The sequence below is a fragment of the Streptomyces sp. NPDC002671 genome, assembly GCF_053592475.1.
On sequence record NZ_JBSFVU010000013.1, the window covers coordinates 114,360 to 169,969 of the forward strand.

A 55,610-nucleotide genomic window follows, 5' to 3' on the forward strand; every position below is an offset into this window, starting at 1 on the left:
TGCTGGTCTCCCTCGTCGCCGACATGTTCCGCGAGAAGGCGAAGCCGGCCGAGCAGCCCGCCGCGTTCGACCCGATGGCGGGCGGATTCCCCGTGCCGCCGCTGCCCGGGCAGGAGCAGCCGCCGGTGCCCAGGCGCCGCCCCCGCCAGGAGCGCGAGCTGATTGTCAGTGGCGGGTCGGACACTGTCAGTGACGGATCTTCGGATGGAAAGGAGGCGTCCGATGGCTGAGGAGCCCAAGGACACCACGCCGGGTTTCCAGAACCCCGTGGCCGGCTTCGGCGTGACCTTCAAGGCCATGTTCAAGAAGCGGCTGACCGAGCAGTACCCGGAGCAGCAGAAGACCACGGCTCCGCGGTTCCACGGACGGCACCAGCTCAACCGCCATCCGGACGGCCTGGAGAAGTGCGTCGGCTGTGAGCTGTGCGCCTGGGCCTGCCCCGCCGACGCCATCTACGTGGAGGGCGCAGACAACACCGACGAGGAGCGCTACTCGCCCGGTGAACGGTACGGCCGCGTCTATCAGATCAACTACGCCCGCTGCATCCTGTGCGGGCTGTGCATCGAGGCGTGCCCCACGCGCGCGCTGACGATGACCAACGAGTTCGAACTGGCCGACTCCAGCCGCGCGAACCTCATCTACACCAAGGAGCAGCTGCTCGCCGGCCTCGAAGAGGGCATGGTCGACACGCCCCACGCGATCTTCCCGGGGACCGACGAACAGGACTACTACCGGGGGCTGGTGGTGCAGGCCGCGCCCGGCACGGTCCGCCAGGTCGCCGTGTCCAAGGGAGAGCGGCCCGAGGACCAGGAGGTGGAGGCATGAACCAGCTCGCCGCCTACACCACCTCCACCGGCGAGGCCTTCCAGTTCTGGGTGCTCGGCACGGTCGCGGTGCTCGGCGCCCTGTGCACCGTCTTCATGAGGAAGGCTGTGCACAGCGCGCTCTGCCTCGCCGGGACCATGATCGTCCTGGCGGTGTTCTACCTCGCCAACGGCGCGTACTTCCTGGGGATCGTGCAGATCGTCGTCTACACCGGCGCGATCATGATGCTGTTCCTCTTCGTGGTGATGCTCGTCGGCGTGACGGCCGCGGACTCGCTGAAGGAGACCATCAAGGGCCAGCGCTGGCTGGCTCTCGCGTGCGGGGTCGGCTTCGGCGTCCTGCTGTTCGCCGGTATCGGCAACGCCTCCCTGAAGGAGTTCGACGGCACCGGCCAGGCGAACGCGAACGGCAACGTGGAGGGCCTCGCGTCCCTCATCTTCACCAAGTACGTCTTCGCCTTCGAAATCACCGGCGCCCTGCTGATCACGGCCGCCGTCGGCGCCATGGTGCTCACCCACCGCGAGCGCACCGAGCGCGCGAAGACCCAGCGCGAGCTGTCCGAGCAGCGCGTCCGCGAGGGCAGGCACCTGCCGCCGCTGCCCGCCCCCGGCGTCTACGCCCGGCACAACGCGGTGGACATCGCGGGCCTGCTCCCCGACGGCACCCCGTCCGAGCTGACCGTCAACAAGACGCTGCGCGAGCGCGGCCAGATCCGTGACGTGTCGACGGAGGCCCTCAACGACCTGCGGGCTCTGGAACAGCGCGCCGAGGAGCGCCTGGAGCGGACCGCGAGCGAGCCGGCGACGTTCAAGCGGCCCGAGGAGGCGTCGAAGTGAACCCCGTCAATTACCTCTATCTCGCCGCCCTGTTGTTCACCATCGGCGCGACCGGGGTGCTGATCAGGCGCAACGCGATCGTCGTGTTCATGTGCATCGAGCTGATGCTGAACGCCTGCAACCTCGCGTTCGTCACCTTCTCCCGGATGCACGGCAACCTCGACGGCCAGATCATCGCCTTCTTCACGATGGTCGTCGCCGCCGCGGAGGTCGTGGTGGGCCTCGCGATCATCGTGTCGCTGTTCCGTACCCGCCACTCGGCCTCGGTCGACGACGCCAGCCTGATGAAGCTGTAAGGGGTCGGAAGAATCGTGGAGAACCTGATCGCGCTGCTCATCGCGGCGCCCCTGCTCGGAGCGGCCGTCCTCCTGGTCGGCGGCCGGCGCCTCGATGCCGTCGGCCAGTGGATCGGCACGCTCCTGTCGGCCACGTCCTTCGTGTTCGGCGTGATCCTCTTCGCCGACCTGCTCGGCAAGGACGCGGACCACCGGACCCTGATGCAGCACCTGTTCAGCTGGGTCCCGGTGGCCGGCTTCCAGGCGGACGTCACCTTCCGCCTGGACCAGCTGTCGATGACGTTCGTTCTGCTGATCACCGGCGTCGGCTCGCTGATCCACCTCTACTCGGTCGGGTACATGGAGCACGACGAGCGGCGCCGCCGCTTCTTCGGCTACCTGAACCTGTTCCTCGCGGCGATGCTGCTGCTCGTCCTCGCCGACAACTACCTGCTGCTGTACGTCGGCTGGGAGGGCGTCGGCCTCGCCTCGTACCTGCTGATCGGCTTCTGGCAGCACAAGCCCAGCGCCGCCACGGCCGCCAAGAAGGCCTTCCTGGTCAACCGCGTCGGCGACATGGGCCTGTCGATCGCGATCATGCTGATGTTCAGCACCTTCGGCACCTTCGCCTTCGGCCCGGTCCTCAGCCACACCGGTGACACCTCCGAGGGCAAGCTCACCGCGATCGGCCTGATGCTGCTGCTCGCCGCGTGCGGCAAGTCGGCCCAGGTGCCGCTCCAGTCCTGGCTCGGGGACGCCATGGAGGGCCCGACCCCGGTCTCGGCCCTGATCCACGCCGCGACGATGGTGACCGCGGGCGTCTACCTGATCGTCCGCTCCGGGGCCATCTTCAACGCGGCCCCCGACGCCCGGCTGGCCGTCACCGTGGTGGGCGCGGTCACGCTCCTCTTCGGTGCGATCGTCGGTTGCGCGAAGGACGACATCAAGAAGGCGCTGGCCGGCTCGACCATGTCGCAGATCGGCTACATGATCCTGGCGGCCGGCCTCGGCCCCATCGGCTACGTCTTCGCGATCATGCACCTCGTGACGCACGGCTTCTTCAAGGCCGGGCTGTTCCTCGGCGCCGGTTCGGTCATGCACGGCATGAACGACGAGGTCGACATGCGCAGGTACGGCGGCCTCAGGAAGTACATGCCGGTCACCTTCATCACCTTCGGCCTCGGCTACCTCGCCATCATCGGTTTCCCGGGTCTGTCCGGCTTCTTCTCCAAGGACAAGATCATCGAGGCGGCCTTCGCCAGGGGCGGCACCGAGGGCTGGATCCTCGGCGGCGCAGCCCTGCTGGGCGCGGCCATCACCGCCTTCTACATGACGCGCGTGATGCTGATGACGTTCTTCGGAGAGGCGCGCTGGCAGCCCGACGAGCACGGCAACGAACCGCACCCGCACGAGTCGCCCAGGGTCATGACGATCCCGATGATCGTGCTGGCCGTCGGCTCGGTCTTCGGAGGCGCGTTCTTCAGCATCGGAGACCGCTTCGTGCACTGGCTGGAGCCGGTCACCGGCCACAGCGAGGGCGACTCGCCGATCAGCGCCGGCGTCGTCACCGGCGCGACCATGGTCTGCCTGCTCGTCGGCGTCGGCATCGCCTGGGCGCAGTACGGCCGCCGGCCCGTCCCGGTGGTCGCCCCGCGCGGCTCCCTGCTCACCCGCGCCGCCCGGCGCGACCTGCTCCAGGACGACTTCAACCACGTCGTCCTGGTACGCGGCGGTGAGCACCTGACGCGCTCTCTGGTCTACCTCGACCACACCTTGGTCGACGGTGTCGTCAACGGCACGGCGGCCGGCTTCGGCGGCCTGTCCGGGCGGCTGCGCCGGGTCCAGAACGGCTTCGCCCGCTCCTACGCGGTCTCGATGTTCGGCGGCGTGGCCCTCCTGGTCGCCGCGACCCTGCTGATGAGGGCGGTCTGATACCGATGTCCTTTCCTCTGCTGACAGCGACCGCGGCGCTCCCGGCCCTCGGGGCCGTCGCCACGGCGGCCGTGCCGGCCGCGCAGCGCACCGCGGCCAAGTGGCTGGCGCTGCTGGTCTCGCTCGCCACGCTCGCCCTGGCGGTCACCGTCCTGGTCCGTTTCGACCCGGACGGCGCCCGCTACCAGCTCACCGAATCCCACGCCTGGATCAAGGACTTCGGGGTCCGCTACGAGCTGGGCGTGGACGGCATCGCGGTGGCGCTCGTCGCACTGACCGCCGTGCTGATCCCGTTCATCATCCTCGCGGGCTGGCACGACGCCGACCCGCTGGAGACCGGGAGCAAGCGATGGCGGCCCACCCAGGGCTTCTTCGCCCTGATCCTGGCCGTCGAGGCGATGGTGCTCATCTCCTTCGAGGCCACCGACGTCTTCGTCTTCTACATCTTCTTCGAAGCCATGCTCATCCCGATGTACTTCCTCATCGGCGGCTTCGGGGACCGTGCCCACGAGCACGGCGAGGCGGCTGCGTCCACGCAACGGACGTACGCGGCGGTGAAGTTCCTGCTCTACAACCTGGTCGGCGGCCTGATCATGCTGGCCGCGGTGATCGGCCTCTACGTGGTGGCCGACAGCTTCAGCCTCCAGGAGATCGCGCAGGCCCGCGCGAACGGCTCGCTGCACATGGCGACGAGCACCGAACGCTGGCTCTTCCTCGGCTTCTTCTTCGCCTTCGCGGTGAAGGCGCCGCTGTGGCCGCTGCACACCTGGCTGCCCAACGCGATGCAGGAGTCCACCGCCCCGGTCGCTGTCCTGATCACCGCTGTGGTCGACAAGGTGGGCACGTTCGCGATGCTCCGCTTCTGCCTCCAGCTGTTCCCGGAGGCGTCGAAGTGGGCGACGCCCGTCATCCTCGTCCTGGCGCTGATCAGCATCGTCTACGGCGCCCTGCTCGCCGTCGGCCAGCGGGACATCAAGCGGCTGGTGGCCTACGCGTCGATCTCGCACTTCGGCTTCATCATCATGGGCATCTTCGCGATGACCAGCCAGGGCCAGTCCGGCGCCACGCTCTACATGGTCAACCACGGCATCTCCACGGCCGCGCTGATGCTGGTCGCCGGCTTCCTGATCTCCCGGCGCGGCTCGCGGCTCATCGCCGACTACGGGGGCGTGCAGAAGGTCGCCCCGGTGCTCGCCGGCACCTTCCTGATCGGCGGCCTCGCCACCCTGTCGCTGCCCGGACTCGCCCCGTTCGTGAGCGAGTTCCTGGTCCTGGTCGGCACGTTCACGCGCTACCCGGTGATCGGGATCATCGCCACCTTCGGCATCGTCCTGGCCGCGCTCTACACCCTCGTCCTGTACCAGCGGACGATGACGGGCCCGGTCAAGCCCGAGGTCTCGTCGATGCCCGACCTCAGGGTGCGGGAACTGGTGGTGGTCGCCCCGCTGATCGTGCTGCTGATCTTCCTCGGGGTCTACCCGAAGCCCGTCACGGACATCGTCAACCCGGCGGTCAAGCAGACCATGTCCGACGTACACAAGAAGGACCCCAAGCCCGAGGTGGAGGCGGCCAAGTGAGCGCAGTAGCCGTCCACAGCCTGTGGACAACCGCGGCAGCCGCGGCCGGCCCGATCTCGAAGATCGACGCGCCGAAAATCGAGTACGGACAATTGTCGCCGACCTTGATCGTCCTCGGCGCCGCGCTGGTCGGGGTCCTCATCGAGGCGTTCGTCCCGCGGAAGGCCCGGTACTACGCGCAGGTATTCGTGTCCGTCGTCGCGCTCTGTGCCGCGTTCGCCGCGGTCCTCGCGCTCGCGACCGACGGGTACGGCACCACGAAGGCGCACATCGCGGCCATGGGGGCGATCGCCGTCGACGGACCGGCCCTGTTCCTGCAGGGCACGATCCTGCTGGCCGGTCTGGTCGGCCTGTTCACCTTCGCCGAGCGGCGCCTGGACCCGGCGGCGCACGGCAACCGGGTCGACTCCTTCACCGCGCAGGCCGCCTCCGTGCCGGGCAGCGACAGCGAGAAGGCGGCGGTCAAGGCCGGTTTCACCACCACCGAGGTGTTCCCGCTGCTGCTCTTCGCGGTCGCCGGCATGCTGGTGTTCCCCTCGGCCAACGACCTGCTGACGCTGTTCGTGGCCCTGGAGGTCTTCTCCCTGCCGCTGTACCTGCTGTGCGCGCTGGCCCGCCGCAAGCGGCTGATGTCGCAGGAGGCCGCGGTCAAGTACTTCCTGCTCGGCGCGTTCGCCTCGGCGTTCACGCTGTTCGGCATCGCGCTGCTGTACGGCTACGCCGGCTCGGTGTCGTACGGCCGTATCGCGCAGGTCGTCGACGGCACGGTCACCAACGTGGACCCGGCCCTGGCCAACACCATGGGCAACGACGCGCTGCTGCTGATCGGCGGCGCGATGATCGTGATGGGCCTGCTGTTCAAGGTGGGCGCGGTGCCGTTCCACATGTGGACGCCCGACGTCTACCAGGGCGCGCCGACCCCGGTGACCGGCTTCATGGCCTCGGCGACGAAGGTGGCGGCGTTCGGCGCGCTGCTCCGCCTGCTCTACGTCGTCCTGCCCGGCATGCGCTGGGACTGGCGGCCGGTCATGTGGGCGGTGGCGATCGTCACCATGCTGGGCGGCGCGATCGTCGCGATCACACAGACCGACATCAAGCGGCTGCTGGCGTACTCGTCCATCGCGCACGCCGGATTCATCCTCGCGGGTGTCATCGCGACCTCGAAGGACGGCGTGTCGTCGGTCCTCTTCTACCTGGCCGGGTACTCGTTCGTGACGATCGGCGCGTTCGCCGTGGTCACGCTGGTGCGCGACGCGGGCGGCGAGGCCACCCACCTGTCGAAGTGGGCCGGCCTCGGCCGCCGCTCCCCGCTGGTGGCGGCCGTGTTCGCGGTGTTCCTGCTGGCCTTTGCCGGTATCCCGCTGACCTCCGGCTTCGCCGGGAAGTTCGCCGTGTTCAAGGCGGCGGCGGACGGCGGCGCGGCCCCGCTGGTGGTGATCGGTGTGATCTCCTCGGCGATCGCCGCGTTCTTCTACATCCGCGTGATCGTGCTTATGTTCTTCAGCGAGCCGAAGCCGGAGGGCCCGACCGTGGCGGTGCCCTCGCCGCTGACCTCGGCAGTGATCGGCATCGGTGTGGCGGTCACGCTGGTGCTCGGTGTGGCGCCGCAGTACTTCCTGGACCTGGCGAGCCAGGCGGGTGTGTTCGTGCGCTGACGCGGCGCCTGCCGTGCGGGCGGCGGCCCGGCATCCCTCGGGGGAGCCGGGCCGCCGTGCCGTTCGGACAGTGGGCCGAGCCTGTGGATAACTCCGAGGCTGTCGGTCCGGGCCCCTATCGTGGATGCAGTGGTCGACGGACGGCACACGGGGGACCGACGGGGGACAGGACGATGGACGGGACAGGCGGGATCAGGGAGATGCAGGGCGTGACCGAGGTGCCGGGCGCGGCCGGGAGCGAGGCGCTGGCCACGCTGCACCGGGTGTTCGGGTACGAGGCCTTCCGCGGCGAGCAGGAAGCGATCATCGAGCATGTGGTGGCGGGCGGCGACGCCCTCGTCCTCATGCCGACCGGTGGCGGCAAGTCGCTCTGCTACCAGATCCCGGCCCTGGTCAGACCCGGTACGGGCGTGGTGGTCTCGCCGCTGATCGCGCTCATGCAGGACCAGGTGGACGCCCTGCGCGCCCTCGGCGTGCGGGCCGGCTTCATCAACTCCACGCAGGACTTCGACGAGCGGCGCGTGGTCGAGGCCGAGTTCCTCGCGGGCGAGCTGGACCTGCTCTATCTGGCCCCGGAGCGGCTGCGGCTGGACGCCACGCTCGACCTGCTCTCCCGCGGCAAGATCTCCGTCTTCGCGATCGACGAGGCGCACTGCGTGTCCCAGTGGGGCCACGACTTCCGCCCCGACTATCTGGCCCTGTCCCTCCTCGGCGAGCGCTGGCCGGACGTCCCGCGGATCGCCCTCACCGCGACGGCCACCCACGCGACCCACCAGGAGATCACCGAGCGGCTGCACCTGCCGGCGGCCCGCCACTTCGTGGCCAGCTTCGACCGGCCCAACATCCAGTACCGGATCGTGCCCAAGGCCGACCCCAGGAAGCAGCTCCTCGCCTTCCTCCGGGAGGAGCACGCGGGCGACGCCGGCATCGTGTACTGCCTCTCGCGCAACTCGGTGGAGCGGACGGCGGAGTTCCTCACCGCCAACGGCATCGAGGCGGTGCCGTACCACGCGGGTCTGGACGCGGGCACGCGCGCGGCGCACCAGTCCCGGTTCCTGCGCGAGGACGGCCTGGTCGTGGTGGCGACCATCGCCTTCGGCATGGGCATCGACAAGCCGGACGTGCGCTTCGTCGCCCACGTGGACCTGCCCAAGTCGATCGAGGGCTACTACCAGGAGACCGGCCGCGCGGGCCGCGACGGTCTGCCGTCCAATGCGTGGATGGCGTACGGCCTGAACGACGTCATACAGCAGCGCAAGCTGATCCAGTCCGGCGACGGCGACGAGGCCTTCCGCCGCCGGGCCGCGGCCCACCTCGACTCGATGCTCGCGCTGTGCGAGACGGCCCGGTGCCGCCGCGGACAGCTGCTCGCCTACTTCGGCCAGGAACCCGCCCCGGCGGGCTGCGGCAACTGCGACACCTGCCTCACCCCGCCGGAGACCTGGGACGGCACGGTCGCCGCGCAGAAGGTGCTCTCGACGGTGGTGCGGCTGCAGCGGGAGCGCGGGCAGAAGTTCGGCGCCCTGCAGATCGTGGACATCCTGCTCGGCAAGCGCACCGGCAAGGTGATCCAGTTCGACCACGACCAGCTGTCCGTCTTCGGCATCGGCCAGGACCTCGCCGAGGGCGAGTGGCGGGGCGTCGTCCGCCAGCTGCTGGCCCAGGGGCTGCTCGCGGTCGAGGGCGAGTACGGCACGCTGGTGCTCACCGAGACGAGCGGTTCGGTGCTGCGGAGCGAGCGCGAGGTCCCGCTGCGCAAGGAGCCGAAGAAGCCGGCCGCCTCCCGGTCGGGTTCGGGCGCGGGCTCCGCCCGGGGCGGAGGCAAGGCCAAGGCCGCCGCGGCCGAGCTGCCCGACGAGCTGCTCCCCGCCTTCGAGGCCCTGCGGGCCTGGCGCGCCGAGCAGGCCCGGGAGCAGGGCGTCCCGGCGTACGTCATCTTCCACGACGCCACGTTGCGGGAGATCGTCACCCGCCGTCCCGCCTCGGTGCGGGAGCTGGGCACGGTCGGCGGCGTGGGCGAGAAGAAGCTGGCGACGTACGGGGAGGGGGTACTGGGGGTGCTGTCCTCCCTGGACGGCTCCGGCACGGCCGCCGCCACCGTGCCAGCGCCCGGTGAGTCCCCGGAGGACGACTGGCCGGAGTGGGGCGAGGAGCCGGAGCCGGACGACTGGATATAGCGAGCTGCCACTCGGGCGCCTGCGGGGGTGGGGGCGGGTCTGGGGGCGGCAGCCCCCAGGGGGCTCAGGACAGCGCCGACAGTCCCGGGGCGAACGTGATCAGCAGCGGCAGCAACGGCACCAGCGCGGCCACCGTCGTCGTCAGCGCCCGCTGCCGTCGCAGCAGCCGCGGCGGGGGCTCCAGGAGGCGGTCCACGCGCTCGCCCAGCAGGCGGCGGCTGGAGGCGCAGGAGAGGACGCCCCGGTGCTGGTTCAGCTCGATCAGCGCGAGGGCCGTGGTGAGGTGGCCGCAGCGGCGGGACGCGGTGTCGTCGGCGGCGAGTTCGACCAGGCGGTGGGTCTGGTCGCAGAAGTGGGCGAACAGCGGCACGCGCGGGAAGCCCGTGGCGAGTGCCGTGGACAGGTGCAGCAGCCAGTCGTGGTGGGCACGGGCGTGACCCCGCTCGTGAGTGAGGACCGCGTCCAGCTGGTGGTCGGTCAGGCGCTGCAGCGCCCCGGTGGTGACGACCAGCTGGGGCGGATGCCCGGGCATCCACCAGGCGTCCGGGTACTCGTCCTCCAGCACCAGCATCGGGCCCCGCGCGGCCGGTAGCCCGGCCGGGAGTTCCGGGGCGCGTTCGCGCAGTTGCGCGCGGGTCTGGCCGAGGCGCCGGCGGGCCTCGGCGAGTTCCCGGGCCAGCATCGCCGTCGTCCAGGCGGCCCCGCAGGCCAGCAGCACCGTGAGGGTGACCGCCCACACCGGCGCGGACGAGAGGTCGTACGCGGCGGTGACGGCGGGCGGTGCCGGGGCGAACACGCGGTCGCGGACGGTGTGGAAGACGGCCGCCGCACCGAGGATCAGCGCGGCCAGGCAGCACATCAGGACCGTGGCGACCAGGCACTGCCACACCCACAGCGCGACCACGGGTTCCCGCTCGGGCCAGCTGGCCCGGGTCAGGGCACGCGGCGCCGGTACGGCGGCCGTCAGGGCGACGACGCTCAGCAGGAGCAGGCAGACGGTCATACCGGGGCACCGTCCTGGTCGGGGTCGGAGTGTGTGCGGGAGAGGGGTGGTGCGTGTCCCGCCAGTATGACGGCGAGGGGCGCCAAGAGGCAGTCCCCGACGGGGATCCGCCCGCCCTCCTTCGAGTCCGCCTCCTTCGCGTGCCGAGTCCGGGGACCGGCGGGGTGACGCTCACCCCGCCGGTGACTCCTGTCTCTCAACTGCGCCCTCGGCTCCCGGAGGTCAGCCCGACACGATCCGCCCGCTGACCTCGCCCAGGCCCACCCGGTTCCCGTCCGGCCCCGGCGCCCACGCCGACATGGTGACCACGTCGCCGTCCTCCAGGAACGTGCGCTTGCTGTCCGGGAGTTCGAGGGCGTCGCGGCCGTTCCAGGTCAGCTCCAGCAGGGAGCCGCGCTGGTGCTGCTCCGGGCCGCTGACCGTGCCCGAGCCGTACAGGTCGCCGGTGCGCAGCGAGGCCCCGTTCACCGTCATGTGGGCGAGCTGCTGGGCGGCGGTCCAGTACATGGTGGAGAACGGCGGCTCGGCGACCACATGGCCGTTGATCGCCACGGAGATCCGCAGGTCGTAGCCGTCCGGCTGCCCGCCCTCGGCCGTGTCGTCCAGGTAGGGCAGCAGCGGGTGCGTGCGCTCCGGCGGCGCCACGCGCGCGTGCTCCAGCGCCGCCAGCGGGGTGATCCACGCGGACACCGAGGTGGCGAAGGACTTGCCGAGGAAGGGGCCGAGGGGCACGTACTCCCAGGCCTGGATGTCGCGCGCGGACCAGTCGTTCAGCAGGCACAGCCCGAAGACGTGCTTCCTGAAGTCGCCCAGCGCGACCGGCGTGCCCAGCTCGGACGGCGTGCCCACGACGAAGCCGACCTCGGCCTCGATGTCCAGCCGGACCGACGGGCCGAAGACGGGGGCGGGGTCGGCCGGCGCCTTGCGCTGCCCGGAGGGCCGTACGACATCCGTGCCGGAGACGACGACCGTGCCGGAGCGGCCGTGGTAACCGATCGGCAGGTGCTTCCAGTTGGGGGTGAGGGAGTCCGCGGCGTCCGGGCGGAAGATCTGGCCGACGTTCCGCGCGTGGTTCTCCGAGGCGTAGAAGTCGACGTAGTCCGCCACCTCGAACGGCAGGTGCAGGGTGACCTCGGACAGCGGGTGGAACAGCGGTTCGACCGTCTCGCGGTGCGCGGGCTCCGTCACCCAGGCGGTCAGCGCGCGCCGCACCTCGGACCAGGCCGTGCGGCCGGCGGCCAGCAGTGGGTTGAGGGTGGGCTTCGCGAGCAGCGCCTGGTGCGGCGAGCCGAGGGCGGTGGCCGCGGCGCCCGCGTCGAGGACGTGGTCCCCGAGCCGGACGCCGACCCTCCGCTCCGTGCTGCCGGAGGGCGAGAAGACGCCATAGGGAAGGTTGTGCGGACCGAAGGGGTCACCCTCGGGGACGTCGAAGGGGGGCATGGGGTACTGCCTCACTCTCATCCGGCGCCTTGCGCGGCGATGCGTTCCATGTGGTCGCGCCACACGTTACGGCGGAGGCAGGTGTCTTGGGCAGTGCCTGAAGGGTTGTGCGGGTGATGACTGAAGAGTTCTGGATGTCCGAATAAGTCTTGTCGGGGGTGGCAATCCCCGCTTGGCTCCCTTTGGGGGCGGACGGGATGGATCCGGTCCGCGGGCGGCCCACGGCTCGGCCGCTCCACTCGTACGAAGGAGGCCATCAGGCAAGCGAATGGCCCCACTTGGCGCTGGGAAGTACATAAGTGCACAGGGTGACAGGGGGAGTCGGGCGGGGCGCGAGGTCCGTATTCTCTGATCATGGCCGCCTCCCCCGCGTATTCACTGATCGCCACCGACCTGGACGGGACGCTGCTGCGCGGCGACGACACCGTCTCCGATCGGTCGCGCGCCGCGCTCGCGCGGGTGGCGCGGGCCGGCGCCCGGCACCTGGTGGTGACGGGCCGCCCGGCCCCCAGGGTGCGGCCCCTGCTGGACGACCTCGGATATACGGGGCTCGCGGTGTGCGGGCAGGGCGCGCAGGTCTACGACGCCGGAGCCGACCGCCTGGTGTGGTCGGTGCGGCTCGACCGGGAGCTGGCCGAGACCGCGCTCGGCAAGATCGAGGCCGAGGTCGGGCAGGTCCACGCGGCCGTCGACCAGGATGGCGTGGACGGGCTCACGCTCATCGAGCCCGGGTACCGGATGCCCCATCCGACCCTGCCCGCGGTGCGGGTCGGCCGCCGCGACGACCTGTGGGCGGAGCCCATCAGCAAGGTGCTGCTGCGCCATCCCGACCTGTCCGACGACGCGCTGGCGGCGCTCGCGCGCTCGGTCGTGGGCTCGCTGGCGACGGTCACCATGTCGGGGCCGGGCACCGTGGAACTCCAGCCCGGCGGGGTGACCAAGGCGACCGGGCTCGCGCTCGCCGCCGACCTGCTGGGCATCGGCGCCGAACAGGCCCTCGCCTTCGGTGACATGCCCAACGACATCCCGATGTTCGCCTGGGCCGGCCGCGGCGTCGCCATGGCCAACGCGCACCCCGAACTCAAGGCGGTCGCCGACGAGCTCACCAAGTCGAACGAGGACGACGGCATCGCCGTCGTCCTCGAAAGACTGTTCCCGACCGACTGACCGGGGGGTATGTCAGTACGCGCTGAAGACGTTGTCGATCGAACCGTAGCGCGCGGCGGCGTAGTTGCAGGCGGCGGTGATGTTCGCGACCGGGTCGTAGATGTTGAACGACGTTCCGATCACGTGGTACGCGTTGAACGTCGGGTCGATGACCTGGAGCAGGCCCTTGGACGGGATGCCCTTGGCCGCGTTGGAGTCCCAGAGGTTGATGGCGTTGGGGTTGCCCGAGGACTCCCGGATGATGTTGCGGTAGATGCCGTTGTAGCTGCCCGGGATGCCCTTCTGAGCCATGATCGCGAGGGACTCGCGGATCCAGCCGTCAAGGTTGTTCGGGTACCCCGCGAGGGTGGTGGCGGCGGTCGTCGTCGTCCTGCCGGCGGCCGAGGCGCTCGTGGCGCCGATGAGCGGGATCGCGAGTACGGCGGCGCCGGTGCCGGCGGCGACGAGCGCGCGGACGAGGCGGTTGTTCCGGGTGCGGCGGGGCTGAGCGGCAGCAGACATGGGGAAGTCCTCTCCGGCGCCTGCGAGGTGAGCTGTCGGGTTCGGGCTGGGGAGTGCCCGGCCGGGCCGTCGAGACGGCACGACTTCACCCCTAGCCGTTCCGGTGCGACATGTGTCGACCGGGCCGGCGGCTTACCTGGGTCCCCCGCTCCTGCCGTACGAAATGAGTTCGTCGATGGGTCTTTCAGGCGGCGGCAGGATTCGGCGTCCGCCTGATGGCCCGGAACGTATGCGAGAGCACATGTCCGGAACAAGTACCAGATTCGTAGATCAACCCAATTGACCTTGATCTGTTCCGAATGTGGCACTTGATCCTTTGCAGTTGCCAACGCTCAACTCACCTTTACGACAAGGGGTGGGAAGGGGTGGGGGCAGCTATTCCCGGCAGGGCGTTCCAATGGGTGTGAGTGACCCAACTCACGAATGAGCGAAATATGGCAAATCGGGCATGAGGTATTAAGGGGATTCGGGCGATTCGGGGGTTTCGGGGGATTCGCTTCACCCGTTGGAGGCAGGAAAGTGGTCCGCGTCACAGGTGATTTCGGAGGGTTCAGCGGCCGGCCGCGGCTCTCGCCACGACTCGCCGACGCGGCGCGGGGACCGGCGCGTCCGTCAGGGTCCGCCATACGTGCGCGTACCCCCTCGTACCGTCCGCCGGTGGGAGTCGTGGGGGTAGGACGTACGGATGTGCATGAGTGTCTCGAGCGGTGGGCGCTATCGGTGATCGAAAGCGGACCGGATACGCTGACTTGAAGTGATAGCGGCGACCTATCGACAAACCGTGCAATCGCCAACAGAGACACAGCAGACAGGAGACCCCTCGTGACCGTCGTCGGGCCGTTCGGGCTGAGCGTGCGGGACCAGGCTCTCGAAGCCGATGTCCAGGCCGGATTGGCGGCTGTCGAGGAAGGTTTGCTCGAAGCCACCAAGAGCGAGGTCCCGTTCATCACCGAGGCCGCGCAGCACCTCGTCCGGGCCGGCGGGAAGCGTTTCCGGCCGCTGCTCGTGATGCTCGCGGCGCGCTTCGGTGACCCGTACGCGCCGAACGTGGTGCCGTCCGCCGTCGTGGTGGAGCTGACCCACCTCGCCACGCTGTACCACGACGACGTCATGGACGAGGCCGCCGTGCGACGCGGCGTGGACAGCGTCAACACCCGCTGGGGCAACTCCGTCGCGGTCCTCACCGGCGACTTCCTCTTCGCCCGCGCCTCCCAGATCCTCGCCGACCTCGGCCCCGAGGCGGTCCGGGTGCAGGCCCTCGCCTTCGAACGGCTGGTCACCGGTCAGATCCTGGAGACCGCGGGTCCCTCGGACGGCCGTAACCCGGTCGACCACTACCTGGACGTGCTCAGCGGCAAGACGGGCGCGCTGGTGGCGGTTTCGTGCCGGTTCGGAGCGATGATGTCCGGCGCCGACGAGACGGTCGTCGACGTCCTCACCCAGTACGGCGAGCGGCTCGGTGTCGCCTTCCAGCTCTCGGACGACGTCCTGGACATCGCCTCCGACTCGCACGAGTCCGGCAAGACCCCCGGCACCGACCTGCGCGAGGGCATCCCGACCCTGCCCGTGCTCCGGCTGCGCGAGCGGGCGGCCAAGCTGGGGCTGCCCGAGGACCTCGCGCTGTGCGAGCTGCTGGACTCCGACCTCAGCGACGGCGCCCGGCACGCCGAGGTGCTTGCCGCGCTGCGCGCACACCCCGCGCTGGAGCAGGCCCGCCGGGACGCCGTCCGCTACGCCGAAGAGGCGCGCGCCGCGCTGGCCCCGCTGCCCGAGGGCGACGCCAAGGCGGCGCTGACGGAACTGTGCGACGCGGTGGTGTTCCGGGCCGGCTGAGCCCGGCTTCGGGACGACCCCTACGGGTCGGGTGGAGCTGCCGCCCTTTCGTGTCATACCGCAGGCGTACACGGAGTTGGCTCCGAGGTCTGACGCTTCCTCACGGCCGATTTGGTCAGATGGGAACCACGGAAATCACCACTCCTCACCGATTCGGGTGAGAATGGCGGCTCAGGTGGACCAGCGTGAGGACAGCCGCCGCCGACGACGGAGGTAAGGCACACATGGCACCGTACGAATCCGACGACGCAACGGACGTCGCGCAGGACGGGGACCTGCGTACCGGACGCCGCAAGGCCGCCCGGTACGTCGTCCCGGTCGCGGTGGTGGGGGTGGCGGCGGCCACGATCGGGCTCGTCCCGGCGCTCGCCGCCTCCGGAGACCCCGACCTGCCGAAGATCACCGCACAGCAGCTCATCGAGAAGATAGCCAAGTCGGACGTGCAGCAACTGTCCGGCACGGTGAAGATCGACACCGACCTCGGCCTGCCGAACTTCGGTGGCCTGGAGAACAGCCTGATGTCCGGCGCGGCCCGGGGCGGCAACGGCGCCGGCTCGACCGCGGACCCGAAGGCGAAGCTCACCGAGCTGGTCTCCGGCACGCACACCCTGCGCGTGGCCCTCGACGGCCCCGACCGGCAGAAGCTGTCTCTGCTGGAGAGCGGCGCCGAGTACAGCCTCATCCACAACGGCAAGGACGTGTGGGGCTACGACAGCAAGAGCAACGAGGTCTACCACGGCACCTCGGCGGACTCGGCCAAGGAGCACCGGGCCGAGCCCCCGGCCACGCCCAAGGACTTCGCCGACCAGGCCCTGAAGTCGGTGGACGACACCACGTCCGTCACCGTCGACGGCACCGCCCAGGTCGCCGGCCGCGACGCCTACAAGCTGCTGATCAAGCCCAGGCAGTCCGGCAGCACGGTCGGCGCGATCAGTATCGCCGTGGACGCGAAGACGGGTCAGCCGCTGAAGTTCACGCTGACCCCGGCGAGCGGCGGCGCGGCCGTCCTCGACGTCGGCTTCACCCAGGTCTCCTTCGCCGAACCGGCCGCCCGCACCTTCGACTTCACCCCGCCCAAGGGCGCGAAGGTCACCGAGGAGAAGAAGGAGTCCAGGGCACGGCAGCACGCGCCGAGGCCCGGCGAGGACTTCGGCAAGGGCATGGCGGGCATGGGGGGCCACAAGGTCCTCGGCAAGGGCTGGAACTCCATAGCCGTCTTCGACACCGGCGCCAAGGGCGGCCTGCCCAGCGGCAACAAGGGCGGTGCGTTCGGCGGCTTCCTCGGCTCGCTCGGCGACAAGGTGTCCGGGAAGTTCGGCAAGGGCACCGTCTTCCACACCCGCCTGGTCAACGCCCTGATCACGGACAACGGCAAGGCGTACGCCGGCACGGTCACCAAGGACGCGCTGGTGAAGGCGGCGAACGAGGGGAAGTAACCCCGAATCAGGGGCGATGAATCGGGGCAGGGGGGCCTCACGGGTCCCCCTGGAGTACGACTGGAGCACGACGAGACGAGGGAGCCGATGGACGCACCGTCCGCCACGCAGCGGGGGCCCGGGGACGCGGCGGCGAGCGTCATCGCCACGCGCGGCCTCACCAAGCGCTACCGCGGTGGACAGCTCGCCGTCGACGGTCTCGACCTGACCGTCCCGGCGGGCAGCGTCTTCGGCTTCCTCGGCCCGAACGGCTCCGGAAAGACCACCACCATCCGCATGCTGATGGGGCTGATCGAGCCGACCTCGGGCTCCGCCCGCGTCCTGGGCCAAGCCATGCCGCGCTCGGCGCGCGCCGTCCTCCCGCAGGTCGGCGCGCTCATCGAGGGCCCCGCCCTGTACGGCTTCCTCTCCGGCCGGGACAACCTGCTGCGCTACGACGCCGCCGACCCGACCGCCGACCCGCGCACCCGGCGCGCCCGGGTCTCCGCCGCGCTGGACCGGGTCGGACTCGGCGCCGCCGCGGGCAAGAAGGCGAAGGCGTACTCGCTCGGCATGAAGCAGCGCCTGGGGCTGGCCGCCGCGCTGCTCCAGCCGCGCAGACTGCTCGTCCTGGACGAGCCGACCAATGGCCTCGACCCGCAGGGCATGCGTGAAATCCGGGCCCTGATACGGGAGTTGGCTGCCGACGGCACGACCGTCTTCCTCTCCTCCCACCTTCTCGACGAGATCGAGCAGGTGTGCACGCACGCGGCGGTCATGGCACAGGGCCGGCTGATCACCCAGGGCGCGGTGGCCGATCTGGCCGCCGGGGCGCGCGGCCGGCTCGTGGTGACGACGCCGGACGCGGCCGAGGCGGCACGCGTGCTGAAGGAGCAGGGCGTCGGGGACGTCGTCGCCGACGGCGACCGGGTGACCGCCGAGCCGCCCGGACGGGACCTCGCCGAGGTGAACGCCGCGCTGGTCACCGCGGGCGTCCGCGTCCGGGGTTTCACACTCGAACGGGCCTCGCTGGAGGACGCGTTCGTGGCACTGACGGGGGAGGGCTTCGATGTCGCGGGCTGAGACACTCCAGGCGGCACCGGCTGCGGCCGTTGCCGCGCGGCCGAGTCCGCTGTGGACCTTCGGGCTGCTGCGCAGCGAACTGGTCACCACCCTCCGGCGCTGGCGCACCCTCGCGCTGCTCGGCGTGCTGGCCGCGGTGCCGGTGCTGGTCGGGATCTCGGTCAAGGTCGAGACGCGGGGCGGCGCCGCGGCGCACGGCGGGAACGGCGAGGGCCCGGCGTTCATCGCTCAGATCACCAACAACGGCCTGTTCCTGGTGTTCACGGCGCTCGCGGCGACCCTGCCGTTCTTCCTGCCGATGGCCGTAGGCGTGATCGCCGGCGACGCGGTCGCGGGGGAGGCGGGCGGGGGCACCCTGCGCTATCTGCTGGTCGCCCCGGCCGGCCGCACCCGCCTGCTGCTCACCAAGTACACGACCGTCATGGCGTTCTGCCTGCTGGCCACCCTGGTCGTCGCCGGCTCGGCGCTGCTCGTCGGCGCACTGCTGTTCCCGCTCGGGGATCTGACGACCATCTCGGGCACCCGCATCAGCTTCACCGAGGGGCTCGGCCGCGCCCTGCTGATAGCCCTGGTCGTCGCCGCCTCACTCGTCGGCGTCGCGGCCCTCGGCCTGTTCGTGTCGACCCTGACCAACAGCGGCATCGCGGCGATGGCGACCACCGTCGGTCTGCTGATCACGGTCCAGATCCTCGACCAGATACCCCAGTTGCACGCGCTCCAGCCGTACTTCTTCCCGCACTACTGGCTGTCCTTCGCGGACCTGATGCGCGACCCCGTCTACTGGGACGACCTGATGAAGAACCTCGGCCTGCAGGCGCTGTACGCGGCCGTGTTCGGATCGGCGGCCTGGGCGCGGTTCACGACGAAGGACATCAGCGCGTAGCCGCCAGGGCGGCAGCCGTCTCGTACGGGAAGCGCGCGAGGGGTGCCTTCTGCGCGAAGAACGTCTTCGCGCGCGCCAGCGCGTCGGTGTCCTTCAGGACGTCGCCGGGCCGGGTGCCGTTGCCCAGCAGGACGCCGCCGAAGCACATCTTCATGTAGGCGGCCGAGTTGTTCAGGGTGCCGACGTAGGGATCGGCGACCGACGGCTCGCGGTCCGCCAGCGCGGCGACGCCCCAGAGGGTGCGCCCGGCCATGGTGTCCTTGAAGCCGGGGACGCGCAGCCAGCCCGACCAGTAGTCCAGGTAGCGCTTCGTGAGGCCGGACACCGAGTACCAGTACAGCGGCGAGACGATCACGATGTCCGTCGCCGCGAGCGTGGCGTCGAGCAGCAGGCCGGTTTCGGTGTCCACGGGCGGCCGTACGTGGTCGTCGTCGTGCCGCAGGTCCACGAAGTCGGGCAGCGGGTGTTCGGCGAGCCGGATCCAGCGCTGTTCGACGTCACCGGGCAGCTGTTCGGCGGCCTTGCGGGCCAGCAGTTCGGTGTTGCCGTCGGCGCGGGCGCTGCCGAGGACGAAGAGAAAGCGGCGCATGGGTCCCCCAGATGAGCGAATAAAGGCACCTGCATTATATGCACACGCAATAAACTTGGGTGCGGCTGGTGCGAGGCTGTGACGTCGTGGTTACGCGTAAGCCGAGGGGAACAGACAGACTGGTCGGTAGGACGCGTACAACCGGATCGCGGCGCCGGGGGAGTGAGGGAAAACTGATGTCTCGACTCAGCTTCGAGAAGAAGCGGGTGCAGCAGCCCGTGGCGCACCCGGCGTTGGTGCACGTCCGGGTGTCCGGCACGGGCAGCGCGTCGGTGGGCGGGACGGCGGTGGAGGCGGCGCCGGGCGAGGACATCCAGCAGGCCGTCCTGGACCATCTCCAGCGCCTGGCCATGAGCGTCGGTGCCCCGATACGGGCCACGATCCACGACGAGTCCGCCGGCTGCGTGGTCCCCCTGGAGGTCTCGGCGGACGGCTCCAGCCGGGTGGCGGGACAGCCGACCCGGGTGGGACCGCGGGCGGGCGCGGCCGTGCCGCCGGGCACGGTGCAGGCGCCGACGGGCCAGTTCGGTCCGGTGCCGGTCATGGAGTCCCGCCCTGCCGCCGCTGCCGTACCCGACCCGGAACCCGCGCCCGCCCCCCTGCCCGACCCCGAGGCCGGGTTCGTCTCCGGGCACACCCCCGCCCGGGGGTTCGACGCCGTGGCGGAGGAGGTGCTGGGGGACGGGCCCGTGACCGAGACCGCGGAGGGGGCCGAGCTGCTCACCGAGCCACTGACGCGGATCAACGAGGCCGTGCGGGCGGGCCGTATCGAGGCGGCGGCGGAGCTGGCCGGCGACACGGTCGCCGAGGCCACCGCTGTGCTGGGTGCCCGTCACCCCGAGGTGCTGCACCTGCGCGAACTGACCGCCTACATCGCCTACTTGGCGGGCGAGCCGGTCCGCGCCTGCCGGCTCTCCCTGGACCTGGCCCGCCTGCGGCGGGACGCGCAGGACGCGGAGGCGGCGTACGGCAACGTGCAGAGCGCGGCCACCGCCTGGCGCGCGGTGCGCGACCCCGAGGAGGGGCTGCGCCTGGGCCGCGACCTGATCGCCCTGTGGGCGGACCTCGCGGCGGAACCGGGCCCCGCGGCCGACGACCCGCACCCCCTGGAGTCCGCCCGCGCCCGCATGGTCCGCCTGGCCGACCGGGCGGCGAAGGCCGCCGCCCAGGCGTAGCCGACCCCGACTCCGGCTACCGCATCCAGAACTCGTTGCCGTGCGGCACTGACAACGGCCCGTCAGGCCTCGACCGCAGCCGAGTCGGGAGTCTCCACCCGGGACGGCAGTACGGCTTCTTCCCTCGGTCGCCGCGGCCTCCTGGCGAAGCGCAGGGCGTCCGCCGTGAGGAGGAGCAGGGCCAGCCAGACCAGGGCGAAGCCGGCCCAGCGTTCCGGCGGCATGGCCTCGTGGAAGTAGACGATGCCGAGGAGGAACTGGAAGACCGGGGCCAGGTACTGGAGCAGGCCCAGCGTGGACAGCGGGACGCGGATCGCCGCCGCGCCGAAGCAGACCAGCGGCAGAGCCGTGATGATGCCGGTGGAGGCGAGCAGGGCGGAGTGCCCGGTGCTGCCGGTGGTGAAGGTGGAGTCGCCGCGCGCGGTGAGCCAGAGCAGGAACACGAGCGCGGGCAGGAACTGGACCGCTGTCTCGGCGGCGAGCGACTCCAGACCGCCGAGTCCGACCTTCTTCTTCGCCAGCCCGTAGGCGGCGAAGCTGAAGGCGAGGCAGAGGGAGATCCACGGCGGACGGCCGTAGCCGACGGTCAGGACGACGACCGCGGCGCCGCCGATCGCCACCGCCGCCCACTGCACGGGCCGCAGCCGCTCCTTGAGGATCAGCACGCCCAGCGCGATGGTCACCAGGGGGTTGATGAAGTAGCCGAGGGAGGACTCGACCACGTGGCCGGAGTTCACGGCCCAGATGTAGACGCCCCAGTTCACGGTGATGACGGCGGCGGACAGCACCACGAGCCCCAGCCGCCGCGGCTGCCGCAGCAGCTCTTTGGCCCAGGCCCAGCGCCGTGTGACGAGCAGGGCGACGGCGACGAAGCCGAGGGTCCACACCATCCGGTGGGCCAGGATCTCCACCGCTCCGGCGGGCTTGAGCAGGGGCCAGAACATGGGGACCAGTCCCCACATGCCGTACGCGGCGAAGCCGTTCAGCAGACCTATCCGCTGTTCACCTCTGGATGTCCCGGCCACGGACCCTCCCTCTCACCTCGCGCACGCATGCGGCGACGGACGCACGCGAGGACGAAGGTAGCGCCGAGCGGCCCCGCCTGTCATGTCCGTATTGCTATACGGTCATGACAGGCGGGGCCCGGTGCAGGGCTCAGGCCTTGAGTGCTGCGGTGATCGCCTCGGCCAGCGGGGTGGTCGGGCGGCCGGCCAGGCGGGCGAGGTCGCCCGAGGAGATGACCAGCTCGCCCTTCTCGATCGACGCGTCCACGCCGGCCAGGATTGCGGCCATCGGACCGGGCATGCCGGCGCCGGCCAGGATGCCCTCCAGGGCCTCGACCGTGACCTCGCTGTAGCCGATCTCCCTGCCGGTCTGCCGGCTCAGCTCGGCCGCGTACTCGGCGAAGCTCCACGCCTCGTCGCCGCCCAGCTCGTACGTCGCGTTCTCGTGCCCCTCGCCGGTCAGCACCGCGACCGCCGCAGCCGCGTAGTCGGCGCGGGAGGCCGAGGAGACCCGGCCCTCGCCCGCCGCCGCGACGACCGCGCCGTGCTCCAGCACGGGCGCGAGGTGCTCGGTGTAGTTCTCGTGGTACCAGCTGTTGCGCAGAAGTACGTAGGGCACACCGGAGGCGACCAGCACCTCCTCGGTGGCCCGGTGGTCGTCGGCGAGCGGGGCCGTCAGGCCGCCCGGGGCGCTGGTGTACGCGAGCAGCGCCACGCCCGCGGCCCTGGCGGCGTCGATGACGACCGAGTGCTGCCCGACCCGCCCCTTGTCGAACTCGTTGCCGGAGATCAGCAGGACCCTGTCACCGGCCGCGAAGAGGCCGTCGAAGGTCTCGGGCGCGTTGTAGTCGGCCACGGCGAGCTTCACGCCGCGGGCGGCGAAGCCGGCGGCCCTGGCCTCGTCGCGCACGACGGCGGTGATCTGCTCCGCCGGAACCTTCTCCAGCAGCTGCTCCACGACGTGGCGGCCGAGGTGACCGGTGGCTCCGGTGACGACGATGCTCATGGTGTGCCCATCTCCTTGGGGTCCCTGTGGGGTGCGAACTGCCACTGACCCTAGGAGATGCGCTAACCAAGTGAAAGTACCCACTTTGAAGTAAGGTACTGGCATGGCAGTAAGTAAGCACGTGGCGTCCGCCGAGGCCGAGGCCATGTGTCCGCACCGGCTCGTCCTGGAGCACGTCACGAGCCGCTGGGGTGTCCTGGTCCTGATCGAGCTGCTGGAGCGGCCGTACCGGTTCAGCGAGCTGCGCCGGGCCGTCAGCCGCTGGGGCGGGCGGGGCGTCAGTGAGAAGATGCTCACCCAGACCCTGCAGACCCTGGAGCGCGACGGCGTGGTCCACCGGGACGCCAAGCCGGTCATCCCGCCCCGCGTCGACTACTCGCTGACCGACCTCGGCCGTGAGGCGGCGGAGCAGGTGCGCGCGCTGGCCGAGTGGACGGACCGCCGCATGGACCGGGTGGAGAAGGCCCGCCGCGCATACGACGAGGCCCGGGAGCTCTCGTCCCGGGCCTCGTGATCAACAGGTGTTGCTGACAGGCGTGCGTCAGCCGACGACCGTCCAGGTGTCCCCGCCGGCCAGCAGGGCGGCCAGGTCGCCCTTGCCGCGCTGCTCGATGGCTGTGTCGAGCTGCTCGGCCATCGCGGTGTCGTAGACCGGCCGCTCGACGGAGCGGAACACGCCGATCGGGGTGTGGTGCAGGGTGTCCGGGTCGGCCAGCCGGGACAGGGCGAAGGCGGTGGTGGGGGACGCGGCGTGCGCGTCGTGCACCAGGAGGTCCGCCTCGTTCTCCGGCGTCACCGTCACCACCTTCAGATCACCGGTCTGCCGGTCGCGTACGACACCGCGCGTGCCGTCGTGGCCGAAGCGGATCGGCTGCCCGTGCTCCAGCCGGATCAGCGCCTCCTCGGCCTGCTGCCGGTCCTTGAGGGCGTCGAAGGCGCCGTCGTTGAAGATGTTGCAGTTCTGGTAGATCTCGATCAGCGCGGTGCCCGGGTGGTCGGCGGCGGCACGCAGCACCTCGGTGAGGTGCTTGCGGTCGGAGTCGATGGTGCGGGCCACGAACGAGGCCTCCGCGCCGATCGCCAGCGACACCGGGTTGAAGGGCGCGTCCAGGGAGCCCATCGGCGTCGACTTGGTGATCTTGCCGACCTCGGAGGTCGGCGAGTACTGGCCCTTGGTCAGGCCGTAGATCCGGTTGTTGAACAGCAGGATCTTCAGGTTGACGTTGCGGCGCAGGGCGTGGATCAGGTGGTTGCCGCCGATGGAGAGGGCGTCGCCGTCGCCGGTGACCACCCACACGCTCAGGTCGCGGCGGGAGGAGGCCAGGCCGGTGGCGATGGCGGGGGCGCGGCCGTGGATGGAGTGCATCCCGTAGGTGTTCATGTAGTACGGGAAGCGGGAGGAGCAGCCGATCCCGGAGACGAAGACGATGTTCTCCCGGGCCAGTCCCAGTTCGGGCATGAAGCCCTGGACGGCGGCCAGGATCGCGTAGTCACCGCACCCCGGGCACCAGCGCACCTCCTGGTCCGTCTTGAAGTCCTTCATGGACTGTTTGGCCTCGGCCTTGGGGACCAGTTGGAGCAGCCCGTTGGTGGCGTCAGTCATGGATGGCCTCCTTGAGCGCGGTGGCGAGCTGTTCCGCCTTGAACGGCATGCCGTTGACCTGGTTGTAGGAGTGCGCGTCGACCAGGTACTTCGCCCGGATCAGGGTGGCGAGCTGGCCGAGGTTCATCTCGGGGACCATGACCTTGTCGTACTGCCCGAGCACACTGCCGAGGTTGGCCGGGAACGGGTTGAGGTGGCGCAGGTGGGCCTGCGCGATCGGGATGCCCTCCGCGCGCAGCCGCCGTACCGCCGCCGTGATCGGGCCGTAGGTGGAGCCCCAGCCGAGGACCAGGGTCCGGGCGCCCTGCGGGTCGTCGACCTCGATGTCGGGCACCGTGATGCCGTCGATCTTGGCCTGGCGGGTACGGACCATGAAGTCGTGGTTGGCCGGGTCGTAGGAGATGTTCCCGGTGCCGTCCTGCTTCTCGATGCCGCCGATGCGGTGCTCCAGACCCGGCGTGCCCGGCAGGGCCCAGGGGCGGGCCAGGGTCTGCGGGTCCCGCTTGTAGGGCCAGAAGACCTCGGTGCCGTCCTGAAGGGTGTGGTTCGGGCCGGAGGCGAACTGGACACGCAGGTCAGGCAGTTCGTCCAGGTCCGGGATGCGCCACGGCTCCGAGCCGTTGGCCAGGTAGCCGTCGGAGAGCAGCAGCACCGGCGTCCGGTACGTCAGGGCGATCCGGGCCGCCTCCAGGGCCGCGTCGAAGCAGTCGGCCGGGGTCTTCGGGGCGACCACCGGGACCGGCGCCTCGCCGTTGCGGCCGAACATCGCCTGGAGCAGGTCGGCCTGCTCGGTCTTGGTCGGCAGACCCGTCGACGGCCCGCCGCGCTGGATGTCGACCACCAGCAGCGGCAGCTCCAGCGAGACCGCGAGGCCGATCGTCTCGCTCTTGAGCGCAAGGCCGGGGCCGCTCGTCGTGGTCACCGCGAGGGAGCCGCCGAAGGCGGCGCCCAGCGCGGCACCGATGCCGGCGATCTCGTCCTCGGCCTGGAAGGTGCGTACGCCGAAGTTCTTGTGCTTGCTCAGCTCGTGCAGGATGTCCGAGGCCGGGGTGATCGGGTACGAGCCCAGGAACAGCGGCAGGTCCGCCTGCTGGGACGCGGTGACCAGACCGTAGGCCAGGGCCAGGTTGCCGGAGATGTTCCGGTAGGTGCCGACCGGGAATGCGTGCGTGGCCGGGGCGACCTCGTAGGAGACGGCGAAGTCCTCCGTCGTCTCGCCGAAGTTCCAGCCCGCCCGGAACGCGGTGATGTTCGCCTCCGCGATGTCGGGCTTCTTGGCGAACTTCGACCGCAGGAACTTCTCGGTGCCCTCGGTGGGCCGGTGGTACATCCAGCTCAGCAGCCCGAGCGCGAACATGTTCTTGCTGCGCTCGGCCTCCTTGCGGGACAGGTCGAACTCCTTCAGCGCCTCCACGGTCAGCGTGGTCAGGGGCACCGGGTGGAGGTTGTAGCCGTCCAGGGAGCCGTCTTCCAGCGGCGAGGCCGCGTAGCCGACCTTCTGCAGGGCCCGCTTGGTGAACTCGTCCGTGTTGACGATGATCTCCGCGCCGCGCGGCAGGTCGCCGATGTTGGCCTTCAGTGCGGCAGGGTTCATCGCGACCAGCACGTTCGGCGCGTCGCCCGGCGTGAGGATGTCGTGGTCCGCGAAGTGGAGCTGGAACGAGGAGACACCCGGCAGCGTGCCGGCAGGGGCACGGATCTCGGCGGGGAAGTTCGGGAGCGTCGAAAGGTCGTTGCCGAAGGTCGCCGTCTCCGAGGTGAACCGGTCACCGGTGAGCTGCATGCCGTCACCCGAGTCCCCGGCGAACCGGATGATCACCCGGTCCAGGCGCCGTACGTCCTTGGCTCCGCCCGGTGTGCGCTGCTCACCGACGACGGTTCCGTCGGCCTGTTCGGCTGGGCTGCTGACCTGGCTGGTCACTGAACTTGACCTCCTTCGAGGCGGCTGTCCGGGCATGGTCGTCTCACGGACCATCCCAGGATCAACCCTACGTCGGTTAGGGTCGCCTTCCCGAGGGCATCCGCATGGTGGACGGATTTCTGAGACGGCGTTCCGTGCTTCTCAGGCTTCTCACGTCTTTGGGACGGTCTTTCGTCGCGGCGCCGAGGAGAACCCGCGCCGCGTTGCCGAGACGATCTTTCGTACTGACTGCTCATGCTTGCTCGCCCCCGAAGGTTTGACCCTGCTGTTGACAGAGTGTCAGCATCACGAATTCAGATAGGTCAGAACGGCGAGAACACGCCGGTGATCCCCCTCACTCTGGGACAGGCCGAGCTTGAGGAAGATGTTGCTGACGTGCTTCTCCACGGCCCCGTCGCTGACCACCAGCTGTTTGGCGACGGCCGAGTTCGTGCGGCCCTCCGCCATCAGGCCCAGCACCTCGCGCTCGCGCGGTGTGAGCCCGGCCAGCACGTCCTGCTTGCGGCTGCGGCCGAGCAGCTGTGCGACGACCTCCGGGTCCAGCGCCGTACCGCCCTGGGCCACCCGCACCACCGCGTCGACGAACTCCCGCACCTCGGCAACCCGGTCCTTGAGCAGGTAGCCCACGCCCCGGCTGGAGCCGGCCAGCAGTTCGGTGGCGTAGCGCTCCTCCACGTACTGCGACAGCACCAGCACGCCGAGCCCCGGATACTGCTTGCGCAGCCGTACGGCCGCCCGGACGCCCTCGTCGGTGTGGGTCGGCGGCATCCGCACGTCGGCCACCACCACGTCGGGCAGCGCGCCCTGGGCGTCGAGGTCGGCGATGGTCCTGATCAGCGCGTCCGCGTCCCCGACACCGGCCACGACCTCATGTCCGCGGTCCGTCAGCAGCCGGGTCAGGCCCTCCCGGAGCAGTACTGAATCCTCGGCGATGACGACGCGCACTCTGTTCTCCACGATCTCCCGGCCCCCCACAGCCTGAACCTCCGCACCGTTCCTCTGATGACAACCTTTGTACGGAGCACAAGCATTCCAGGATTGCGATCGTGGCGCGCTTGAGCCGGGTTATCAGGCACGCAGATTATCTGTACGGTTGCCGGTTTAGTTGCCGGTGGCCGGCAATGGCCTCTGGCGATTTCGCCCCGGTGTGCTCTCAGCCGCGCCAGGGCAGTTCGGCGATCACCCGGGTGGGGCCGCCCGCCGGCGAGTCGACGACCAGGACGCCGTCCACCGCGTCCAGGCGCCCGGCGAGTCCGGCCAGGCCCGAGCCCCGGGACGTGTCCGCGCCGCCCACGCCGTCGTCCGCCACCTGCAGCATCAGCCGGTTCTCCGCGCGCCACACGTCCACCGTGGCGGACCGGGCGCGGCTGTGCTTGCTGATGTTCTGGAGCAGCTCGGAGACGGTGAAGTAGGCGATGCCCTCGATCGCCGCGGCCGGGCGGGCCGGAAGGTCGACCTCCACCTTCACCGGGACGGTGCAGCGGGAGGCTATGGCGGACAGGGCCGCGTCCAGGCCGCGGTCGGTCAGGACGGCCGGGTGGATGCCGCGGGCGAGATCGCGCAGTTCCTGGAGCGCGGTCTTCACCTCGCCGTGCGCCTCATCCACCATCCGCGCAGCCGCCTTCGGGTCCTCCCGGAGCTTCTCCTTCGCCAGCCCCAGGTCCATGGCCAGCGCGACCAGCCGGGCCTGCGCGCCGTCGTGCAGGTCGCGCTCGATGCGCCGCAGGTCGGCGGCGGCCGTGTCGACCACGACCCCCCGGTCCGACTCCAGCTCCACCACCCGCGCCGACAGCCGCGACGGGCCGAGCAGACCGCGCACCAGCAGCCCGTCCACCGTCGTCAGCGCCCGTACGATCCACGGCGTGGCGAGCGTGAACACCAGCCCGACCAGCGCGGTCACGGTGATCTCGAAGGGGTTGTCGAGGTAGATCCGGTGGTGCTCGTCGCCGTAGAGCTGGAGACCGCCCTGGCCGGTGTACATCGGGAACACCCAGAACCACAGCGGGTAGGTCAGCAGCGACAGGCTGCACGACCAGAAGGTCACCGCGACGGTGAACGAGAACACCGCCCACGGGAACTGCACCAGCGCGTACAGCAGGTTCCGCCAGGACGTGCCGCTCTTGAGGACCGCGCCGACCCATGCCATCGCGCCCGGGGCGCGCATCCGCAGCGGCTCCGGTTCGTCCACCTCCAGGTGCAGCAGCCCGCGCGCCCGCGTCCGCTCCAGCGCGCCGAAGCCGCGGCAGCCGGCGAGCGCCGCCGCGAGCACCGGGATGCCGAGGAAGGTCACGAGCAGGCCCGCGCCCAGGGACACCATCGTCACCGTCCAGGTGAACAGCACGATCGCGACCGGCAGGCTCAGCAGGACGTAGCCGAACTCGCGCCAGGCGCGCGCCTCGAAGGGAGCGCGCAGGACGGTGGGGAGGAGGCGGCGCGGTTCGTCGTCGTAGCTGCGGGAGTCGTAGCCGTGGGAGCCGTGGCCGTGCCCGTACCCCTGTCCGTATCCGTATCCCTGCCCGTGTTCCGTGGCCATCGGTCTCGTTCCGTTCCCCTCGTCCGACCGGCGGTGCCGCCGTACCTTCGTCTCCACCCTGCTCTGCCGCAGGTCCGCGGGCCATGGAGGCCGTCGGCGTCTTGAACCGGGGGTTTTCCCCACCCCTCACGGATTTCGACCCCTACGGGCTACGGCTCCTGCCGGTCCCGCCACGGCAGTTCTGCGGTGACCACCGTCGGGCCGCCGGCCGGGGAGTCGACCACGAAGAGGCCGTCGACCGCGCCCAGCCGTTCCGCCAGCCCCCGCATCCCGGTGCCGCCGTCCAGCCGCGCGCCGCCGTGGCCGTCGTCGCGGACCTGGATGAGCAGCCGTTCCTCCGCGCGCCACACCTCGACAGAGGCGGAGCGTGCCCCGCTGTGCTTGCTGATGTTCTGGAGCAGTTCGGAGACGGTGAAGTAGGCGATGCCCTCGATGGCCGCGGCCGGCCGGGTCGGCAGGTCGGCCGTCACCTTGACCGGCACCGTGCAGCGGGAGGCGACGGAGGACAGGGCCGCGTCCAGGCCGCGGTCGGTCAGGACGGCCGGGTGGATGCCGCGGGCGAGATCGCGCAGCTCCTGGAGCGCCAGCTTCACCTCGCCGTGCGCCTCGTCGACCATCGCGGCGGCGGAGTCGGGGTCCTCCAGCAGCTTCTCCTTGGCGAGGCCGAGCCCCATCGCAAGGTTGACCAGCCGGGCCTGCGCGCCGTCGTGCAGGTCGCGCTCGATGCGCCGCAGGTCGGCGGCGGCCGTGTCGACCACGACCCCGCGGTCGGACTCCAGTTCGGCGATACGGCGCTCCAGCTCGTCCGAGGGCGACAGCAGTCCGCGCACCATCGCCCGGTCCACGTTCGCCAGGCCCCGCGCGATGAACGGCAGCACCGGCCATAGCACGAACAGCGAGGTCAGCACCGTGCAGAAGGTGAGGATGCCCCAGGGCAGCCGGATGAAGTCGTACAGCAGCGTGCGCCAGCCCACCGGGTCCTTCAGCGCCATCCACAGCCGCTGCAGCGGGCTTCCGCGCTTGCCCCCGCGCCGGGCGATCGGCAGCGGAGTCGGCTCCTCCACCCGCACGCCGAGCAGCGCGCGGGCCCGGGCCCGCTCCAGCTTGCCCAACTGCCGGGCGCCCAGCAGGCACAGCGCGAGCAGCGGCAGGCCGATCACCGTGACGGTGAGCGCCGCGCTGGTGAACAGCGTCGTGCACACGTAGACGAAGCCGAACAGCGCCGTCGGCAGGTTCAGCAGGAGATGCGTGATCTCCTTCCAGGTGTGCGCGCCGTAGGCGAGCCGGGCCGGGGGCAGGCGGTCGGTGCCGTCGGTCCGGTCGGTGACGGGCGTCAGAGCGGTCATGGCGGCTAGCCTGCCGCGCCATGCACCGCCTGCGCCATGCGGTGCACCGCCCTCCGGATCCGGGGGAAAACCCCACCGCCGACGAACCCCCGTCGCCGCCGCCGGGATGCCGCAGGGGTGCCGCCGGGATGCCATCGGAGTGCCGCCCGAGCCTCGCTCCGCGTCTCATGCCGTGACGGGCCGCTTACCGTCTCCTTATCAGGGCCTAGACTCCGGTGCGTACAGATCCTCGAAACGCGTGGATCGCGGAGTTCACCAAGGTCACGAGGTCGGAGAGCGAGGGACGGACCGTGCGGGAGACGTTGGGGGGCTCGACGGTCGCCGCGGCAGACGTCGCGGCCGGATACTTCCAGTCCTACTCGGCCGTGGGGCTGCTCGCCGTCATCGGCGTGCTCTTCGTCGCGGTCGCCTTCGGCGCCGGACGCCTGCTGCGCCCGGTCGTGCCCACCCCTGAGAAACTTCTGACGTACGAGTGCGGCGTCGACCCCGTCGGCGAGGGCTGGGCACACACCCAGGTCCGCTACTACGTCTACGCCTTCCTGTACGTGATCTTCGCGGTCGACTCGATCTTCCTCTTCCCCTGGGCGACGGTCTTCGCCGCCCCCGGTTACGGCGCGACGACCCTCGTGGAGATGTTCATCTTCCTGGGCTTCCTCGCCGTAGGCCTGCTGTACGCATACAAGAAGGGCGTCCTGACATGGACGTGAACCCGTCTGCCTCGGAGCCCGTGCTGCTTCCCGAGCCGAAGAAGCTGGGCGCCCTCGCGCGCCTCGCCCCCGAGCCCATGAAGGTGGTCCTGAACTGGGGCCGCCGCTACTCGCTGTGGGTCTTCAACTTCGGCCTCGCCTGTTGCGCGATCGAGTTCATCGCCGCGTCCATGGCCCGCCACGACTTCATCCGGCTCGGCGTCATCCCCTTCGCGCCGGGCCCGCGCCAGGCCGACCTGATGGTCGTGTCCGGCACGGTGACGGACAAGATGGCCCCGGCCGTGAAGCGCCTGTACGAGCAGATGCCCGAGCCGAAGTACGTCATCTCCTTCGGCGCCTGCTCCAACTGCGGCGGCCCCTACTGGGACTCCTACTCCGTCACCAAGGGCGTGGACCAGATCATCCCGGTCGACGTCTACGTCCCCGGCTGCCCGCCGCGCCCGGAAGCGCTGCTCCAGGGCATCCTCAAACTGCAGGAGAAGATCGCCCGCGAGTCCCTGGGCGAGCGCTACGGCCACGGGTCCGCCGGCCGGCCCTCGGCCGCCGCCCTGCAGAGCGGCCTGGTGCAGCCCCCGGCCGCGCCCGCCGAGGGGGGCGCACGATGACCACGGTCGGCTGGCTGCCCGCCCCCGCCGAGGAACTCTTCGGCCCGGATGCCACGGCCGAGGAGTCCTACGACGTCCTGACCGTGGACGTCCCGCCGTCCTCCTGGCTCACCGCCCTGGAGACGGCCCGTACGACCCTGTCCTGCACGTACTTCGACTGGCTGAGCGCGGTCGACGAACCCGGCACGGGCTTCCGCGTCTCGGCCCACGTCGTCGCTCTGCACCCGGTCCGCCGTCTCCTCGTGCGCACGACCGTTCCGCACGAGGCCCCGGCGCTGCCCTCCGCCGTCGGCGTCTACGCGGGCGCGGCCTGGCACGAGCGCGAGACCCACGAAATGTTCGGCGTGGCCTTCCAGGGCCACCCCGCCCTGGACCACCTCCTCCTCCCGGAGACCTTCGAGGGCCACCCCCTGCGCAAGGACTTCGTCCTCGCCGCCCGCGTCGCCAAGGCCTGGCCCGGCGCCAAGGAGCCCGGCGAGTCGGACCATGGCGGCCCGAAGCGCCGCCAGATGCTCCCACCGGGCGTCCCCGACCCCAACGAATGGGGCCCCCTCAAGGGCCAGCTCCCGCCCGCCCCGGCCCGCCCGGCCCGGGCCGCCGGGCGTGCGGCGGGGGAGCGCCCAGCGCGGGCGGCCACAGGAGAGCGCCCGGTACGGCGCACCCGCACGGCGGCGGAGGGCTCCGCGAGCCAGACCGCGGCTGCGACACCGGAGACCGCGCCCGGCGAGACACCGGGGGCGGCTGCGGGGACACCCGCAGGGACTCCGCGCCGGTCCCGCAGCGTCTCCGAGGGGTCGGCTTCACAGCAAGCGGAGTCCGCCGCTCCGTCGACGCCGACGCCGACGGCCGCGCCCGCGCCTTCGGGGCCGCGGCGCGCCCGCAGTGCCTCGGGGGGCTCGGCCTCGCAACGCGCCGCGACCCCGGCAGCGGCAGCGCCTGAGACGCCGAGTGAGCCTCCGGCTCCGGCTCCGGCACCGTCCGAACCGACCGAGCCGACCACACCGTCCGAGCCGACCACACCGTCCGAGCCGACCGCGCCGTCCGAGCCGTCGGCACCGGAAACGCCCGCCCGGCCGACCCCGCGCGGCACCGCGCCCCGCAGCGCGGACGCCCCCTGGCACCACGCCCGCCCGGCGTTCGACGAGCCCGGACCCGAGGACCGGACACCGGAATCCGAAGACCGGACAGGGACAGGGGACGACGGGACCCCCGAAACCCCGGCCCCCGAAACCCCGACCCCCGACGACCCCGCAGGAGGACAGCAGTGAACGACGTGCTGGACGTCGCTCTGCGACTCGTGGTCGTGTTCGTCGTCTTCCTCACCTTCCCCCTCATCGTGGGCCAGACCGAGCACAAGGTGATGGCCCATATGCAGGGCCGCCTCGGCCCGATGTACGCCGGCGGCTTCCACGGCTGGGCCCAGCTGATCGCCGACGGTGTGAAGTTCGCCCAGAAGGAGGACGTGGTCCCGGCGGGCGCCGACCGCCGCGTCTTCCAACTGGCCCCCGCCGTGGCGCTGCTGCCGTACCTGCTCGTCCTGCTCGCCATCCCGATCGGGCCGGGCAAGGGCGCCGTCGGCCAGGTCCTGGACGCGGGCGTCTTCTTCGTCCTCGCCGTGATGGGCGTCGGCGTCCTCGGCTCGCTCATGGCCGGCTGGGCCAGCGCGAACAAGTTCTCCCTGCTCGGCGGCCTGCGCACGGCCGCCCAGCTGCTCGCCTACGAACTTCCGATGCTGCTCGCCGCGGCCTCCGTCGCCATGGCGGCCGGCACGGTCTCCCTCCCGGGCATCCTCCACGCCTTCCACTGGTGGTGGGTGCCCTGGCAGATCGTGGGCGCGGTCGTCTTCTTCGTCGCCGGCCTCGCCGAACTGCAGCGCCCGCCCTTCGACATGCCGGTCGCCGACTCGGAGATCATCTTCGGCGCGTACACCGAGTACACCGGTCTCAGGTTCGCGCTGTTCCTGCTCGCCGAGTACGCCGGCATCGTCGTGCTGTGCGGCCTGACCACCGTCCTCTTCCTGGGCGGCTGGCACGGCCCGTGGGGCCACGACGGCCTGGGCTGGCTGTGGACCCTGCTGAAGACCGCGATCCTCGCCTTCGTCGTCATCTGGCTCCGCGTGACCTACCCCCGCCTGCGCGAGGACCAGCTGCAGAAGCTCTCCTGGACCCTCCTCGTCCCTCTCTCCCTCGCTCAGATCGCCCTCACCGGCATCGTCAAGGTGGTGATCTCCTAATGTCCCGTCCGTCACCCGACCACCGTCCCTCAACGACGCCCTCCGGGCGGCCCCGCCTGTCGATTCCCGGCTCCGGCCTGGCCAAGGGACTGGCCGTCACCCTCCGCACGATGACGAGGAAGCACGTCACCGCGCAGTACCCGGACGCCCTGCCCGACCTGCCGCCCCGCACCCGGGGTGTGATCGGGCTGTTCGAGGAGAACTGCACGGTCTGCATGCTGTGCGCCCGCGAGTGCCCGGACTGGTGCATCTACATCGACTCGCACAAGGAGACGGTCCCGCCCGCCGCCCCCGGGGGCCGTGAGCGCAGCCGCAACGTCCTCGACCGGTTCGCGATCGACTTCTCCCTGTGCATGTACTGCGGTATCTGCATCGAGGTCTGTCCTTTCGACGCGCTGTTCTGGTCGCCGGAGTTCGAGTACGCCGAGACCGACATCCACGAACTCACCCATGAGCGGGACAAGCTCCGCGAGTGGATGTGGACCGTCCCGGCGCCGCCCGCCCTGGACCCCGGCGCCGAGGAGCCGAAGGAGCTCGCCGCCGCCCGCAAGACCGCCGAGAAGCTGGCGGCCACGCGGGCCGAACCGCAGGAGGGGGAGTCGTGAGCCTCGCCGCAACCGCCGCGCACAGCCACGGCTTCCTGTCCCCGACCGGCGTCGAGATCGCCTTCCTGCTCGTCGGCATGGCCACCTTCGGCGCCGCGCTGGTGACCGTCACCACGAAGCAGCTCGTGCACGCCGCCCTGTGGCTCGTGGTCGCCCTCGGCGGCCTCGCCGTCGAGTACCTGTTGCTCACGGCCGAGTTCATCGCCTGGGTGCAGGTCCTGATCTACGTCGGTTCCGTCGTCGTCCTCCTTCTGTTCGGACTGATGCTCACCAAGGCCCCGATCGGCCGCTCCCCGGACGCCGACTCCGGCAACCGCTGGGCCGCCCTGACGGTTGCCGTCGCCGCCGCCGGTGCCCTGGTGTGGGTGGTCGTGGACGCCTTCCGCACGACCTGGATCGACCTGAACGGTCCGGCCGTCGGCAGTACCCGCGTCACCGGCGAGAGCCTGTTCCGGACCTGGGTCCTGCCCTTCGAGGCACTGTCCGTCCTGCTGCTCGCGGCACTGGTCGGCGCGATCGTCCTGTCCCGCAAGCTGAAGGCGGAGCAGCCTCCTCGCTCTGACAACTCCCGGACCCCCGCCGAGAGTTCCCCATCCGTCCCGGATGCCCGAAATGCTTCGGCCGAGCAGGAAGGCGCCCGCTGAGATGCACCTCGCCTATCCCGCCGTACTCTCCGCCCTCCTGTTCTGCACCGGCCTGTACGGCGTCCTCGCCCGGCGCAACGCGATCCTCGTTCTGATGTCGGTCGAGCTGATGCTCAACGCCGTCAACCTCAACCTGGTCGCCTTCGACGTCTGGCTCAGCCGGGCCGCCGTGGAGACCCTGCACTCCGGCCAGGCGCTGACCCTGTTCACCATCACCATCGCCGCCGCCGAGATCGGCATCGGCCTGGCGATCGTCCTCGCCGTCTACCGCAACCGCGGCACCTCCGACATCGACAAGCTCCGCGACAGCGCCGAGGGCCACGGAAACGAAGGCCCCGACGACGACACCTCCGCGGCCGGGAAGGCTGAGGCCACCGCGTGACCACGACCACCCTCGCCGTCCTCGTCCCGCTCCTGCCGTTCCTGGGCGCCACGGCCGGCCTGCTGCTCGGCCGCACCGCCCCCGGATTCGTCCGCCCGCTCGCCGTACTGCCCGCCCTCGCCGCGCTGGTCCTGACCGCGGTGGTCGCCGCACGCCAGGGCGGCGGGCAGGCCATCGACGCGCACACGGAGCTGACGCCCACCGGCTCGGTGCCGGTCGAACTGGCCCTGCACATCGACGGCTTCGCCGCGCTCGTCGCCGTCCTGGTCGCCTTCGTCGCGACCTGCGTGCAGATCTACTCGACGGGCTACCTGCGCGAGGACCCGCGCTACCCCTCGTACGCCGCTCTCGTCTCCCTGTTCACCTCCGCGATGCTCCTGGTCGTCTACTCCGGCGACCTGATCGTGCTGCTGGTCGGCTGGGAAGTCATGGGCATCTGCTCCTACTTCCTGGTCGGCCACTACTGGGAGACCCCCGAGGCCCGCGCCGCCTCGCTGAAGGCCTTCCTGGTCACCAAGCTCGGCGACGTGCCGTTCCTGATCGGCCTGTTCGCCCTCGGCACCGACGCCGGGTCGTTCCGCATCACGCGCGTCCTCGGCGCCGTCGCGAGCGGCGGCCTCGACCACCCGACCCTGATCGCCCTGCTGCTGCTCGCGGGCGTGGCGGGCAAGTCGGCGCAGTTCCCGCTGCACACCTGGCTCCCGGACGCGATGGCGGGCCCGACGCCCGTCTCGGCGCTGATCCACGCCGCGACGATGGTCGCCGCCGGTGTCTACTTCGTGGCCCGTCTCCTCCCGGTCTTCGAGGCCTCCTCGGCCGCGATGCTGGTCCTCGCCGTCATGGCCGCCGTCACGATGACCGGCTCGGCGCTCGCCGCGCTGGCCCAGGACGACATCAAGCGCGTCCTCGCCTACTCGACGATCGGTCAGCTCGGCTACATGACCGGCGCCCTCGCCGTCGGCGACCGCGGTGCCGCCGTCTTCCACCTCCTGTCGCACGGCGCCTTCAAGGCGCTGCTGTTCCTCGCGGCCGGCGTGATCATCCACGCCGCCGGCACCAACTCCCTGGCCGCCATGTCCCGGATGACGGGCCTGCGCGACCGGATCCCGGACGCCTACTGGACGATGACCGTGGCGCTGCTCGCGCTCGCCGCGATCCCGCCCTTCAGCGGCTTCTTCTCCAAGGAGTCCGTCCTCGGCGCCGCCGAGCACACCGCCACCGGCCACACCGGGCACGCCCCCGGCAGCGCGGGCTGGATCGTCCTCGTCGCCGGTCTGCTCACCGCCCTGCTCACCGCCGCGTACGCCACCCGGCTGTGGCTGCTGGCCTTCCGCGGCCGGGGCGCCCAGGCTCCGGACCACGGCCGCCAGCCGCTGACGATGACCGCGGTGCTCTGGGTCCTCGCCGTCCCGTCGCTCGCCTTCGGGGGGCTCGCCTACCGCCTGCTGCCCGACTGGTTCGACGGCCGCGACCTGACGCCGAGCCTGTTCACCTCCGTCCTCAGCACCGGCCTCGCCCTGGTCGGCGGGCTCCTCACCTACGGCGCCTGGCAGCGCACCACCGCGCTCGCCGCCCGCGTCCCGGCACCGACCGCGACGCCGGTCGTCGCTCCGGTCGAGCCCGAGCGCCTCCAGGGCGCGGTCGCCGCGCACGCGGAGGGCGACGCCAGCCTGGTCGAGGCCGAGGCCCTCGCCGCCCACGAGCCGGCGTACAACGACCTCGCCCACGCGCCCGACCCCGGGCGACTCCTGCTCGGCCCGCTCTACCGGCACGCGGCCGTCGGCTTCCACCTGGACGCCGTGTACTCCGTACTCTTCGTCCGCCCGGTCCTGGCCGGGGCGAGTCTCGTCCGGTTCCTCGACCGCGAGGTCGTCGACACCTACGTCCACGGCGCAGCCGCGCTACCCCGGCTGCTCGGGGCCGCCGTACGGCGCGCCCAGACCGGCAATGTGCAGACCTACGTGAGCGCGCTGCTCGCCGGCACCGTCATCCTGGCGGTCGCCGTCGTCCTCGTCGCCACGGGAGCGTGAGCAGGCGTGATCGATATCAGCGAGTCCGTGATGCAGTTTCTTCTGGCGTTCGTCGTCGTCGGCCCGCTCCTGGGTGCCGTCGCCGCCCTTCTGCCCGCCCCGCCCGGGCTGAAGGGGAAGTCGCCCGAGCAGGCCGTGCTGCGCCACGGCGTGACCGTGACCGGCGCGATCCTCATCGCCGCGCTCGTCCTCGCGCTCGGCTTCGACCACGACCATCCGTCGAAGATGCAGGCCACGACCGACATCAGCTGGATCCCCGCACTCGACGTGCGGATCCACCTCGGCATCGACGGCATCTCCCTGCCCCTTCTGGTCCTGACCGCGCTGCTGACCTTCCTCTGCGCGTTGTACTCCTACTTCAAGATGCCGTCGGGCCCGTCCCCGAAGGCATTCGTCGCGCTGCTGCTCGTCCTGGAGTCCGGCACGCTCGCGAGCTTCGCCGTCCTCGACCTGCTGCTGTTCTTCCTCGCGTTCGAGATGGTGCTCGTCCCGATGTACTTCCTCATCGCCCGCTGGGGCGGCGAGGACCGGACCCGGTCCGCGTGGAAGTTCATCCTCTTCACGCTGCTCGGCTCCGTCGTCATGCTGCTCGGCCTGCTTCTGATCGGAATCAAGGCGGGCACGTTCGACATGGTGGCACTCGCCACAGACAACGGCCGGTCGCTGACCACATCCGTGCAGGTCATCGCCGTTCTGGCGATCGGGCTCGGGCTCGCGGTCAAGACGCCGATGTGGCCGCTGCACAGCTGGCTGCCGGACGCCCACACCGCCGCACCGACCGTCGGTTCGGTCCTGCTGGCCGGTGTCCTGCTGAAGATGGGTACGTACGGGTTCGTCCGGATTCTGCTGCCGGTCGCGCCCCACGGCTTCCACACGTTCGCGCCGTACCTCGCCGCGTTCGCCGTCGTCGGCATCATCTACGGATCCCTGGCCTGCCTGGCCCTGGCCAAGCAGGGCGCGAAGGGCGACCTCAAGCGCCTGATCGCCTACTCCTCCGTCGGCCACATGGGCTTCGTGCTGCTCGGCATCGCCACCATGACCCCGACCGGCGTCAACGGCGCCCTGTTCGCCAACATCGCCCACGGCCTCATCACCGGCCTGCTGTTCTTCCTCGTCGGCGCGCTCAAGGACCGCACGGGCACCACCGACCTCGACGCCCTGTCCGAGGAGTCGGGGGCGGCCCTCTACGGCAAGGCCCCGCGCCTCGGCGGTCTGCTCGCCTTCAGCGCCGTCGCCTCGCTCGGACTGCCCGGCCTCGCCGGGTTCTGGGGCGAGATGCTGGCCCTCTTCGGCGCGTTCAGGCCCGCCGCCGACCTCAGCCGGCCCGCCTTCCTCACCTTCATGGCGATCGGCGCGTTCGGCACCCTGCTGACGGCCGCGTACATGCTGATCGTGGTCCGCCGGGTCTGCATGGGCGGCGTGGAGCAGGAGACGCCGAAACTCGCCGACGTCCACGGGTACGAGTTCGCCGCCTGGACCCCGCTCGTCGCCCTCACCGTCGTCGCCGGACTCTGGCCGAGGGCCCTGCTCGGCCTGACCGACCCGGCCGTGCACCAGCTCCTCGCAGGAGGCACCCGATGAGCGCCCTGGCCCAGCCCCTGGCGGCGTCGCTGGTCCAGTCCGTCGACTGGCTCGCCATCGCCCCGCCGACCATCGCCGCCGTGGTGGCGCTCGCGGTGCTCGTCGCCGACCTCTTCGTGCCCGAGGCCCGCAAACCCGTCCTCGGCTGGATCTCCGTGGCGGGCCTTGCCGCCGCCGCACTGACGCTCCTGCCCCTCCTCGACGGCGACCGCAGCACCTTCTGCGTGAACGGCACGCGCGCGTGCAGCTACACGGCCGACCGGTTCACCCTCGTGGTCCAGTTCCTGGTGCTCGTCGGCGCCCTGCTGGCCGCTCTGCTGTCCGTCACCACCCTGACGGACGACAACCAGCGAATCCCGTCGGGGGAGTACTGGTTCCTGCTGCTCTCCTCCGCGGCCGGCGCCGCCCTGCTGCCCGCCTCCCGCGACCTGGCCACCCTGATCGTCGCCCTGGAGGTCGCCTCCCTGCCCGCCTTCGCCCTCGTCGGCATCCGGCACGGCGACAAGCGCTCCTCCGAAGCGGCCTTGAAGTTCTTCCTGTCCTCGGTCGCCGCCACCGCGGTGAGCCTGATGGGCATCAGCTTCGTGTACGCCACCACGGGCACCCTGTACCTCACCCAGGTCGCCCAGCGCCTCCAGCACGTCGACGGGCAGCTGCACACCCTCGCCCAGACCGGCGTCGTCCTCACCCTCATCGGATTCGCCTTCAAGACGGCCGCCGTCCCGTTCCATTTCTGGGTGCCCGACACCTACGTGGGCGCACCGCTGCCCATCGCCGCCTACCTGTCGGTCGTCGGCAAGGCGGTCGGCTTCTCCGGCCTGATCCTCGTCACCGTCGTCGCCTTCCCGTCGTACGCGGACGTCTGGGGACCCGCGCTCGCCGCCCTGGCCGCCCTCACCATGACCGTCGGCAACGTCGGCGCGCTGCGCCAGCAGGCCACGCGCGCTTACAGCGCCGTACGGCTGCTCGCCTGGTCCTCCGTCGGCCAGGCCGGCTACCTCCTGGTGCCGATCGCCGCGGCCGGGTACGCCAAGGACCCCCAGAAGGCGATCGGCTCCACCGTCGCCTACGCCCTGATGTACGCGGCCGTGAACCTCGGTGCCTTCGCGGTGGCCGCCCTGGTCGGCCGCACGAAGTCGCTGAACCGGGTGAGCGACTACCGGGGCCTGTACGCCACGAACCCGCTGACCGCCCTGCTCCTGGCCTTCTTCCTGCTGTGCCTGGCCGGGCTGCCGCCGGGCATCATCGGCCTGTTCGCCAAGGTCACCGTGTTCGCGTCCGCCGTCGACGCCGGCCTCGGATGGCTCGCCGTCGTCATGGCCGTGAACGTCGTCATCGCCCTCTTCTACTACCTCCAATGGACGACCCTGCTCTTCCGCGCCCCCGAGGGCGAGCCCGCCCGGCACCGCCTGCCGGCCCCGCTCACCGCCGCGCTCACCCTCACCGGTGTCCTCGGCGTGGCCCTGTCCGGAGCACCCCAGCTGGTGCTGCGCTTCGCGGCGACCAGCCTGTTCTGATCACCCCTGCCTCGGCCGTAAGTGCACGTCACCCGTACGGCCGAGGAACGGCGCCGCACGCGCCGGGGAACTCGTGACCGTCGCCTGGCGTTGACCAGAGCGGGAGGGTCCACTGGACCAAAGGGTTCCCCTGCTGCACCACTTGGAGGGCGTACCGTGCACCGCCGGCACAACGGGCTCAGGACGGCAGTACTCCTCGGGGGGCTGTCCGCGCTCATCATCGTCATCGGCAGCTTCTTCGGGCGCACCGGACTGATCGTCGCCGTGCTCATCGCCCTCGGCACAAACGCGTACGCGTACTGGAACAGCGACAAGCTGGCGCTGCGCGCGATGCGTGCGCGCCCGGTGAGCGAGTTCGAGGCCCCGGCCCTCTACCGGATGGTGCGCGAGCTCTCCACACAGGCCCGTCAGCCCATGCCCCGCCTGTACATCTCCCCGACAGAGGCCCCCAACGCCTTCGCGACGGGCCGCAACCCGCGCAACGCGGCCGTCTGCTGCACGGAGGGCATCCTGCGCCTCCTGGACGAGCGCGAGCTGCGCGGCGTCATCGGCCACGAACTGAGCCATGTCTACAACCGCGACATCCTGATCTCCTCGGTGGCGGGCGCCCTCGCCTCGGTGATCATGTTCCTGGTCAACTTCGCCTGGCTGATCCCCATCGGCCGCTCCGACGACGACGAGGGCCCCGGCCTGCTCGGACTGCTGCTGATCATGATCCTGGGCCCGCTCGCCGCCACCCTCATCCAGCTGGCGATCAGCCGCTCCCGCGAGTACGAGGCGGACGCCTCGGGCGCCCAGCTCACCGGTGACCCGCGCGCCCTGGCCGGCGCCCTGCGCAAGCTGGAGGTCGGCACCCAGCAGCTCCCGCTGCCGCCCGAGCCCCGGATCCAGACCGCGAGCCACATGATGATCGCGAACCCCTTCCGCCCGGGCCAGGGAGTCGCCAAGATGTTCTCCACGCACCCGCCGATGGCGGACCGCATCGCCCGACTGGAGAAGATGGCAGGCCGCAACCAGTGAAGACTCTCCTGAACCTCATCTGGCTCGTGCTGAGCGGCTTCTGGCTGTTCCTCGGCTACCTCCTCGCCGGCGTGCTGCTGTGCGTCACGATCATCGGCATCCCCTTCGGCATCGCCGCGTTCCGCATTGGTCTCTACGCCCTGTGGCCCTTCGGGTACACCACGGTCGAACGCAGGGACGCGGGCGCCGCCTCCTGCATCGGCAACGTGCTGTGGCTGGTCCTGGCCGGCTGGTGGCTGGCGCTCGCCCACATCGCCACCGGCATCGCCCTGTGCCTGACGATCATCGGCATCCCGTTCGGCGTCGCCAACTTCAAGCTGATCCCGGTCTCCCTGCTGCCGCTGGGCCGTGAGATCGTCCCCACGGACCAGCCGTTCGCCTCGCGCTGACCGCCTGACCGCCTGACCGGCCGCCACCCGTGCGGCCGGGGCGGAGGGTTGTCCACAACGGCCGGGTTGTCCACAGGCCGGCCCGGGTGTCGGCAGTCTGAGGCATTCTGGGATTCCAGGCGGGCCGGGCGACTCGCAGTGCGCCCCCGCCACGGGCGTCATGAGGACCCCGGCCGCTCCCCACGGGCGCCGCGGCGCCCCGCCCACCACCGCCGTATGCCGTACGCGGCCACCCCAGCCGCCAGCACACCCGTACCCACGACCACCGAGGCCGCCGGCAGCGCGAACGCCAGCGTCGCGCAGCCCACCAGCCCCACCACCGGCACCGCCCGCGACAGCGGAGCCGGACTCAGTGTCCACGCCGAGGCATTGGCCACGGCGTAGTAGGCCAGCACACCGAAGGAGGAGAACCCGATGGCACCCCGTACGTCCACCGTCGCGGCCAGCACCGCGACCACCGCGCACACCGCCAGCTCCGCCCGGTGCGGGACTCCGAACCGCGGATGCACGGCGGCCAGAGTCCCGGGCAGATGGCCGTCGCGGGCCATGGCGAGCGTCGTACGGGACACGCCGAGGATCAGCGCGAGCAGCGAGCCCAGCGCCGCCACAGCTGCCCCCACGCGCACCACGGGCACCAGACCCGGCACCCCGGCCGCGCGTACCGCGTCGGCCAGCGGCGCCGCCGAGTGCCCCAGCCGGACCGCGCCGAGAACCGCGAGAGCGGCGACGGCCACGCACGCGTAGACCACCAGCGTGATCCCGAGCGCGAGCGGGATCGCACGCGGGATGGTGCGCGCGGGATCCCGCACCTCCTCGCCGAGGGTCGCGATCCGCGCGTACCCGGCGAACGCGAAGAACAGCAGCCCGGCCGCCTGCAGCACCCCGCCGGCACCCGAGGACAGCCCGACGTCCAGCCGCCCGGCGTCGGCCCGCCCGGAGACGAGACACACGACCACCACGGAAGCGAGGACAGCCAGCACCACGGCCACGATCACCCGCGTCAGCCACGCCGACTTCTGGACACCGCCGTAGTTCACGGCGGTCAGGGCCACCACGGCCGCGACCGCCACCGCGTGCGCCTGCCCCGGCCAGACGTACGCGCCCACGGTGAGAGCCATCGCCGCGCAGGAGGCGGTCTTGCCGACCACGAACGCCCAGCCTGCGAGATACCCCCAGAAGGCGCCCAGCCGCTCACGCCCGTACACGTACGTCCCGCCCGAGGCCGGGTAGCGCGCGGCGAGGCGCGCCGAGGACATGGCATTGCAGTAGGCCACCACGGCCGCGACGGCGAGCGCGGGCAGCAGCCCGGACCCGGCGGCGCGGGCGGCGGGCCCCGGGGCGGAGAAGACACCGGCCCCGATCATCGAACCGAGGCCGACGACCACGGCGTCACGCACTCCCAGGGTGCGGCGCAGACCGGCGCCGGAACGTGTCATGTGCCGCACCCTACTGATCGCCCCAACCCGGGTGGTCGCAACGGGGGGTGGCCGGAACCGGGTGGCCGACCCGTGACGTCCTCTTCACCGGCAGAGCACGAACATGCGCGCGACGGACAGCAGGTCCTCACCGAATTCTCAGCGGCCGGACAGTGCGGGTACAGCGCGGGAGGGCAGGGTCACGGCATGAGCATCATCGGTTGGATCATCCTGGGGCTTGCGGCCGGAGTCATCGCCAAGGTCCTGCTGCCGGGCCGCGACCCGGGCGGCTTCATCGGCACGACGTTCATCGGCATCGCGGGTGCGTTCATCGGCGGCTGGATCTCGGCCCGCTGGCTGGGCCACCCGATCAGCAAGCACTTCTTCGACGGCGCGACCTGGGCCGCCGCCATCGGCGGCTCACTCGTCCTGCTGATCGCCTACCGCATCCTGTTCGGCAACTCACGCGACTGAACGACGGCCGACTGGACGACGGCCGACTGAGCGACAGCCGAAGGGCGGGCACCGCCCGGTACCCGCCCCCTCGTGTACGTGCCGCGTCTGCCGCACGGGTCGTTCGTGCGACCTACCGGTAGTTCACGAACTGCAGCGCGAAGTCGAAGTCCTTGCCCTTGAGCAGGGCGATGACGGCCTGCAGGTCGTCGCGGCTCTTGGAAGTGACGCGCAGCTCCTCACCCTGGACCTGGGCCTTCACGCCCTTGGGGCCCTCATCGCGGATGATCTTCGCCACCTTCTTCGCGTTGTCCTGGGAGATGCCCTCCTGGATCGACGCGAAGATCTTGTACTCCTTGCCGGAGAGCTGGGGCTCGCCCGCGTCCAGCGCCTTCAGCGAGATGCCGCGCTTGATCAGCTTGGACTGGAAGACGTCGAGGACCGCGTTCACCCGGTCCTCGGAGTTCGCCTCCATGAGGATCTTGTCCCCGGACCACGAGATCGAGGCACCCACGCCCTTGAAGTCGTAGCGCTGCGAGATCTCCTTGGCGGCCTGGTTGAGGGCGTTGTCGACCTCCTGCCGCTCGACCTTCGAGACGATGTCGAAACTGGAGTCGGCCATGTCCTGTGGCTCCTTGTATCCGGGTGCGTATCGGGTGCGGCGGGCGTGCGAGGCGGCTGCCGCCGAGCCAGGCATCAAGCCGGGCCGCATCCGCACCAGCCTAGCCACCCCACGACCGAAGGGGCGCAGATCAATGGGGTGGCGAAGCATCCCTCGGCATCGGGTATTGTTTACGTCGTTGCCAGGGAGCGCCGCCGAAAAGCGGTTCGAACGGCAGCAACCCCGGCGGTGTGCCCGAGCGGCCAAAGGGAGCAGACTGTAAATCTGCCGGCTCAGCCTTCCCAGGTTCGAATCCTGGCGCCGCCACACTGGGGAAGACCCCCTCCGACTGCGGAAACGCAGCACGGAGGGGGTCTCTTCGTGTTGACCCTGTTCGGAGCGGGGCGCACTGGCGGAATGTCCTCCCGTCGCAGAACCTGTCCGGTGTGCCGTCGTGAAATCGCCGTTGTCGCCGGGCGTTTCGCCCGGCACGACCCGCCCGGGGCGCGGGAGAGCGGGGATCTCGTCTCGTGCTCCGGATCGCGACGGCAGGCACAACTCGGGGCCGTCCAGCCGTCGTTGGACGGCTACGCCGTACCGGACTTCCCCGGGCAGCTCCCACTCTTCTGACCGCGTCAGTTTCCCGCGATCGACTTCACGGCGACCGACACCGGCGTCGACCCGCTGATCAGCTCCAGCGTCAGGCCCGCCGTCGCCGGCGTGTCCACCAGCTCCGCCAGCACGGCCGCCACGTCGTCCCGCGGGACCATGCCGCGCCCGGTGTCTGCCTCCAGACGGACATGACCGGTGCCCGCGTCGTCCGTCAGCGAGCCGGGCCGCAGGATCGTCCAGTCCAGGCCGTCCTGGCGGGTGATGTACGCGTCGGCCTCGCCTTTGGCACGCAGGTACACGTCGAAGACGTCGTCGCCCTTGTGTGCGGGGTCCGCGCCCATCGAGGAGACCACGACGAAACGGCGTACGCGCGCGCGGACGGCCGCGTCCGCGAAGAGCACCGCCGCGCCCCTGTCCACCGTGTCCTTGCGGGCCGTACCGCTCCCTGGGCCCGCTCCGGCCGCGAAGACCGCCGCGTCGGCGCCCTGCAGGTGGGCCGCGACCTGCTCCACCGAGGCGGACTCCAGGTCGAGGAAGACCGGTTCGGCGCCGGCCGCGCGCAGATCGTCGCCCTGTTCGGGCTTTCGGATGATCCCCGCGACCTCGTCCCCGCGCGCGGAGAGCAGCCGCTCCAGCCGCAGCGCGATCTGACCATGACCACCAGCGATGACAATGCGCATGCTTTCGACCGTACGCCCGGGAGGCCCCGTCCGCCGCATGAGTTCAGCGGGGTTGCGGGGGGTGTGCGATGCCCTTCCGGAGCGTGTGCCGCGGGAGCGTGCGCCCGGCGCGCGTTCAGCCCGGACGCGCCGATACGCCCCCGCTCACGCCCTCCGGCTCACGACAGCTCCCCTCGCCCCTGTCGCGGCAGCCCCAGCTCCGCTGTCACCGCCGTGTTGCAGTACTCGCGGACCGCGCTCGTGCGGGCCACCACGCGGCCCCGGTGGACCACGATGCGGCTGTAGGCGAGGGAGAGCGCGCCCGCCAGATGGTTGCCGCGTACGGCCAGGAGTTCGGCGGGGAAGCCCGCCTCCACGCGGACCTCGGGCAGGCCCAGGACCGCACGGGCCGAGGCACTCACCGCGTCGTACGCGTCCTCCGGCCGCAGGACGTGACCGGCGGCGAGGCGGTAGGCCGCCTCCAGGGGGTCGCCGCGGCCGACGGGGTTCGAGACGTCCCGCAGGGCGCCGCTGCCCGCCGCCACCCGCACCCCGGCCGCACGCAGCAGCCGTACCGGGGGCATGCCGCGCCGGTCGGCGGCGCCGCAGCCGCCCTGGGGCAGGCAGACGACCGTCACGCCGGCGGCTGCGAGCTGGTCCGCGAGCCGCGAGGCGGCCTCGGCGGGAAGGCGGGCGAGACCGGCGCACGGACCGATCGTCACGCCGGGGCGCAGGCCCCCGGCCAGCGCCGCGAGCCGGGACAACCGGGCCGGGTCGGTGGCATCCGTGTGCAGGTCCACCGGGCACCCCTGCTCGGAGGCCACCTCCAGGACCGCCTCCACATAGCCTGTGGGGTCAGGGTCCAGGTCCGGGCAGCCACCCACCACCGAGGCGCCCATCTTCACCGCGTCCCGCAGCATCGCCAGCCCGTCGGCCCCGGCCGCCCCGGTCAGCAGGCGCGGCATGGCCACCGTGGCCAGCTCCGTGAGCCCGCGCAGCGAGCGGCGGGCCCGCAGGACGGCGCCGAGCGCGCCGAGGCCCTGGACGTCGCCCACGCGTACGTGCGCGCGTACCGCCGTCGCCCCGTGCCCGAGCTGGAGCAGGGCCGCCTCCGTGACCCGGCGCTGGACGTCCTCGGGGGCGTACGACACCGGCCCGGGGCGCTCGGCGGACAGCGCGGTGTCGCCGTGGGCGTGCGGTTCCGCCGGGGCCGGGAGGAGCAGGTAGCCGCTCAGGTCGAGGCGCGTGGCACCTGTAGCCGTACGGGCGGAACTCGGCGCGAGCCCCCGTGGCAGGCCCGGCGCCAGGCTGCCGGCCGTGCCGACCGCCTCGATGCGCCCGCCGCCCAGCCGTACGTCCACGGTCCGGCCGTCCGTGAGCCGCGCCCCGCACAGCAGGAGCGCGCCCGGGTCGGGCTGCCCCGAGGACCCCGACGAGTTCGACGGCGGGTGCGGCTGCGGCTGGCTGTCGGGCATCGCGCTCCTGGGGTAGGGGGGCCGTGAGGCGCCCAAGATCACGCAGAGTGAGTCGAGCCTAGGGTGGCGAGCCACGCAGAGCGCGCAGGAGCGCAATAGTCGTACCGGTGTGGTCCGCCCTGGGTGGTACGCGTGTCGCCCGCGCGCGTGGCTCGCACGGTTCGTCCTGACGCAGCCTCTGACGCCGCCTCACGCGACCTGCGGCAGACCTGGGTTCCAGGGGGCCCACGAGGCCGTCGGGAGGCCCGGGAACAGGCCCGGGAAGGGGGCCGTCCCGGGTGCCGGGATACGGATTTGGGTGAACGGCTGCGGACCGTGTAATGTCTTCATCGCTCGCCCCAATAGCTCAGTCGGCAGAGCGTCTCCATGGTAAGGAGAAGGTCAACGGTTCGATTCCGTTTTGGGGCTCTGGTGTGAGAGGTTCCCGCCGTAAGGCGGGATCCGATCTCATCAAAGCGGTGTAGCTCAGTCGGTAGAGCAAGCGGCTCATAATCGCTGTGTCACCGGTTCAAGTCCGGTCACCGCTACTGACAGTAGCCGATTGTGGGGTCGGTCCTTCGATCGGCTACTCTTTCTTGCGTTGTTAGACCATCCGTTCGTCTTAGGAGCACTCACGTGGCTGCCACCGACGTCCGCCCGAAGATCACGCTGGCCTGCGTGGAGTGCAAGGAGCGGAACTACATCACCAAGAAGAACCGGCGTAACAACCCGGATCGCCTTGAGATGAAGAAGCACTGCCCGCGTTGCAATGCGCACACCGCGCACCGCGAAACGCGATAAATCAGGCTCGTACATGAGGCCGCCCCCGCAGTCTGGGGGGCGGCCTCATGTCGTTTCACACGCTGCGAGACCAGGAGGTTCCGGGCCATGGCGCTCGACCAGTCCTTCGTGGGGCGGACCTATCCGCCCACCGCGCCCTACGAGGTGGGCCGGGAGAAGATCCGCGAGTTCGCCGAGGCGGTGGGCGAGACCAACCCGGTGTACACGGACCCGGAAGCCGCCAAGGAATTCGGTCACGCCGATGTGATCGCCCCGCCGACCTTCGTGTTCTCCATCACCTTCCGTGCCGCCGGACAGGTCGTCCAGGACCCGCAGCTCGGCCTGGACTACAGCCGCGTGGTGCACGGCGACCAGAAGTTCGCCTACAGCCGCCCGGTGCGCGCCGGCGACCGGCTCACGGTCACCTCCACCATCGAGGCGATCAAGTCCCTCGCGGGCAACGACATCCTGGACATCCGGGGTGACGTGCACGACGAGGCGGGCGAGCTCGTCGTGACCGCCTGGACCAAGCTGGTCGCGCGCGCGGCAGAGGAGGCGTGAGGAACCGATGACGGTGAAGATCGCGTATGACGACGTCGAGGTCGGCACCGAACTGCCGGCGCAGACCTTCCCTGTGACCCGCGCCACCCTGGTGCGGTACGCGGGCGCCTCCGGGGACTTCAACCCGATCCACTGGAACGAGAAGTTCGCCAAGGAGGTGGGCCTGCCGGACGTCATCGCGCACGGCATGTTCACCATGGCCGAGGCGATCCGCGTGGTCACCGACTGGACCGGCGACCCGGGCGCGGTCGTCGAGTACGGCGTCCGCTTCACCAAGCCGGTCGTGGTCCCGAACGACGACGACGGTGCCCTGATCGAGGTCAGCGCCAAGGTCGCCGCCAAGCTCGACGACAGCACGGTGCGCGTGGACCTGATCGCGACCAGCGCCGGCCAGAAGGTGCTGGGCATGTCCCGGGCGGTCGTACGGCTGGCCTGACGGCAGATCCGGGTGGCCGGCCTGACGGCAGATCCCGGTAAGGGGCGTTCGCCATTGCGGGCGCCCCTTACGCATGTCCGCGGCCGTGGCGTTCAGGGTGCTCGCGTCCAGGGCGCTCAGGTCGCTCAGAAGCCCCCTTGCCAAGTTAGTGATTGAGCACTAACTTACTGCCCATGGTCAGGATGAGCGCAGAAGAGCGGCGCGAGAGCGTCATCCGTGCGGCGATCACGGAGTTCGCGCAGAAGGGGTACTACGGCACCTCCACCGAGGCGATCGCCAAGCGGGTCGGGGTGTCGCAGCCGTACCTCTTCCGGCTCTTCGCGGGCAAGAAGGCGATCTTCGCCGCCGCCTCGCTCCGGTGTGTGGAGGACACCTGCCGGGTCTTCGAGGAGGCGGCCGAGGGGCTGGAGGGCGAAGAGGCCCTGCACGCCATGGCGAACGCGTACGTCCGGCTGATCACGGAGCATCCCGAGAGGCTCCAGATGCAGATGCAGACGTACGTCACGGTGGCGGCGGCCGAGGCGGAAGGCGACCACGAGTTCGGCGAGGTCGTGCGGTCCTCCTGGATGCGGCTCTGGGAGACCGTGCATCTGCCGCTGGGGGCGGATGACGGCGAGACCACGACTTTCCTGGCGTACGGCATGCTCATCAACACCCTCACGGCCATGGGGTTTCCGCCCGAGCACCGGGTCTGGCAGGAGATGTACCCGTCGGCCCGGGTCACCGGGCGGCTGGAGAAGTAGCACGGTCGGAGGCGGTGTCCCGCCTCTTTCATGGGCGTCAAAGTTAGTCAGCAATAACTAATCAACGGCAGTGATCGCTCTCTGGGGGAGAGATGTCAGAAGAGATGTCAGAGCAGACAACCATGCGCGGGGGAGCGGTCTGGGCCCTCGTCATCACCAGCGTCGCCGGATTCATGGCGGCCCTCGACAATCTCGTCGTCACCACCGCCCTGCCCTCCATCCGCAAGGACCTCGGCGGCGCGCTGGACGACCTGGAGTGGACCGTGAGCGCCTACACGCTCACCTTCGCCGTCCTGCTGATGTTCGGCGCGGCCCTCGGTGACCGCTTCGGGCGCCGGCGGCTCTTCCTCGCCGGGCTCGCCGTCTTCACCGGTGCCTCCGCCGCCGCGGCCATGGCACCCGGCATCGGCTCCCTCATTGCCGCCCGCGCGGTCCAGGGCGTCGGCGCGGCCGTGATGATGCCGCTCACGCTCACCCTGCTGACGGCGGCCGTGCCCGCGGCCAAGCGCGGGACGGCGTACGGCATCTGGGGCGCCGTCAACGGGCTCGCGGTCGCCTCCGGGCCGCTCATCGGCGGCAGCCTCACCGAGCACGTCTCCTGGCATTGGATCTTCTGGCTGAACGTTCCGATAGGCCTCGCCCTGCTGCCGCTCGCCCGTCTCCGCCTGGCCGAGTCCTACGGAACCGGCGCCCCGCTCGACATCCCCGGCACCCTGCTCGTCAGCGGCGGCCTCTTCGGCATCGTGTACGGGCTGGTGCGCGGCCCCGTCGACGGCTGGACGGGCGCCCCCGTGCTGACCGGGCTGATCGCGGGCGCCGCGCTGCTCGCCGGCTTCGTCCACCACGGCTTCAACAACAAGAACCCCATGCTGCCGATGCGGCTGTTCCGCTCCCGGGCCTTCTCCGGCATCAACGCAGCGAGCCTGCTGATGTTCCTCGGGATGTTCGGCTCGATCTTCCTGCTCAGCCAGTACATGCAGGGCGTGCTCGGCTACTCGCCCACCGAGGCGGGCCTGCGGATGCTGCCGTGGACCGGCATGCCGATGCTGGTCGCGCCCGTCGCCGGGATCCTCTCCGACCGCATCGGCGGCCGGCCGGTCGCCGCCGCCGGGCTCTTCCTGCAGGCGCTCGGCCTCGGCTACATGGCCGCCGTGGTCACCGCGGACGCCTCCTACGCGAACCAGCTTCCCGGCCTGATCATCAGCGGCGTCGGCATGGCCCTGTACTTCGCCCCGGCGGCCAACCTGGTGATGTCCAGCGTCCTCCCGCACGAGCAGGGCATCGCCTCCGGCGCCAACAACGCGCTGCGCGAGGTCGGCGGAGCGCTCGGTATCGCGGTGATGTCGTCGATCTTCTCCGCGCAGGGCGGCTACGAGAGCGCGCAGGCCTTCGTGGACGGCCTGCGGCCCGCCCTCGTCGTCGGCTCGGCGACGGTCGCCCTCGCGGCGGTGGCGGCCCTGGTGATCCCGGCACGGCGCGCGGCGGCGCAGGTCGTGGTGGCGGGGGAGCCGGCCGCGGCGACCGTCGGCCACTGAGAGGGACCTCGGGACTGAGTCCGAGCATTGCGAACGCCACGCGCGCGTACGGCCCCGTCTTCACGATCGGGGCCGTACGCGCGCGTGGGCGCACTCCCGCAGCCCCCGACGGCGCCAGGGCCGGGGCTGTCAGAGCCGTCTCGTAGTCTTGGGCCCGTGCAGGTACTCCACGACGCCCCCCTTGCCCCGCTGACCACCTTCCGGCTGGGCGGTCCCGCGGCGCGGCTGGTCACCGCCTCGACCGACGCCGAGGTGATCGCCGCCGTCCGTGAGGCCGACGACAGCGGTACGCCGCTGCTGGTCATCGGCGGCGGGTCGAACCTGGTCATCGGCGACAAGGGCTTCGACGGCACCGCCCTGCGCATCGCCACGCGCGGTGTCGAGCTGCGCGGGACGACGGTGGAGCTGGCGGCCGGCGAGGTGTGGACGGACGCCGTCGCCCGCACGGTCGAGGCCGGGCTCGCCGGGATCGAGTGCCTGGCCGGGATCCCGGGCTCCGCGGGAGCCACGCCGATCCAGAACGTGGGCGCCTACGGCCAGGAGGTCTCCTCCACCATCACCGAGGTGATCGCGTACGACCGGCGCGCGGGCGAGACCGTCACGCTGATGAACGAGGAGTGCGCCTTCTCGTACCGCCACAGCCGCTTCAAGGCCGACCCCGAGCGCTACGTCGTGCTGCGCGTCCGCTTCGAGCTGGAGGACGCGGACGGGCTGTCGGCGCCGCTCCGGTACGCCGAGACGGCGCGGGCGCTCGGCGTGGAGCCGGGCGAGCGGGTGCCGCTGGCCGCCGCGCGCGAGACCGTGCTGAAGCTGCGTGCCGGGAAGGGCATGGTCCTCGACCCGGAGGACCACGACACCTGGTCGGCCGGGTCGTTCTTCACGAACCCGATCCTCACCGACGAGCAGTTCGCCGTGTTCCACGCGCGCGTGCGGGAGCGGCTGGGCGACGGCGTGGAGCCGCCCGCGTACCCGGCGGGGGAGGGCCGTACGAAGACCTCCGCGGCCTGGCTGATCGACAAGGCCGGCTTCACCAAGGGGTACGGCACCGGGCCCGCCCGGATCTCCACCAAGCACACGCTCGCCCTCACCAACCGGGGCGCCGCCACGACCGAGGACCTGCTGGCCCTGGCCCGCGAGGTCGTCGCCGGAGTCCGCGAGGCCTTCGGGGTCACCCTGGTCAACGAGCCGGTGACGGTGGGCGCGAGCCTGTAGCGCTCTCCCAGCGCTTCCGGGGGGCTCAGTCGGCCACCCCGACCCCCTGCTTCACCGTCCCCTCGTCGTCGATCATCGACAGCATTGCATGGGCGACGTCCGCGCGCGCGATGAAGCGGCCGTTGCGCGGGAAGCCGCCGACCACCGTGCGGTAGCGGCCGGTGAGCGGCTTGTCCTGGAGGCGGGGCGGGCGTACGGACGTCCAGTCCGTGCTGCTGCGGGCCAGTTCCGCCTCCATCTCGCGGAGGTCGTCGTAGACGCCCTTGAGGAGCGCCGAGACCACGCCCTTCATCGCGCGGTCCAGCAGGCTGTCGTCCGCCGCCGTCGGGCCGATCGGGGCGGCGCTGACCACCAGCAGCCGCCGTACGTCCTCGGCCTCCATGGCACGCAGGACCGTGCGGGTCAGCCGGGTGGCGACCCCGGCGTCCTTGCGGCTGCGCGCGCCGAGGCCCGACAGCACCGCGTGCCGGCCGCGGACGGCGGCCCGCAGCGGTTCCGGGTCGCTCAGGTCGGCGCGGACGACGTCCAGGCGGTCGCCGACGACGGTGAGCCGGGCTGGGTCCCGGACGACGGCCGTGACCTCGTGGCCGGCGTCCAGGGCCTGGCGGGCGATCTCCTTGCCGATTCCTCCGGTGGCGCCGAAAACGGTGAGCTTCATGGCGACTTTCCTGTTCCCGAGAGGTGGGTGAGTATTTACTCACCCTGTCTCCTCTAGAGTGGGTAAGCACTCACCCACTCGTCAAGCCGATTGGACGCCTTCATGGAGACGAAGCCGGCCCGCGTCCGCATCCTCGATGCCGCACACGAGCTGATGCTCACCGTCGGACTGGCCCGCGCCACCACCAAGGAGATCGCGAAGGCCGCCGGGTGCTCCGAAGCGGCGCTCTACAAGTACTTCGACGGCAAGGAAGACCTGTTCGTCCAAGTGCTCATGGAGCGCCTGCCCCCGCTCAAGCCCCTGCTGAGCAGCCTCGCGGCCGAGCCGGGCCAGGGCACGCTGGAGGAGAACCTCACCGAGATAGCCCGCCAGGCGGCCCTGTTCTACGAGCAGAGCTTTCCGATCGCCGCGTCTCTGTTCGCCGAGAAGCAGCTCAAGCGGCGGCACGACGACGCGCTGCGCAGGCTCGGCTCCGGCCCGCACGCGCCGATCGAGGCGCTGGACGCCTACCTGCGCGCCGAACGCGACGCCGGCCGGATCCGCGCCGATGCCGACACCTTCGCCGCCGCCTCCCTCCTCCTCGGCGCCTGCTCCCAACGAGCCTTCGCCTACGAGGCAACCGAATCCGGCGAACGCCCCCCACTGGACGACTTCGCCACCCGCCTCACCCGAGCCCTGCTGACCGGCCTGGCGTAGGCCTTCAGCCGACCGGTGGCCGGGTCAGCCAGGCGTCGATGCCGGTCAGCAGTCGCTCCTTGACGTCCCCGGGGGCCGCAGAGGCGCGGACCGACTGGCGGGCCAGTTCCGCGAGTTCCGGGTCTGTGAAGGCGTGGGAGTGGCGGGCGAGCTCGTACTGGGCCGTCAGGCGGGAGCCGAAGAGCAGGGGGTCGTCGGCGCCCAGGGCCAGGGGGACGCCTGCCTCGAAGAGGGTGCGCAGGGGGACGTCCTCCGGCTTCTCGTAGACGCCGAGCGCCACGTTCGACGCCGGGCACACCTCGCAGGTCACGCCCCGGTCGGCCAGCCGCTTGAGCAGGCGCGGGTCCTCTGCCGCGCGTACCCCGTGCCCGATCCGCGAGGCGTGCAGGTCGTCCAGGCAGTCCCGGACCGACGCCGGGCCGGTCAGCTCGCCGCCGTGCGGGGCCGAGAGGAGGCCGCCGTCGCGGGCGATCGAGAAGGCGCGGTCGAAGTCCCGGGCCATGCCGCGCCGCTCGTCGTTGGAGAGGCCGAAGCCGACCACACCCCGGTCCGCGTACCGCACCGCCAGCCGGGCCAGCGTGCGCGCGTCCAGGGGGTGCTTCATGCGGTTGGCGGCGACCAGGACGCGCATGCCGAGGCCGGTCTCCCGGGAGGTCGTGTCGACCGCGTCCAGGATGATCTCCAGCGCCGGGATCAGACCGCCCAGCCGGGGCGCGTACGACGTCGGGTCCACCTGGATCTCCAGCCAGCCCGAGCCGTCCCTCAGGTCCTCCTCGGCGGCCTCCCGGACCAGCCGCTGGATGTCCTCCGGCTCCCTGAGGCAGGAGCGCGCCGCGTCGTACAGCCGCTGGAAGCGGAACCAGCCCCGCTCGTCCGTGGCCCGCAGCTTCGGCGGCTCACCGCTGGTCAGCGCGTCCGCCAGCGCCTCGGGCAGGCGCACGCCGTACTTGTCGGCCAGTTCCAGCACGGTCTTCGGCCGCATCGAGCCGGTGAAGTGCAGGTGCAGATGGGCTTTCGGCAGCTCAGAGAGATCACGTACACGCTCCATCCCAGGATCCTGCCGTACGTCCCTGAATTCCCGGTAGCGGTTTCCCTGAACGTGGTCTTGCTCGCACGAACGAACGAGGGTCACCTGCGAAAAGCAGAGGGCCACCTGCCAACGTTGGTAGGTGGCCCTCCGGCAGAGCGGCGGATGTCAGTCCCGCGCCTCCGCCAGCAGCTTCTGCACCCGGCTCACGCCCTCGACGAGGTCCTCGTCACCGAGTGCGTACGACAGCCGCAGGTAGCCCGGGGTGCCGAAGGCCTCGCCCGGGACGACCGCGACCTCGGCCTCCTCCAGGATCAGCGCGGCCAGCTCGACCGTGTTCTGCGGGCGCTTGCCGCGGATCTCCTTGCCCAGCAGGGCCTTGACCGACGGGTACGCGTAGAACGCGCCCTCGGGCTCCGGGCAGAGCACGCCGTCGATCTCGTTGAGCATCCGCACGATCGTCTTGCGGCGGCGGTCGAAGGCCTCGCGCATCTTCGCCACGGCCTCCAGGTCGCCGGAGACGGCGGCCAGGGCGGCCACCTGGGCCACGTTGGAGACGTTCGAGGTGGCGTGCGACTGGAGGTTCGTCGCGGCCTTGACGACGTCCTTCGGGCCGATGACCCAGCCCACGCGCCAGCCGGTCATGGCGTACGTCTTCGCCACACCGTTGACCACGATGCACTTCTCGCGCAGCTCGGGCAGCAGCGCCGGCAGGGAGACGGCCTTGGCGTCGCCGTAGACCAGGTGCTCGTAGATCTCGTCCGTGAGGACCCACAGGCCGTGCTCGACGGCCCAGCGGCCGATCGCCTCGGTCTCGGCCTCGGAGTACACCGCGCCGGTCGGGTTGGACGGGGAGACGAAGAGGACGACCTTGGTCTTCTCCGTGCGCGCCGCCTCCAGCTGCTCCACGGTGACGCGGTAGCCGGTCGTCTCGTCCGCGACGACCTCGACCGGGACACCGCCGGCCAGGCGGATCGACTCCGGGTACGTCGTCCAGTACGGAGCCGGGACGATGATCTCGTCACCCGGGTCGAGGATCGCGGCGAACGCCTCGTAGATCGCCTGCTTGCCGCCGTTGGTGACCAGGATCTGGGAGACGTCGGGCTCCCAGCCGGAGTCACGCAGCGTCTTCGCGGCGATCGCGGCCTTCAGCTCGGGCAGGCCGCCGGCCGGGGTGTAGCGGTGGTACTTGGGGTTCTTGCAGGCCTCGACGGCCGCCTCGACGATGTAGTCCGGGGTCGGGAAGTCGGGCTCTCCGGCGCCGAAGCCGATCACC

General features: G+C 71.1%; 54 protein-coding genes, 3 tRNA genes and 1 riboswitch (2 of these 58 cut by a window edge). Of the genes, 39 read left to right on the forward strand and 18 right to left on the reverse strand.

Going from position 1 to position 55,610, the window contains the following annotated elements; translation table 11 throughout:
- The 8 genes from nuoH to recQ all read left to right on the forward strand — a co-directional run.
- A protein-coding gene (gene nuoH / locus ACWD35_RS21520) for an NADH-quinone oxidoreductase subunit NuoH (protein ID WP_451352898.1) crosses the window boundary here: on the forward strand, window positions 1-230 show its end. It extends 1,123 nt beyond the left edge of the window; 230 of the gene's 1,353 nt are visible here — the last part of the coding sequence; the start codon falls outside the window, past its left edge; its stop codon occupies window positions 228-230.
- Window positions 223-825, forward strand: a complete 603-nt coding sequence (gene nuoI, locus ACWD35_RS21525) for an NADH-quinone oxidoreductase subunit NuoI (protein WP_451352899.1) — start codon at window positions 223-225, stop codon at window positions 823-825. The genes nuoH and nuoI overlap by 8 nt, the downstream gene beginning before the upstream one ends.
- Window positions 822-1,661 (forward strand): NADH-quinone oxidoreductase subunit J, encoded by an 840-nt coding sequence (locus ACWD35_RS21530; protein WP_451352900.1) that lies wholly within the window; start codon window positions 822-824, stop codon window positions 1,659-1,661. The genes nuoI and ACWD35_RS21530 overlap by 4 nt, the downstream gene beginning before the upstream one ends.
- The gene (nuoK, locus tag ACWD35_RS21535; RefSeq protein WP_023547474.1) at window positions 1,658-1,957 is read left to right on the forward strand and encodes an NADH-quinone oxidoreductase subunit NuoK; all 300 of its coding nucleotides are present in this window, start codon (window positions 1,658-1,660) and stop codon (window positions 1,955-1,957) included. Before ACWD35_RS21530 ends, nuoK (ACWD35_RS21535) begins: the two co-directional genes overlap by 4 nt.
- 15 nt (window positions 1,958-1,972) lie before the next feature.
- Window positions 1,973-3,868, forward strand: coding sequence for an NADH-quinone oxidoreductase subunit L (nuoL, locus tag ACWD35_RS21540; RefSeq protein WP_451352901.1), 1,896 nt, complete (start codon window positions 1,973-1,975; stop codon window positions 3,866-3,868).
- 5 nt (window positions 3,869-3,873) lie between these two features.
- Window positions 3,874-5,445 carry an NADH-quinone oxidoreductase subunit M gene (locus tag ACWD35_RS21545; protein ID WP_451352902.1) on the forward strand — a complete coding sequence of 524 codons (1,572 nt, stop codon included), beginning with the start codon at window positions 3,874-3,876 and terminating at the stop codon, window positions 5,443-5,445.
- The gene (gene nuoN / locus ACWD35_RS21550) at window positions 5,442-7,100 is read left to right on the forward strand and encodes an NADH-quinone oxidoreductase subunit NuoN (protein ID WP_451352903.1); all 1,659 of its coding nucleotides are present in this window, start codon (window positions 5,442-5,444) and stop codon (window positions 7,098-7,100) included. The genes ACWD35_RS21545 and nuoN overlap by 4 nt, the downstream gene beginning before the upstream one ends.
- Window positions 7,101-7,273: 173 nt before the next feature.
- Complete coding sequence (recQ, locus tag ACWD35_RS21555; RefSeq protein ID WP_451352904.1) at window positions 7,274-9,277, forward strand: DNA helicase RecQ; 2,004 nt, start codon at window positions 7,274-7,276, stop codon at window positions 9,275-9,277.
- 64 nt (window positions 9,278-9,341) lie between these two features.
- Here the strand turns inward: recQ and ACWD35_RS21560 are convergent, their stop codons facing one another.
- Entirely contained in the window at window positions 9,342-10,280 is a 939-nt protein-coding gene (locus ACWD35_RS21560; protein WP_451352905.1) for a M56 family metallopeptidase, read from the reverse strand.
- Between the two features lie 222 nt (window positions 10,281-10,502).
- Window positions 10,503-11,720 (reverse strand): fumarylacetoacetase, encoded by a 1,218-nt coding sequence (fahA, locus tag ACWD35_RS21565; RefSeq protein ID WP_451352906.1) that lies wholly within the window; start codon window positions 11,718-11,720, stop codon window positions 10,503-10,505.
- Between the two features lie 354 nt (window positions 11,721-12,074).
- Between fahA and ACWD35_RS21570 the strand changes: the two genes are divergently transcribed.
- The gene (locus ACWD35_RS21570; RefSeq protein ID WP_451352907.1) at window positions 12,075-12,887 is read left to right on the forward strand and encodes an HAD family hydrolase; all 813 of its coding nucleotides are present in this window, start codon (window positions 12,075-12,077) and stop codon (window positions 12,885-12,887) included.
- A gap of 12 nt (window positions 12,888-12,899) precedes the next feature.
- Here ACWD35_RS21570 and ACWD35_RS21575 read toward each other — a convergent pair whose 3' ends face one another.
- Window positions 12,900-13,388 (reverse strand): transglycosylase SLT domain-containing protein, encoded by a 489-nt coding sequence (locus ACWD35_RS21575; protein WP_451352908.1) that lies wholly within the window; start codon window positions 13,386-13,388, stop codon window positions 12,900-12,902.
- Window positions 13,389-13,392: 4 nt separating this feature from the next.
- A riboswitch (cyclic di-AMP (ydaO/yuaA leader) is annotated at window positions 13,393-13,573 on the reverse strand.
- Between the two features lie 637 nt (window positions 13,574-14,210).
- Between ACWD35_RS21575 and ACWD35_RS21580 the strand changes: the two genes are divergently transcribed.
- From ACWD35_RS21580 to ACWD35_RS21595, 4 genes are all read left to right on the forward strand, one after another.
- The gene (locus tag ACWD35_RS21580) at window positions 14,211-15,221 is read left to right on the forward strand and encodes a polyprenyl synthetase family protein (protein ID WP_451352909.1); all 1,011 of its coding nucleotides are present in this window, start codon (window positions 14,211-14,213) and stop codon (window positions 15,219-15,221) included.
- Window positions 15,222-15,445: 224 nt separating this feature from the next.
- A complete protein-coding gene (locus tag ACWD35_RS21585) occupies window positions 15,446-16,657 on the forward strand; it encodes a LolA family protein (RefSeq protein ID WP_451352910.1) in 1,212 nt (403 codons plus the stop codon).
- An 87-nt stretch (window positions 16,658-16,744) separates the two neighbouring features.
- On the forward strand, window positions 16,745-17,719 hold the full coding sequence (locus ACWD35_RS21590; RefSeq protein WP_451352911.1) for an ABC transporter ATP-binding protein: 975 nt from the start codon (window positions 16,745-16,747) through the stop codon (window positions 17,717-17,719).
- A complete protein-coding gene (locus ACWD35_RS21595; protein WP_451352912.1) occupies window positions 17,706-18,602 on the forward strand; it encodes an ABC transporter permease in 897 nt (298 codons plus the stop codon). Before ACWD35_RS21590 ends, ACWD35_RS21595 begins: the two co-directional genes overlap by 14 nt.
- Here the strand turns inward: ACWD35_RS21595 and ACWD35_RS21600 are convergent.
- Window positions 18,592-19,191: a flavodoxin family protein gene (locus ACWD35_RS21600; protein WP_451352913.1), complete on the reverse strand. Its 600-nt coding sequence runs from the start codon at window positions 19,189-19,191 to the stop codon at window positions 18,592-18,594. The genes ACWD35_RS21595 and ACWD35_RS21600 overlap by 11 nt on opposite strands.
- Before the next feature lie 176 nt (window positions 19,192-19,367).
- On the opposite strand from ACWD35_RS21600, the gene ACWD35_RS21605 reads away from it, so the two are divergent.
- A complete protein-coding gene (locus tag ACWD35_RS21605; RefSeq protein WP_451352914.1) occupies window positions 19,368-20,366 on the forward strand; it encodes a hypothetical protein in 999 nt (332 codons plus the stop codon).
- Between the two features lie 62 nt (window positions 20,367-20,428).
- Here ACWD35_RS21605 and rarD read toward each other — a convergent pair whose 3' ends face one another.
- The gene (gene rarD, locus ACWD35_RS21610) at window positions 20,429-21,391 is read right to left on the reverse strand and encodes an EamA family transporter RarD (protein WP_451352915.1); all 963 of its coding nucleotides are present in this window, start codon (window positions 21,389-21,391) and stop codon (window positions 20,429-20,431) included.
- Window positions 21,392-21,521: 130 nt separating this feature from the next.
- Entirely contained in the window at window positions 21,522-22,376 is an 855-nt protein-coding gene (locus ACWD35_RS21615) for an NAD(P)H-binding protein (protein ID WP_451352916.1), read from the reverse strand.
- A 103-nt stretch (window positions 22,377-22,479) separates the two neighbouring features.
- Here ACWD35_RS21615 and ACWD35_RS21620 point away from each other — a divergent pair, with 103 nt between their 5' ends.
- Window positions 22,480-22,890, forward strand: a complete 411-nt coding sequence (locus ACWD35_RS21620; RefSeq protein WP_451352917.1) for a winged helix-turn-helix transcriptional regulator — start codon at window positions 22,480-22,482, stop codon at window positions 22,888-22,890.
- Between the two features lie 27 nt (window positions 22,891-22,917).
- On the opposite strand, the gene ACWD35_RS21625 is transcribed toward ACWD35_RS21620, so the two are convergent.
- The 5 genes from ACWD35_RS21625 to ACWD35_RS21645 all read right to left on the reverse strand — a co-directional run bounded on the left by ACWD35_RS21625 (window position 22,918) and on the right by ACWD35_RS21645 (window position 29,779).
- Window positions 22,918-23,979 carry a 2-oxoacid:ferredoxin oxidoreductase subunit beta gene (locus ACWD35_RS21625; RefSeq protein ID WP_451352918.1) on the reverse strand — a complete coding sequence of 354 codons (1,062 nt, stop codon included), beginning with the start codon at window positions 23,977-23,979 and terminating at the stop codon, window positions 22,918-22,920.
- Complete coding sequence (locus ACWD35_RS21630) at window positions 23,972-25,900, reverse strand: 2-oxoacid:acceptor oxidoreductase subunit alpha (RefSeq protein WP_451352919.1); 1,929 nt, start codon at window positions 25,898-25,900, stop codon at window positions 23,972-23,974. Before ACWD35_RS21630 ends, ACWD35_RS21625 begins: the two co-directional genes overlap by 8 nt.
- A 285-nt stretch (window positions 25,901-26,185) precedes the next feature.
- Window positions 26,186-26,845, reverse strand: a complete 660-nt coding sequence (locus ACWD35_RS21635; RefSeq protein WP_451352993.1) for a LuxR C-terminal-related transcriptional regulator — start codon at window positions 26,843-26,845, stop codon at window positions 26,186-26,188.
- Window positions 26,846-27,053: 208 nt separating this feature from the next.
- On the reverse strand, window positions 27,054-28,433 hold the full coding sequence (locus ACWD35_RS21640; protein WP_451352920.1) for a sensor histidine kinase: 1,380 nt from the start codon (window positions 28,431-28,433) through the stop codon (window positions 27,054-27,056).
- A 149-nt stretch (window positions 28,434-28,582) separates the two neighbouring features.
- Entirely contained in the window at window positions 28,583-29,779 is a 1,197-nt protein-coding gene (locus ACWD35_RS21645) for a sensor histidine kinase (RefSeq protein ID WP_451352921.1), read from the reverse strand.
- Between the two features lie 290 nt (window positions 29,780-30,069).
- On the opposite strand from ACWD35_RS21645, the gene ACWD35_RS21650 reads away from it, so the two are divergent.
- The 12 genes from ACWD35_RS21650 (at window position 30,070) to ACWD35_RS21705 (ending at window position 41,492) form a co-directional block, all read left to right on the forward strand.
- Complete coding sequence (locus tag ACWD35_RS21650; RefSeq protein WP_451352922.1) at window positions 30,070-30,486, forward strand: NADH-quinone oxidoreductase subunit A; 417 nt, start codon at window positions 30,070-30,072, stop codon at window positions 30,484-30,486.
- A complete protein-coding gene (locus ACWD35_RS21655; protein WP_451352923.1) occupies window positions 30,477-31,091 on the forward strand; it encodes an NADH-quinone oxidoreductase subunit B in 615 nt (204 codons plus the stop codon). Before ACWD35_RS21650 ends, ACWD35_RS21655 begins: the two co-directional genes overlap by 10 nt.
- Window positions 31,088-32,359 carry an NADH-quinone oxidoreductase subunit C gene (locus tag ACWD35_RS21660; RefSeq protein WP_451352924.1) on the forward strand — a complete coding sequence of 424 codons (1,272 nt, stop codon included), beginning with the start codon at window positions 31,088-31,090 and terminating at the stop codon, window positions 32,357-32,359. The genes ACWD35_RS21655 and ACWD35_RS21660 overlap by 4 nt, the downstream gene beginning before the upstream one ends.
- A complete protein-coding gene (locus ACWD35_RS21665) occupies window positions 32,356-33,324 on the forward strand; it encodes a complex I subunit 1/NuoH family protein (protein WP_451352925.1) in 969 nt (322 codons plus the stop codon). Before ACWD35_RS21660 ends, ACWD35_RS21665 begins: the two co-directional genes overlap by 4 nt.
- Before the next feature lie 110 nt (window positions 33,325-33,434).
- Window positions 33,435-33,929, forward strand: a complete 495-nt coding sequence (locus tag ACWD35_RS21670; RefSeq protein ID WP_451352994.1) for a 4Fe-4S binding protein — start codon at window positions 33,435-33,437, stop codon at window positions 33,927-33,929.
- Window positions 33,926-34,573, forward strand: a complete 648-nt coding sequence (locus ACWD35_RS21675) for an NADH-quinone oxidoreductase subunit J family protein (RefSeq protein ID WP_451352926.1) — start codon at window positions 33,926-33,928, stop codon at window positions 34,571-34,573. Before ACWD35_RS21670 ends, ACWD35_RS21675 begins: the two co-directional genes overlap by 4 nt.
- Window position 34,574: 1 nt before the next feature.
- On the forward strand, window positions 34,575-34,955 hold the full coding sequence (gene nuoK, locus ACWD35_RS21680) for an NADH-quinone oxidoreductase subunit NuoK (protein WP_451352927.1): 381 nt from the start codon (window positions 34,575-34,577) through the stop codon (window positions 34,953-34,955).
- Window positions 34,952-36,985: an NADH-quinone oxidoreductase subunit 5 family protein gene (locus ACWD35_RS21685; protein ID WP_451352928.1), complete on the forward strand. Its 2,034-nt coding sequence runs from the start codon at window positions 34,952-34,954 to the stop codon at window positions 36,983-36,985. The genes nuoK (ACWD35_RS21680) and ACWD35_RS21685 overlap by 4 nt, the downstream gene beginning before the upstream one ends.
- A 6-nt stretch (window positions 36,986-36,991) precedes the next feature.
- Entirely contained in the window at window positions 36,992-38,566 is a 1,575-nt protein-coding gene (locus ACWD35_RS21690; protein ID WP_451352929.1) for an NADH-quinone oxidoreductase subunit M, read from the forward strand.
- A complete protein-coding gene (locus tag ACWD35_RS21695; RefSeq protein ID WP_451352930.1) occupies window positions 38,563-40,083 on the forward strand; it encodes an NADH-quinone oxidoreductase subunit N in 1,521 nt (506 codons plus the stop codon). Before ACWD35_RS21690 ends, ACWD35_RS21695 begins: the two co-directional genes overlap by 4 nt.
- 156 nt (window positions 40,084-40,239) lie before the next feature.
- Window positions 40,240-41,103 (forward strand): zinc metalloprotease HtpX, encoded by an 864-nt coding sequence (gene htpX, locus ACWD35_RS21700; RefSeq protein ID WP_451352931.1) that lies wholly within the window; start codon window positions 40,240-40,242, stop codon window positions 41,101-41,103.
- Window positions 41,100-41,492 (forward strand): YccF domain-containing protein, encoded by a 393-nt coding sequence (locus ACWD35_RS21705; RefSeq protein WP_451352932.1) that lies wholly within the window; start codon window positions 41,100-41,102, stop codon window positions 41,490-41,492. The genes htpX and ACWD35_RS21705 overlap by 4 nt, the downstream gene beginning before the upstream one ends.
- Before the next feature lie 158 nt (window positions 41,493-41,650).
- Here ACWD35_RS21705 and ACWD35_RS21710 read toward each other — a convergent pair whose 3' ends face one another.
- Entirely contained in the window at window positions 41,651-42,928 is a 1,278-nt protein-coding gene (locus ACWD35_RS21710) for an APC family permease (protein ID WP_451352933.1), read from the reverse strand.
- A gap of 186 nt (window positions 42,929-43,114) precedes the next feature.
- Here ACWD35_RS21710 and ACWD35_RS21715 point away from each other — a divergent pair, with 186 nt between their 5' ends.
- Window positions 43,115-43,381 (forward strand): GlsB/YeaQ/YmgE family stress response membrane protein, encoded by a 267-nt coding sequence (locus tag ACWD35_RS21715; protein ID WP_451352934.1) that lies wholly within the window; start codon window positions 43,115-43,117, stop codon window positions 43,379-43,381.
- 112 nt (window positions 43,382-43,493) lie between these two features.
- Here ACWD35_RS21715 and ACWD35_RS21720 read toward each other — a convergent pair whose 3' ends face one another.
- Window positions 43,494-43,982, reverse strand: a complete 489-nt coding sequence (locus ACWD35_RS21720) for a YajQ family cyclic di-GMP-binding protein (RefSeq protein ID WP_451352935.1) — start codon at window positions 43,980-43,982, stop codon at window positions 43,494-43,496.
- Between the two features lie 224 nt (window positions 43,983-44,206).
- Here ACWD35_RS21720 and ACWD35_RS21725 point away from each other — a divergent pair.
- Window positions 44,207-44,288: transfer RNA gene (locus ACWD35_RS21725), tRNA-Tyr, on the forward strand.
- Between the two features lie 90 nt (window positions 44,289-44,378).
- On the forward strand, window positions 44,379-44,591 hold the full coding sequence (locus ACWD35_RS21730; RefSeq protein WP_451352936.1) for a hypothetical protein: 213 nt from the start codon (window positions 44,379-44,381) through the stop codon (window positions 44,589-44,591).
- A 5-nt stretch (window positions 44,592-44,596) separates the two neighbouring features.
- On the opposite strand, the gene ACWD35_RS21735 is transcribed toward ACWD35_RS21730, so the two are convergent.
- Window positions 44,597-45,253, reverse strand: coding sequence for an NAD(P)H-binding protein (locus tag ACWD35_RS21735; RefSeq protein WP_451352937.1), 657 nt, complete (start codon window positions 45,251-45,253; stop codon window positions 44,597-44,599).
- A gap of 158 nt (window positions 45,254-45,411) precedes the next feature.
- Window positions 45,412-46,707 (reverse strand): amidohydrolase family protein, encoded by a 1,296-nt coding sequence (locus tag ACWD35_RS21740; protein WP_451352938.1) that lies wholly within the window; start codon window positions 46,705-46,707, stop codon window positions 45,412-45,414.
- Window positions 46,708-47,042: 335 nt separating this feature from the next.
- On the opposite strand from ACWD35_RS21740, the gene ACWD35_RS21745 reads away from it, so the two are divergent.
- From ACWD35_RS21745 to ACWD35_RS21780, 8 genes are all read left to right on the forward strand, one after another.
- Window positions 47,043-47,115, forward strand: a tRNA-Thr gene (locus tag ACWD35_RS21745).
- 46 nt (window positions 47,116-47,161) lie between these two features.
- Window positions 47,162-47,234 (forward strand) — tRNA-Met (locus tag ACWD35_RS21750).
- Between the two features lie 88 nt (window positions 47,235-47,322).
- The gene (rpmG, locus tag ACWD35_RS21755; RefSeq protein WP_003948671.1) at window positions 47,323-47,487 is read left to right on the forward strand and encodes a 50S ribosomal protein L33; all 165 of its coding nucleotides are present in this window, start codon (window positions 47,323-47,325) and stop codon (window positions 47,485-47,487) included.
- A gap of 87 nt (window positions 47,488-47,574) precedes the next feature.
- Window positions 47,575-48,027, forward strand: a complete 453-nt coding sequence (locus ACWD35_RS21760; protein ID WP_451352939.1) for an FAS1-like dehydratase domain-containing protein — start codon at window positions 47,575-47,577, stop codon at window positions 48,025-48,027.
- Window positions 48,028-48,034: 7 nt separating this feature from the next.
- The gene (locus tag ACWD35_RS21765) at window positions 48,035-48,463 is read left to right on the forward strand and encodes a MaoC family dehydratase (protein WP_451352940.1); all 429 of its coding nucleotides are present in this window, start codon (window positions 48,035-48,037) and stop codon (window positions 48,461-48,463) included.
- A gap of 173 nt (window positions 48,464-48,636) precedes the next feature.
- Complete coding sequence (locus ACWD35_RS21770) at window positions 48,637-49,206, forward strand: TetR/AcrR family transcriptional regulator (protein ID WP_451352941.1); 570 nt, start codon at window positions 48,637-48,639, stop codon at window positions 49,204-49,206.
- Between the two features lie 104 nt (window positions 49,207-49,310).
- On the forward strand, window positions 49,311-50,741 hold the full coding sequence (locus ACWD35_RS21775; protein WP_451352942.1) for a DHA2 family efflux MFS transporter permease subunit: 1,431 nt from the start codon (window positions 49,311-49,313) through the stop codon (window positions 50,739-50,741).
- A gap of 156 nt (window positions 50,742-50,897) precedes the next feature.
- Window positions 50,898-51,953, forward strand: a complete 1,056-nt coding sequence (locus ACWD35_RS21780; protein ID WP_451352943.1) for a UDP-N-acetylmuramate dehydrogenase — start codon at window positions 50,898-50,900, stop codon at window positions 51,951-51,953.
- Between the two features lie 25 nt (window positions 51,954-51,978).
- Here ACWD35_RS21780 and ACWD35_RS21785 read toward each other — a convergent pair whose 3' ends face one another.
- Entirely contained in the window at window positions 51,979-52,611 is a 633-nt protein-coding gene (locus tag ACWD35_RS21785; RefSeq protein ID WP_451352944.1) for an NAD(P)-dependent oxidoreductase, read from the reverse strand.
- A gap of 102 nt (window positions 52,612-52,713) precedes the next feature.
- On the opposite strand from ACWD35_RS21785, the gene ACWD35_RS21790 reads away from it, so the two are divergent.
- Window positions 52,714-53,307 carry a TetR/AcrR family transcriptional regulator gene (locus ACWD35_RS21790; protein ID WP_451352945.1) on the forward strand — a complete coding sequence of 198 codons (594 nt, stop codon included), beginning with the start codon at window positions 52,714-52,716 and terminating at the stop codon, window positions 53,305-53,307.
- Window positions 53,308-53,311: 4 nt separating this feature from the next.
- Here the strand turns inward: ACWD35_RS21790 and ACWD35_RS21795 are convergent, their stop codons facing one another.
- Complete coding sequence (locus tag ACWD35_RS21795) at window positions 53,312-54,355, reverse strand: adenosine deaminase (RefSeq protein ID WP_451352946.1); 1,044 nt, start codon at window positions 54,353-54,355, stop codon at window positions 53,312-53,314.
- A 147-nt stretch (window positions 54,356-54,502) separates the two neighbouring features.
- Window positions 54,503-55,610 carry the 3' portion of a pyridoxal phosphate-dependent aminotransferase gene (locus tag ACWD35_RS21800; RefSeq protein ID WP_451352947.1) on the reverse strand. It continues 119 nt past the right edge of the window, so the window shows 1,108 of its 1,227 coding nt (coding positions 120-1,227); its start codon lies beyond the right edge, outside the window — the gene reads right to left on this strand; the stop codon is at window positions 54,503-54,505.

Coding starts and splice junctions, on each gene's coding strand:
- nuoI (WP_451352899.1), top strand. CDS start 223: ATGGCTGAGGAGCCCAAGGACACCACGCCGGGTTTCCAGAACCCCGTG.
- ACWD35_RS21530 (WP_451352900.1), top strand. CDS start 822: ATGAACCAGCTCGCCGCCTACACCACCTCCACCGGCGAGGCCTTCCAG.
- ACWD35_RS21545 (WP_451352902.1), top strand. CDS start 3,874: ATGTCCTTTCCTCTGCTGACAGCGACCGCGGCGCTCCCGGCCCTCGGG.
- recQ (WP_451352904.1), top strand. CDS start 7,274: ATGGACGGGACAGGCGGGATCAGGGAGATGCAGGGCGTGACCGAGGTG.
- ACWD35_RS21560 (WP_451352905.1), bottom strand. CDS start 10,280: ATGACCGTCTGCCTGCTCCTGCTGAGCGTCGTCGCCCTGACGGCCGCC.
- fahA (WP_451352906.1), bottom strand. CDS start 11,720: ATGCCCCCCTTCGACGTCCCCGAGGGTGACCCCTTCGGTCCGCACAAC.
- ACWD35_RS21570 (WP_451352907.1), top strand. CDS start 12,075: ATGGCCGCCTCCCCCGCGTATTCACTGATCGCCACCGACCTGGACGGG.
- ACWD35_RS21575 (WP_451352908.1), bottom strand. CDS start 13,388: ATGTCTGCTGCCGCTCAGCCCCGCCGCACCCGGAACAACCGCCTCGTC.
- ACWD35_RS21585 (WP_451352910.1), top strand. CDS start 15,446: ATGGCACCGTACGAATCCGACGACGCAACGGACGTCGCGCAGGACGGG.
- ACWD35_RS21590 (WP_451352911.1), top strand. CDS start 16,745: ATGGACGCACCGTCCGCCACGCAGCGGGGGCCCGGGGACGCGGCGGCG.
- ACWD35_RS21595 (WP_451352912.1), top strand. CDS start 17,706: ATGTCGCGGGCTGAGACACTCCAGGCGGCACCGGCTGCGGCCGTTGCC.
- ACWD35_RS21600 (WP_451352913.1), bottom strand. CDS start 19,191: ATGCGCCGCTTTCTCTTCGTCCTCGGCAGCGCCCGCGCCGACGGCAAC.
- ACWD35_RS21605 (WP_451352914.1), top strand. CDS start 19,368: ATGTCTCGACTCAGCTTCGAGAAGAAGCGGGTGCAGCAGCCCGTGGCG.
- ACWD35_RS21615 (WP_451352916.1), bottom strand. CDS start 22,376: ATGAGCATCGTCGTCACCGGAGCCACCGGTCACCTCGGCCGCCACGTC.
- ACWD35_RS21620 (WP_451352917.1), top strand. CDS start 22,480: ATGGCAGTAAGTAAGCACGTGGCGTCCGCCGAGGCCGAGGCCATGTGT.
- ACWD35_RS21625 (WP_451352918.1), bottom strand. CDS start 23,979: ATGACTGACGCCACCAACGGGCTGCTCCAACTGGTCCCCAAGGCCGAG.
- ACWD35_RS21640 (WP_451352920.1), bottom strand. CDS start 28,433: ATGGCCACGGAACACGGGCAGGGATACGGATACGGACAGGGGTACGGG.
- ACWD35_RS21645 (WP_451352921.1), bottom strand. CDS start 29,779: ATGACCGCTCTGACGCCCGTCACCGACCGGACCGACGGCACCGACCGC.
- ACWD35_RS21655 (WP_451352923.1), top strand. CDS start 30,477: ATGGACGTGAACCCGTCTGCCTCGGAGCCCGTGCTGCTTCCCGAGCCG.
- ACWD35_RS21660 (WP_451352924.1), top strand. CDS start 31,088: ATGACCACGGTCGGCTGGCTGCCCGCCCCCGCCGAGGAACTCTTCGGC.
- ACWD35_RS21670 (WP_451352994.1), top strand. CDS start 33,435: ATGACGAGGAAGCACGTCACCGCGCAGTACCCGGACGCCCTGCCCGAC.
- nuoK (WP_451352927.1), top strand. CDS start 34,575: ATGCACCTCGCCTATCCCGCCGTACTCTCCGCCCTCCTGTTCTGCACC.
- ACWD35_RS21695 (WP_451352930.1), top strand. CDS start 38,563: ATGAGCGCCCTGGCCCAGCCCCTGGCGGCGTCGCTGGTCCAGTCCGTC.
- ACWD35_RS21710 (WP_451352933.1), bottom strand. CDS start 42,928: ATGACACGTTCCGGCGCCGGTCTGCGCCGCACCCTGGGAGTGCGTGAC.
- ACWD35_RS21715 (WP_451352934.1), top strand. CDS start 43,115: ATGAGCATCATCGGTTGGATCATCCTGGGGCTTGCGGCCGGAGTCATC.
- ACWD35_RS21720 (WP_451352935.1), bottom strand. CDS start 43,982: ATGGCCGACTCCAGTTTCGACATCGTCTCGAAGGTCGAGCGGCAGGAG.
- ACWD35_RS21730 (WP_451352936.1), top strand. CDS start 44,379: ATGTCCTCCCGTCGCAGAACCTGTCCGGTGTGCCGTCGTGAAATCGCC.
- ACWD35_RS21735 (WP_451352937.1), bottom strand. CDS start 45,253: ATGCGCATTGTCATCGCTGGTGGTCATGGTCAGATCGCGCTGCGGCTG.
- ACWD35_RS21740 (WP_451352938.1), bottom strand. CDS start 46,707: ATGCCCGACAGCCAGCCGCAGCCGCACCCGCCGTCGAACTCGTCGGGG.
- ACWD35_RS21760 (WP_451352939.1), top strand. CDS start 47,575: ATGGCGCTCGACCAGTCCTTCGTGGGGCGGACCTATCCGCCCACCGCG.
- ACWD35_RS21765 (WP_451352940.1), top strand. CDS start 48,035: ATGACGGTGAAGATCGCGTATGACGACGTCGAGGTCGGCACCGAACTG.
- ACWD35_RS21770 (WP_451352941.1), top strand. CDS start 48,637: ATGGTCAGGATGAGCGCAGAAGAGCGGCGCGAGAGCGTCATCCGTGCG.
- ACWD35_RS21775 (WP_451352942.1), top strand. CDS start 49,311: ATGTCAGAGCAGACAACCATGCGCGGGGGAGCGGTCTGGGCCCTCGTC.
- ACWD35_RS21785 (WP_451352944.1), bottom strand. CDS start 52,611: ATGAAGCTCACCGTTTTCGGCGCCACCGGAGGAATCGGCAAGGAGATC.
- ACWD35_RS21790 (WP_451352945.1), top strand. CDS start 52,714: ATGGAGACGAAGCCGGCCCGCGTCCGCATCCTCGATGCCGCACACGAG.
- ACWD35_RS21795 (WP_451352946.1), bottom strand. CDS start 54,355: ATGGAGCGTGTACGTGATCTCTCTGAGCTGCCGAAAGCCCATCTGCAC.